Origin of the sequence: Yersinia sp. 1252 StPb PI, assembly GCF_048593885.1 — a bacterium.
GTDB classification, from domain to species: Bacteria; Pseudomonadota; Gammaproteobacteria; order Enterobacterales; family Enterobacteriaceae; genus Yersinia; species Yersinia enterocolitica_E.
The window spans coordinates 1-47,702 of record NZ_JAZGQE010000015.1; the positions used below are offsets into that span (position 1 = coordinate 1).

Below are 47,702 nucleotides of genomic sequence, written 5' to 3' on the forward strand. Positions count from 1 at the left end.
GTCTTTTAATTTACCAACACAGCAGGGTAGTTCAATGAGCCATAATCCAAGTGATCAGAAGGTTAAGATTGCCGATTTAAACGAGCGCGTTGTTCATGAAATTCTGGAAGTGATAAGTGATGGTATCTGGGATTGGAATGCCAACAATGGATTTGTTTATCGTAATACTGGCTGGTATGAAATGCTGGGCTATCCCGCCGATGCATTTGAAAATACAGTCCATACTTGGGAGAAAATCATCCATCCAGATGATTTTGACCGAGTGATGTTTCAGTTTGATGCCTATATTAATAATCAGGCCGAGAGATACCAGATTGAATACCGTTGCCGGACTCATGATGGCGACTATGTGTGGATTGAAGATCGCGGCAAGGTGATTGAGCGTAATAGTGATGGTTCAGTATCGAGGATGATCGGCGCTCACCGTAATATCCATGACAAAAAGCATCGTCTGGAAAAGTTAGAGTTAAAGAATAAATCTCTGGAAGCGTTAGTCGAAGAGCGAACCGTTGAATTACGCGAAACCAATTTCCGCTTACAACAGCAACTCGATATCAAAAAAAGTCTATCTGAAACAGATGTATTAACCTCTGCGGCCAACCGTTATTTGCTGGAAAAAGTACTCAAGCACGAATATAACCGCGCAAAACGATTTTGCCAGCCGTTGTCATTGCTTTCGTTGGATTTAGACAATTTTAAATCTATTAATGATAAGTATGGCCATTCTGTTGGGGACCTAACCTTGACGCATATTGTTGATGTAATTAGGAATAATATTAGGGAAATTGATGTTTTAGGCCGTTGGGGCGGCGATGAGTTTATGATTGTGTTACCTAACACGCAATTAAATGAGGCTAAATGTATCGCCGAGAAAATCAGGCAACGTATCGAAACCATGCCCGTGGAAGGGAGTATCAATGTGACAATGAGTTTAGGTGTGGTGGAGCTGGGGCAAAATGAAGCACAGGAACAACTATTAATTCGCGCAGATAAAATGCTCTATAACTCAAAAGCGGCGGGCAGGAATATTATTAGCGGTTGATATTCTTCGAACGTAATGGCGCATTGATGTAGCAGCCTTTATTACCCGGCCTATTGCTGAGCCTTGCAAGGGAGGCCGGAGTAAGCGGTGTTAAGCTCTGCTGCCATTGGGACATGGGGCATAATCACTATTAGTATTTCAGTGCATATTCTGCGGCCGCACAGGCATGTATTGCGGTGGTATCAAATACCGGCACGCTCGCGTCTTGTGCGTTAACCAACAATGTTATTTCAGTGCAACCAAAGATAATCCCTTGTACGCCTTGCTGCTCTAATTTGCCCATAATGCGGCGATATTCCTGACGGGAAGTTTCACTGATAACGCCCAGACACAGCTCTTCATAAATAATACGGTTAACAATCTCGCGATCGATACTATCGGGGGTAATCACCTCAATACCGTGTTTTTGCGTCAATCGTCCCCGATAAAAATCTTGTTCCATGGTGTAGCGGGTACCCAATAAGCCAATTTTATTGATCCCTTGCTGCTTAATTTGTGCGGCAGTGGCATCGGCGATATGCAATAACGGTAATCCGCTGGCTGCTTCAATGTCATCAGCCACTTTGTGCATAGTATTGGTGCATACCACGATGACGTCAGCCCCGGCCTTTTTTAATGAAACGGCGGCATCAGACAGCAACTGTGCTGCGGTTTCCCAGTCACCCTTGGCCTGAAGTTGTTCAATCTCATGGAAGTCGACACTGTAGAGAATGATTTTGGCACTGTGTAAACCGCCAAGTTGTTCTTTAACCTGCTGGTTAATCATCCGGTAATAAGGGATGGTTGACTCCCAACTCATTCCGCCAATAAGACCCAAAATTTTCATTAGTTTATTCCTATGCAAACATCAGCACTGAGTATGGATAAGAGTTTAACGATGCGGAAACACCCGGATACGTTGTAACGAAGCAATTAGCGGAACTGTGACAAGACTCCGGCTATAGCTGTTATCTCTGTCTATCATGTTTGTTGTAACAAATCTGTAGCAATAGAAAAATCTATTTATTCTTCTATCTATTTTTACACTATTACCATCAACAGGATGACGGAGATTAGGATGATAAAAATAAAGACGGCATACACCCTGACACTATTAGCGCTACTCTTGCCAGCGTCAACCCATGTTGTAGCACAGGATAAAAGTGACAACTATAAACTTGAACAAGTGTTGGTGATGAGCCGGCATGGTATACGCGCACCTTTAGTTAATTATGGCGATATGCTTTCCAGTGCGACACCCGATAAATGGCCACAATGGACCACCCCAGGGGGGTATCTGACACCGAAAGGGGCAGAGCTTGAGGCGATGATGGGGGGGTATTTCCGCGAGTGGCTGGTTAATGCCAAATTACTGAAAGCGGCAGGATGCCCGGCAGATACCACCGTATTTACTTATGCTAACAGCTTGCCAAGGACCATTGGTACCGCGCAGCATTTCTTATTCGGCGCTTTCCCTGGTTGTAATGTGCCAGTGGCGCACCAAAAAGATATCGGCAAAATGGATCCGGTTTTTAATCCGATCATCACGCTAGATGTCACACCAGAATTTAAAGAAAAAGCCTTGGCATCGATTAATCAACACGCTGGGCCGGGTGGGGTCGAAGGGCTGAATAAACGTTTACAGCCTAATTACGACTTACTTTCCCGCGTATTGGATTATAAAAAATCACCCGCCTGTTTAACGGATAAGAAATGTGACTGGAGTACCCAGCCAACCAATATTGTATTGGTACAAAATAAAGAGCCAGGCATTACCGGCCCGTTAAAGTTAGGTACTGGTGCATCAGATGCGTTTATGCTGCAATATTACGAGGGTTTTCCGATTAAAGATGTGGCCTGGGGACGGATTCAGTCAGCGGAAGAGTGGCGTAAATTAATCGATATCAAAAATCTCTACCATGAGACGTTATTTGGTTCTCCTGCCATTGTGGATAATGCGGCTGAGAAGTTAGTCGGTTTTATCAGTGCTGCTCTTGATCCCATCGGTGAGAAAACGCCTAATGAATTAGCGGCGCAGAAAGCTAAATTGGCGGTATTGGTTGGGCATGACTCCAATATTGCATCATTGTTGGCAGCCCTTAAGACTAAAGAGTACCAATTGCCAGACCAATATGAGAAAACGCCAATCAGCGGCAAAGTGGTATTTGAGCGTTGGAAAGATACGAAACAGAATAAAGATATGATGAAGATCGAATATATCTATCTGTCGACTGAGCAAATTCGTAATAAGACGCCGCTGACCCTTCAGGCACCACCAAAACGTGTCACGCTGGAAATTAAGGGCTGTCCGATTGATGCCAACGGGTTCTGTTCAATGGATGATTTCAGAAAAGCGATAAAACACAACACGCAAAGTTAAGTTCACACTACCTCGCCGCAGGGTGCGGTAGCCAGTAGATAATAGGGGCTGGCATAAAATGATAGGCTACGCTAACGTAATCTCTCTTTGTCAGCCCCAGGCCATTTGTAGATTTTCTGATGACATTATTTGCCACGACTCAGCGAGCAGTAAAAACACTATTCAGACCTTTTCTGGAAGATCGTCTATTACATATTCTATTGATTTTGGGGATAGGGTTAACCGTCTTAATGCCGGCCCAAATTGTCGCCTTTCCACAGTTTATTGACTGGACCACCATTGTTACTTTATTGGGATTAATGCTACTGACTAAAGGGGTTGAGGTCAGCGGTTACTTCGATTTTATTGGTCGGAAGATTATTAATACACTCCACACCGAGCGGCATTTGGCGCTGTTTTTAGTCTTAGCCGCGGCGCTGTTGTCATCCTTTCTAACCAATGATGTGGCGCTATTTATCATCATTCCACTGATTTTGACGTTGAAAAAAATATCGTCTCTGCCGGTTTCTCGTCTGATCATTTTCTCGGCGCTGGCAGTCAATGCCGGGTCGCTATTAACACCGATCGGCAATCCACAAAATATTCTGTTATGGAGCCGTTCCGAACTCTCCTTTATCGGTTTTACCCGCCAAATGGCACCTTTAGCAGCCATTATTCTGCTGACATTATTAGCGGTAACATGGTGGCGTTTCCCGGCGCGTAAGATAAAGAAACAGGCCTCAAGCCCGATTTATCCTTACCAGTTCCGCCTGTTGCTGAGTTGTTTGGCGCTGTATGTGATTTTTATTATCTGCGTGGATTTGGGCTGGGCAGGCTATGGGCTACTTATCGTTTTTGCCGGTTTATTGCTATTGGCGCGGCGGGTGTTACTGGCCATTGACTGGAGCTTGATTGTGGTCTTTATGGCGATGTTTATTGACGTGCGCCTACTGACGGAATTACCTGCTTTACAATCGCTGTTCGGTGAAATCAAAACATTGTCTACGGCTGCCGCCTATATTTTGGCTATTGGCCTATCGCAATTGATCAGTAATGTCCCCGCCACAATATTGCTGCTTAATTATCTGCCTTCCAGCGCGCTGGTGGCTTATGCGGTCAATATTGGTGGTTTTGGTTTTGCGTTGGGTTCTATGGCTAATTTAATTGCGCTGAGAATGGCGGCAGAGCCGGCCATTTGGTTAAAATTCCATGCTTACTCACTGCCATTTTTGTTGTGGAGTGCTCTGGTTGGCTGGTGGTTATTATGGTAGTCACAGGCGCGGCTCAGCGGGAAATAACCTGAGCCGACATCTGTCATTAGAAGAAGATAGCCAACAAAAAGACCATCACTATAATCAGCGCTACAAATGCCAGTGACGGTTTTTGCAACAATGGCTGTAATGATTGGGGTAAGGCGGCAATTAGCGGGTTAATCACTGGTTGCAGAATTTTTTGGTCTTCTGCTAAACGTTGGGCTGCATTGGCCCGATCCAATCTGGCGGTAAACAGGACATTGATAATGTCGTTCAACTGCGCTTGCGTCAGAGGCGTGGTGGGACTGGCCTGGAAGCGACTCTGGCTGTAATCAATTAATAATTGTTGTTCCTGCGCATCAGCGGGCTGTTTCAACGCGGTTTGCAAGTTAACCAATGTAGGTGCTGTTTGCTGGCTGAGTGCCACTTTGGTCTGTAAAAACTGGCTGAGTATCTGGAAATGGCGCGCAGGTAACGGATCATTACTTTTTACCCCCACCATATCAAACAATGCCTGCCATATTTTGGCCGGTTGCTCGCCGGTTGCGGCACTAAGTTTTGCTACTAGCGATTGAATATTCTGATGCTCCGCAGGCAGTAACGGCCGATCAGTTATTGTTGCCAGTTGTGGCTGTGGAATATTCAGTGTACCGGATTGCAGCAGCACCAGAACTTGTTGTAACTCTGAATGGCTTAACTGACTTAATACAGTATGACCAAAGTGCTGGCGGATAAAATCACTGACCGCCTGCCGGTTATTGCCTTGAGGCAGCAGTTCGGTCAGTTGTTGGCGCAACTGGTGATTGGCATGATTTTCCTGTGCCTGCGCCAGACGGATTTGCAGCAATTGCTCAGCGGGCTGGAAGTGGCGTGCCAGTAAGTCGCTAGTGCTACCCAAGGATAAATCATGACGCAGACCGGCCCAGATCTCGGCAGATTTGATTGGGCTAAGGGCCATGATCCGCACAATTAACTTCTCCAGCGTAGTGCGTTGCGCAGGGGTAAGTGCCTGATCTTCCACTTGGCCCTGATGAGGTATTTTGTTCGGTGCGACATTGCGATCATTGGCAATCGGCACACTTGGGCCGTTCAAAGGTTGCATATAACCGGTCCTTCGCTGTGGAGGCGATACTGTGGAAATTCATAAAGTACCCGGCAATAGATGCAGGCTACCAATATGATACGCGCAAATGTGGGCGACCCATACCGTCAGATTATGTTTTTTTGTTAACTACGTTTGTAATTAAATGTCACTTTGAGTGATTGTTTAAGTTCAGACATTGATAATCTTGATTATGCCGCTAAGATGGGCGCTCGGTCTTGAATGAGACTAATTTATCAATTTTACTGATGAATTATACGGGTCAGGATTAAATACGGATAATGGTTAAACACCAATAATGGTTAAACAACAGCGCGCGGCAAAGTGGTTCCTCTGCCTGGCTTGCCTGGTCATATTAGTTTGTATGACACAACGCATAGCCAGCCTGCACGCGTTGGAAAAAAACCTCCTTCAGACATCATCATCACAGGTTGCTGCCGATGCTGATGAGGCACCCACCCCTTGTGAGCTAAGTGCCAAATCCCTGTTGGCATCCCCGCCTGTTCTGTTCGAATTAGCGATTTTTTCTCTGGGTTTATTACTCTTGCTATTGGGGCCGGTGATCCCGACCCGCATGAGGTTTCCGCCACCCCGAGTGATATCACCCAGCCGTTTGAGGGTGCATCTGCGATTGTGCATTTTCCGGGAATAGAGATGCTTTTGGCATAACTACGGCACCCCTTTGGGTTGCTGTGATTAATCTATTTCTGGAGAAGAATCATGTTCAATTTAAGCAAGACAGCGTTGTTCTGTCTGTTACTGCTATGGATGCCCACCCTTTGGGCGGCAGACAGCGGCTGGTTGGTCAGCCCACAAAACTCACATGCTAAGGTGCGGATTCGTGCCGAACCTTCAACGAGCGGTGAAACCCGCCTGTTACTTTCCGTTCAACTGGAGAAAGGCTGGAAAACCTATTGGCGCTCACCGGGTGAAGGGGGCATTGCACCGACCATTGCCTGGAGCACAGCTCTTGACGCGGTAAAATGGTACTGGCCTGTACCACAACGGTTTGATGTTTCTGGTATCTCTACTCAGGGCTATCACGAGCAGGCCATGCTGCCGATCGTCATTTCCGCTAAGGCACCCAAAACGCTAACTGGCATCTTGACCCTATCGACCTGTAGCAATGTCTGCATTTTGACTGACTACCCGTTTAGCATCGATCTTTCCTCGCCGTTAAGTGGCGAAAACCAACAGCAATTCCAACATGATTTTGCCCAGGCGATGGGGCAGGTACCCATTGCCAATGCCCTGACCCAACAGATCCAAGCTGGTTTTGGCCATGGCGAGGTGCAAATTCTGGCGGTGCGTGACGAAGGTTGGCAACAGCCCGAGTTGTTCTTCGATACCTTGGCGGACGTGGATCTCGGTAAACCGCTGGTCAGTGTGCAGGGTAATCAGTTATCGGTACGGGTTCCTGCGACTGATGGTTGGGGGGAGGGCGTGGGGGATCTACGTGGTAAACCCCTGACGATGGTGATTACTGATGCGGGTCTGGCGCAAGAGGCCACGGTGACCATTGGGCAAGCGCTCACTTTACCGCAATCCTCCACTCGTTTTTGGTCTTGGATAGTGATGGCGCTGGCGGGCGGATTTATTCTTAATCTGATGCCTTGTGTGCTTCCGGTCCTTGCCATGAAACTGGGGTCGATTTTGCAGACTGGGCAGCAAACCCGCCGTCAGGTCCGTTGGCAGTTTCTGGCATCGTCTGCTGGGATTGTGACTTCGTTTTGGTTGTTGGCATTACTGATGACCGCCTTGCGCTTAGGTAATCATGCCCTTGGTTGGGGAATTCAGTTCCAAAGCCCTTGGTTTATCGGCTTTATGGTGTTGGTTACCGCACTCTTTACGGCCAACTTGTTCGGCTTGTTCGAAATTAACCTCTCCTCATCGCTCAATAGCCGTATTGCTGCGCCTCGTGTGGAGCAAGCGGGGGCTCGCGGTTTGGCCGGCCACTTTGGACAGGGCGCATTGGCGACGCTACTGGCAACCCCGTGTTCCGCGCCATTTCTGGGGACGGCGGTAGCCTTTGCACTGGCCGCCCCTTTACCGGCGCTGTGGGGCATATTTACCGCCCTAGGGGTTGGCATGAGCCTGCCGTGGTTGGCGGTGGCGCTATGGCCTAGATTGGTGCTGTTGTTGCCCCGTCCAGGTCGTTGGATGAACCGTCTGCGTATCGGAATGGGGGTGCTGATGCTGGCATCAAGTCTGTGGTTACTGAGCCTGATGGTGAGCCATATTGGCTCACCACTGGTGATGGTGATTAGCGGAGTGTTGCTGTTAGCGCTATTACTGGCAATTGGCTGGCGCTATGGCGTGCGTGTTGCCGCAATCGTCAGCTTAATCGGGGTGTTGATTATCGGCGGATTACTGTTGGCGGGTTCGCTGACGGCTAATCTGTGGCGCAAACCGCTACATGACACCATCCCGTGGCAGCCATTAACTGAATCAGCCATTAAGAAAGCCTTGATGGAGCATAAGCGGGTGTTTGTCGATGTCACTGCCGATTGGTGTGTGACCTGTAAAGTTAACAAAATACACGTCCTGATGCGTGACGATGTACAGCAGGCGTTGCAAGCGCCTGACGTGGTGGCGTTACGCGGTGACTGGACGCGACCTTCTGCTGATATTACTGAGTTTTTGCGCCAGCGCGGCAGTGTCGCAATCCCATTTAATCAAATTTATGGGCCACAGCAACCGCAGGGTGTGGTGCTCTCGCCACTGTTGGACCGTGACGTGTTATTAAAAATTTTGGCCGATGCTAAAGGAAATAAAGAATGAAAATTATCATGGTTGTGTTGTTAGCGCTGATCTCGACGTCACTGTGGGCGGCTGCACCCTTTACGCCGGAGCAGGAAGTGCGGATTAAAGCGTTAATCCGTGAAACGCTGGTCGCCAATCCAGACATTCTTGAACAATCTATCAATGCCTTGCAGCAGCAAGCTAATGAAGCGCAAGGGCAGCAAATGGATCAATTTATCGCCGCCAATAAGCAGGCGCTGTTCCAAGACCCTGGCAGCCCACGTTTTGGGGCTGCAACTCCAGCCCTGACATTGGTTTCATTTACCGATTACAACTGCCCATTTTGTAAAACTTTTGATCCGTTGCTGGAAAAGGTAGTGAAGGAGTACCCGCAAGTGGCGGTGGTGATAAAACCGCTACCGTTTAAAGGGGAAAGCTCGGTGACCAGTGCACGGTTGGCGTTGACACTGTGGCAACAACATCCGAATCAATTTCTGCCATTTCATCAGCGCTTGATGGCGAAAAAAGGTTTCCACGATGCTGACAGTATTGCCGCGGCGCAGAAAAAAACCGGTGTTACGCCGGTAGCACCAAGCGAGCAGAGCTTGAATGTGTTGCGTACCAACCTGAAATTAGCGGATCAACTGGGTATCCAAGGCACACCTGCCACCTTGATTGGTAATCAGATAATCCCAGGTGCTATTTCCTATGAGCAACTGGAGGAGATAGTGAAGCAGCAACTGGCTAAGGCGGGTAAATGAGTCGCTTGAAGCGGTGGGGTAAAGAGCTGGTTATTCTGCTGGTATTGGTCACGGTGGTCTCTTTGGGGATGGATTGGTTGCGTAGCCCGCAGGTACCTGCTGATTGGGGCGATGTGTCATTACAAACCCTGGAGGGCCAGACTGTCTCGCTAAAGGCGATGAGCCAGGACAAACCGTTGCTCATCTATTTTTGGGCAACATGGTGCGGCGTGTGTAAATTCACCAGTCCCAGTGTCAATCAATTGGTGCAGGAGGGCGAGAATGTGATGACAGTGGCGCTACGCTCTGGTGAAGCACCACAGCTTGAGCGCTGGCTGACCAAAAAAGGCTACCGGTTACCGGTGATAAATGACCCACGCGGCGAGTTGTCAGCGCAGTGGCAAGTCAGTGTTACACCGACGTTAGTGATCCTTTATCAAGGCAAGATGGTACAAAATACCAGCGGATGGAGCAGCTATTGGGGGATGAAACTGCGTTTATGGCTGGCCTCGTTCTGAGGTAACGCTGTTTAGCCAACGCCACAGTGAAACGCACGCCAAACGTTGGACTCAGTCTGACTTTTGGTGGTGCGTTTTTTTGATTAATATTATGCCTGGCACTGACTAATCGCCGCACTTAATCTGGCTATTCCTTGGCTAATCAGCTCGGGCGAATTAGCGGCAAAATTCAAACGTAGGGTGAACTCTCCATCTGACTCTTCGCGGTAAAACCCGCCACCTTTAGCGAAAGTGACCCCCGCCTGCCACGCCAGCGGCATTAATTGAGTCATTGGCACGTTTGCTGGCAATTGTAGCCAGATAAATAATCCCCCATCAGGAACTTCAAACTGGCAGCCGAGCGGCAGTGTCTGCTGGAGGGCATCGACCATGGCATCACGGTGCTGGCGGTACAAACGGCAAGCCCGACGAAGTTGTTTGTCATAGCGCCCGACTGTGACAAATGCATCCAACGCCCGTTGGATCAGGTTCGAGCTGGTAAAACTGTCAACATGCTTTAAGCGCGCCAGTTGGATGTAATGGGGCGCGTCTGCCACCAGATAACCAATGCGCATGCTGGGCAGTAACATTTTGGAAAAAGTACTGACATAGATAACTTCACCCGCGGCTGCCAGTGAACGCAGCGAAGGCAGCTTTTTGCCGCTGTAACGCAAGTCACCCACATAATCATCTTCAAGTATCGGCACCCCAGCAGTTCTGGCTATTTGCACTAACTGATGGCGGCGCTCTTCACTCATACAGCGTCCGGTGGGGTTATTAAAGTTGGGAATGCAATAGATAAGTTTCGGTTGATGCCTGGCTAACAGCGCAGGCAGGGTCGCCAGATTCATGCCTTGTTGGTCGCTGGGCAGAGCAATAATATTCACTTTATGCAGGCGGAACAGGGCTAATGCTTCGGCATAAGTGGGTTCTTCTACCAGCACACTATCACCTGGGGCCAGCAGTGATTGACTGATCAGACTGATGGCGTGTTGCGAACCATTGGTTATCAACAGTTGCTCTGGCCGTGTTGGGATACCTTGTGCGGATAGAATGCGGCTGAGTGTATCGCGCAATGGATAATAGCCACAGTAATCGCCGTAACTGAATGCTTCTTCAGCATGGCGGCGCAGAATTGAATGCAAGATTTGGCGGAATTCATCCAATGGGAAAATTTTGGGGCTACCGATGCCAGCAGCAAAATTGATGGTATCTGGCGGTAACGGGATATCGGCATACCCGTCCAGCCTTGAGGTGACAGTGGTAAAACGATCCAGTGGGAACTCACCATGTAGCCGTGGATGCGGATGGCTTGGCGGCGGCGAGAGGTGACAGACATAGGCACCGCTGCCGCGACGTTGTTGTAATAACCCCTTCGCCGCCAGCTCGGCATAAGCATTATCCACTGTGAGGCGGCTCACTGATAATTCTGCTGCCAAGGTGCGGGTTGAGGGCAGTTTGTCGCCATCAGCAAACACCCCACTGAGGATAGCACGGCGCAATGCCTCTTCGATTTGTAGATACAGTGGAATGTCTTGCTGGCGATCTAACGGAATATGCATGTCTCACCGACCAAAAGTGGCTCACTGTGGATAATATATTGTCACTATACTCAAGGTTAACAAGGCTTCAAGAGGAAAAAAGTGGCCTGTATCAATCAGTGGGGAAGTGGCTCTGGTGGCCGAGAACATGGGGGGTACAATCGCTATCTGATTAATATCCTGAAAGTAGTTATGAGGTTGTTATGGCGATTCCGGCAGATTTATTCCCATCAGCATTTGGCTCTATCGGGGCGGGCAACGGCGGGTTTAGTGGCAAACGACAAGGCTATCTGCTGGCGATTATTAGTGCCATGTTGTTGGGTTTTACCGGCATCATAATTCGCATCCTCACGGCGCATTATCATCTACCCACTTCGGTATTGGCTTTCTGGCGGGCAGCACTGGTCGCCATGGTGTTATTACCTATTTTACTTCTGACCAAACCGGAATGGGCCAAATTACGCGGGTGCCAGCTAAAGTTCTATACGACGTATGGCTTATTGCTGGCGGTCTTTAATGGGCTGTGGACTGAATCTGTCGCTTTAAACGGTGCGTCGATCTCCACCATTCTGGTCTATTGCTCAATCGGTTTTACCGTGTTTCTCGGCTGGGTTTTCTATAACGAATATATGGGCTGGCGTGAATTACTGGTTATTATTATCAGCCTGTTGGGTTGTTTCTTAGTCAGCGATGGCCTGAATATTACTGCATCAGACTTTAATTTTGTTGGCTTATTTATCGGATTGGCCTCCGGTATTGGTTACAGCTTTTATACTCTGGCTGGGCGCATTGCGACTGAACGCCGTTATCCGGTCTGGAACACTATTCTTTACGTCTTTGGTTTCTCCGCCATCTACCAACTGATATTTAATCAGTTATTGCTGTGGTTTCCATTGCCTGGGTTACAGCCAATGGTGGGTGATCTATTTTTCTTATCCCATGGAGCTAATAGCATTCAATGGTCTGGTTGGGGGCTATTGTTAATTTTAGCCGCCGGTCCAACGTTACTAGGGTTTGGCCTGTTTAATCTCAGTTTGAAAACACTCTCTTTGGCGGTGGCCAGCCTACTATTAACGCTGGAACTGGTCTTCACTGCGGTGATTGCATATTTCTTGTTGGGTGAAACACTCTCTCCCTCCCAATTGTTGGGCAGCGCGCTGGTATTACTGGGGGTGTTGATGTTGCATCGTAAAGATAAGACTCAAGCAGCAATGGTGGCGGTTAGCGCGGAATAAAAAAAGGGCAGGGGGTAGCCGCGCAGAATATACGCCGCTACCTTATTTTTACTGCGCCGCCGCTCTTCGCAATGGGGTGCGCAGGCGCTGAGCTAATATCACCCCAGCCAGCGTGATACCCCCGCCAATCAGGTGATAGCTGTGTAATTGCTCATGAAGGAAGGCCACGGCAATAATGGCGGTAAATACCGGTGTCAGATTCATAAATATCGACGCAGTATTTGCCCCTAACCGCATCACACCGTGGATCCACAAATAAGGCGCAATAATTGAGGCTGGGATCCCAGCAAATAGCACCAATGGAATATTCTGCGCCGTCAATTGCACATCTGAGGCCATCAGGAAATTAGGCAATAACAGCACCACGCCGAAAACGATCTGCATATAAAGGGACTGCCAGTTGGGTAATTGAATCGCCCAGCGTTTGGTTAATACGCCATACAACGCATAGGATGCCGATGCGCCGAACATCATCAATTCACCTTTGCCGATACCATGTTGCAACAGTTGTGCCGGGTTACCTGCACTAACCAACCACACTAGCCCCCCTAATGACAGCACGCTACCTAATGCAATGCCTACCGTGGGGGCGACACGTAACACCACAATGCTAATAAGCACAGTCAGTAAGGGAATTAACGAACTGAGAATCCCCATAAACAGGGCGCTAACACTGTGAGCCGCGTAGTACGCCAGGCTTTGGTACAGCACCATACCCAGCATCCCCAATATCATCAATTTCCACCAATAAACGCGGATTGCCCGCCAATTGCGGATAACACCCAGCAGCAAGAATGGGGTTAACGTTAGCAACGCCAGCACCCAGCGATAAAACGAGATGGCGGCGGGATCAATTGCGGTGGCAGAGACCTTACTGACCACGGCATTGATGGACCAGATGATCACCGCGAACAGGGGGAATAACATATTCATGATAATAATTCTCATCTAAATAACATGTGACGTAGTCTACAGTTGTCTGATTTATTCTATATACTGAAAATCAGACAATAACTGCTGCGATTAGGACAATCTCGGCAGGAATCATTTTTTACAGGAGACAGTTCACGATGGCAGAACCCTCTTTCCCGGTGGTTGCCACGACCGTGCCACTGAGCCTTTCCTTTCGCTGTGAGGCCTTTAATGCCAATACTGAGTTTTTGCCGCATACCCATCCTTACGGGCAGTTGATCTGCGTAAAGTCAGGTGTGGTAGCGATGAGTATCGGCGGGCAGCGTTTTCTGGCCCCCCCTGAATTCAGTGTCTGGATACCGGCCGGCATGGAGCACTCCAGCCATAACCGTAAGCCGATGCAATTTCGTGCCATTGATATTGCACCTACGCTGTGTGATGAGTTACCGCTATCAGCTTGCCTGATTAATGTCAGTCCAATCTTTAATACCATTGTGGAAGATTGCTTCTCCCGTGGTTTATTGATGCCGGAAAGCGAGCAAGATATGCGCTTAGCCCACGTATTGATTGATCAGCTCAGGTTGTCACCGGTACAGCGCACCTATCTGCCTACCTCACAGGATAAATTACTGTCACCTATTCTGGCGGCGCTAGAGCGCTGCCCGGCGGACAATACCTCGCTGGCGCAGTGGGCTAAGCGGGTCTATACCACCGAGCGGACGTTATCGCGCCGCTGCCAACAAGAACTGGGTATGGCTTTTAGCGAATGGCGGCAGCGGTTGCGTTTTTTACATGCGATCTCATTGTTAGAAAAGGGTAAAACCGTGCAAAGTGTCGCACTGGATGTAGGGTATAGCTCCGCATCAGCTTTTATCGCCATGTTCCAGCAAATTGCAGGGACTACGCCGGAGCGTTTTCGTCGCAGTAATCCCCTTCATCCTTGACGCCGCAGGGGTGTTGGCTACGCTCACGCACCAGAATCACTGACTTGAGTCAGCTCATCGGGGTTTATTCGCTTGCCGCCTACCTGCAACGCCAATGATTTTGGGGATCGTCTTCATCCTTGACGCCGCAGGGGTGTTGGCTACGCTCATGCACCCGAATCACTGACTTGAGTCAGCTCATCGGGGTTTATTCGCTTGCCGCCTACCTGCAACGCCAATGATTTTGGGGATCATCTTCATCCTTGACGCCGCAGGGGTGTTGGCTACGCTCATGCACCCGAATCACTGACTTGAGTCAGCTCATCGGGATTTATTCGCTTGCCGCCTACCTGCAACGCCAATGATTTTGGGGATCGTCTTCATCCTTGACGCCACAGGGGTGTTGGCTACGCTCACGCACCCGAATCACTGACTTGAGTCAGCTCATCGGGGTTTATTTGCTTGCCGCCTACCTGCAACGCCAATGATTTTGGGGATCGTCTTCATCCTGAAGCTGTAGGGGGTTGGCTGCAACTCCAACTTCTTTGGGTATATACTAAGTCCCTGCTTTTCATCTATAGGGCAGTAAGCTGCCGGAGAATAAAGTGAAAATCCTGGTTGATGAGAATATGCCGTACGCAGATGTGCTATTTCGGCGTTTAGGTGAGGTACAGGCAGTGCCGGGGCGGCCAATCCCCCGTGAAGCACTGGTTGGTGCAGATGCGCTGATGGTGCGCTCGGTCACCAAAGTGAATGAGGCGTTGCTGCAAGGCACGTCAATTGGCTTTGTGGGAACGGCAACCGCCGGTACCGACCATGTCGACGATAACTGGCTACAGCAACAGGGAATCGGTTTCTCCGCAGCTCCCGGTTGTAATGCCATTGCGGTTGTGGAATATGTTTTTTCCGCACTGATGATGATGGCCGAACGTGATGGTTTCCAATTGCGTGACAAAACCGTCGGTATTATTGGGGTGGGGAATGTCGGGGCCAGATTGAATACCAGGCTACAAGCCCTTGGTGTGCGGACTTTGCTGTGCGATCCACCACGAGCAGACAGAGGTGATAACGACACTTTCTGGCCGCTGGAAAAACTGGTGCGAGAGGCAGATGTTCTCACTTTCCATACGCCGTTGAATAAAACCGGCCCTTATCAAAGCCTGCACATGGCGGACGATGAATTATTGGCAGCCTTGCCGGATGGCCGTATTCTGATTAATGCCTGCCGCGGAGCCGTGGTGGATAATGCCGCGCTGCTTGGTGCGTTGGAAAAAGGTAAAAAACTCAGCGTGGTTCTGGATGTATGGGAACCGGAACCGGAATTATCTTTGCCGCTGTTAGGGCGGATTGATATCGGGACGCCACATATCGCCGGCTATACGCTGGAGGGTAAAGCTCGTGGTACCACACAAGTGTTTGAAGCTTTTAGTCAACATCTGGGGCAGCCGCAGTCGGTAGAGCTAGCTTCTTTGTTGCCTCAACCGGAGTTTAGCCACTTGAGACTTAACGGTGCGTTGGATGAAGGCAAATTAAAACGATTGATGCACTTGGTGTATGATGTGCGCCGCGATGATGCGCCACTGCGCCATGTGGCCGGTATCCCCGGTGAGTTTGATCGGCTGCGTAAGCACTATCAGGAACGCCGTGAGTGGTCATCACTCTGCGTGCAGTGCGATGATGCTGCCAGTGCTGAACTGTTGCAGAAATTAGGCTTTAGTACACAGTTATTATAAGCGCGGTATAAACGTTAATTTATTGATTGTCAGGCGGTTTTTTACCGCCTTTCTCTTTCAATCGATCTTAGTATCTGAATGAACCCTTGTAATTTAATGAACGTTAGTGGAGAAAACCAACATGTCTGACGGCTGGAATATTGCTCTGTTAGGAGCAACGGGCGCAGTAGGTGAAGCTTTGCTGGAGCTGTTAAATGAGCGCCAGTTCCCGGTTGGTGAATTGTATCCGCTGGCCAGCGAACGCAGCGCCGGTGCTTCTGTGCGCTTTAATGGTAAAAGTTTACTGGTTGAAAATGTTGCTGAATTTGACTGGTCTCAGGCGCAGTTAGCTTTCTTTGTTGCCGGGCGCGAAGCCTCACAACTCTATGCGGAAGAAGCAGCGAATGCCGGTTGCCTGGTTATCGACAGCAGTGGCCTGTTCGCGATGGAACTGGATGTACCGCTGGTGGTGCCAAGTGTGAATCCTCAGGTGCTGGCAGAATATCGCAATCGCAATATTGTGGCGGTAGCCGATAGCCTGACCAGCCAGTTGCTGACTGCGATTAAACCACTGACGGAACAGGCTGGCTTGTCCCGCGTGCATGTCACTGCATTGATTTCAGCCTCCGCCCATGGCAAGGCCGCTGTGGACGATCTGGCCGGTCAAAGCGCCAAGCTGTTAAATGGTATTCCTGCTGAGCCAGGTGTTTTCGCTAAGCAATTGGCATTTAACGTGTTGCCGCTGCTGGCGGATGAAGAGGGCAGTGTGCGTGAAGAGCGCCGTCTGGTTGATCAGGTGCGCAAAGTATTGCAAGACGATGGCTTGCCTATCTCGGTGAGTTGCATTCAATCACCGGTATTTTACGGTCAGGCACAAGTGGTTCATCTGGAAGCGCTACGCCCAATCGACGCGGAGGACGCTCGCAGTGAGCTGGAAAATTGCGACGATATCCAGTTATCAGAAGAAGATGATTACCCAACACAAGTCACTGATGCCTCTGGCAGTGATGTTTTGAGTATTGGTTGTATCCGCAATGACTATGGCATTCCCGAAGTGTTGCAGTTCTGGTCAGTGGCCGACAACATTCGTTTTGGTGGCGCATTGATGGCAATTGAAACGGCGGAGCGCCTGTTGCAGGAGCAACTGTACTGATGTCCGAACTTGAGTTGACTCAGCCACAAGAGATAGTGGCTGAAACGGCCGGTATAAAAATTGCGCTGGGTATTGAATATAACGGCAGCCGTTATTTCGGCTGGCAACGGCAGTTGGAGGTTGCCAGTGTGCAGGCTTGCCTGGAGGCTGCCTTGTCAAAAGTTGCCGATGAATCCATTGGCGTATTTTGTGCTGGGCGCACTGATGCTGGCGTACATGCCACCGGGCAGGTGGTGCATTTTGTCACCTCGGCGGTGCGTAAAGATGCCGCCTGGACGATGGGGGTCAATAGCCATTTACCGCCTGATATCGCCGTGCGCTGGATAAAAACAGTGGATGACGATTTTCACGCCCGTTTCAGCGCTACTGCCCGCCGTTATCGCTATATCATCTTTAACCATCGCTATCGTCCAGCGGTGTTGGCGCAAGGGGTAACTCATTGCTACCTGCCGCTGGATGCTGAAAAAATGGAACGAGCGGCGCAATGTTTACTCGGCGAGAATGATTTTACCTCGTTTCGTGCGATACAGTGCCAGTCGCGTACCCCATGGCGAAATGTAAAACATGTCAAAGTTACCCGACATGGCGCGTATATCGTGGTAGATATCAAGGCCAACGCTTTTGTTCATCATATGGTGCGTAATATTGTTGGTAGCTTGATTGAGATTGGCGCTGGTAATCAGGATGTCAACTGGATGGCCCAGTTGCTGGCACTGAAAGACCGATCACGTGCTGCGGCAACAGCGAAAGCCGAAGGGTTGTATTTAGTCGCGGTTGATTACCCCGAACGCTTTGCGCTACCAACAGCGCCAATGGGACCCCTTTTTTTGGCAGACGACTGATTTCTCTACATTGATGAGTGAGGTCGCCTTGGGCTAAGGAATACCTAAGGAAGTTCAGCTAATCTCACTCACTCAAAGCACAAGTATGTTTACCATTTGAGAGTATTTATGGAATTTATACGTTTCGTTATTGATTTTATTTTGCATATTGATGTCCATCTGGCGGAGCTGGTGGCGCAGTATGGGGTTTGGGTTTACGCCATTTTATTCCTGATCTTATTCTGTGAAACCGGTCTGGTGGTGACGCCGTTCCTGCCAGGGGATTCTTTGCTGTTTGTGGCCGGTGCGTTGGCAGCATTACCGTCCAATGATATCAATGTGCACATTATGGTGGCACTGATGGTTACCGCCGCTATTTTGGGCGATGCTATTAACTACACCATTGGGCGGGTGTTCGGAGAGAAACTATTCAGTAACCCGGACTCCAAAATTTTCCGCCGCAGTTATCTGGAAAAAACCCATCAGTTCTACGAAAAACATGGCGGTAAAGCGATTGTTTTGGCACGTTTTGTCCCGATTATCCGCACTTTTGCGCCGTTTGTCGCCGGAATGGGTAAAATGTCTTATCGCCACTTTGCGGCTTATAACGTGATTGGGGCGTTGGTATGGGTGCTGTTATTCACCTATGCTGGTTATCTGTTTGGTAACGTACCTATCGTGCAGAACAATCTGAAATTGCTAATTGTTGCCATTATTGTGGTGTCAATTTTGCCGGGTGTATTTGAGGTATGGCGGCATCGGCGCGCGCAATCACGGCAAAAAAATCAGTAAAAACGTTACCTAAGCCGTGGGTTCGACCAGTTTTTTATCTACACTGTCGAGCCAATATGGTTTAATGAGTGACATTTATGGTCTGTTCCTGCGGACAACCCGAGTTCCTGTGCCTTAGCCACGTTGTAATGGCGTGTATCTCAGGCATTTTTTGTTGGGATGTTTTCAGGGAGATGGTTAAAGCATGAACAGCGGACTGGCAACAGCCAGGTTCAAACAGAAAGGTCATCGATGAGCTGGATTGAACGAATTCTTAACAAAAGCAATATTACACAAACCCGTAAAGCGAGTATTCCTGAAGGGGTGTGGACGAAATGTGACAGTTGCGGTCAGGTGCTTTACCGTGCCGAGTTAGAGCGTAATCTGGAAGTTTGTCCTAAGTGTGATCACCACATGCGTATGACAGCCCGTGCACGGTTACATATGCTACTGGATGCAGGCAGTGAAGTTGAATTGGGTAGCGAACTGGAGCCGAAGGATATCCTGAAATTTAAGGATTCCAAAAAGTATAAAGATCGCATTTCTGCCGCACAAAAAGATACCGGCGAAAAAGACGCTTTGGTTGCCATGAAAGGGACCTTACAAGGGATGCCGATCGTTGCCGCTTCATTTGAATTTGCCTTTATGGGTGGATCAATGGCGTCAGTAGTGGGTGCCCGTTTTGTGCGTGCAGTTGAGCAGGCGCTGGAAGATAATTGCCCGTTGGTGTGCTTCTCCTCCAGTGGTGGTGCTCGTATGCAGGAAGCATTGATGTCACTGATGCAGATGGCAAAAACCAGTGCTGCTCTGGCTAAAATGCAAGAGCGTGGCTTGCCGTACATTTCTGTGCTGACGGACCCTACCATGGGTGGCGTCTCCGCCAGTCTGGCAATGTTGGGTGATATCAATATCGCAGAACCAAAAGCCTTAATCGGTTTTGCTGGTCCACGGGTTATTGAGCAAACCGTTCGGGAAAAACTGCCGCCGGGCTTCCAGCGCAGTGAGTTCTTGATTGAAAAAGGCGCTATCGACATGATCGTTCGCCGCCCGGTGATGCGTCAGACAATTGCCAGCATCTTGTCTAAATTAACGCATCAGCCACAACCTGATGTGGCTGAGAGCAAAGCTGATACAGTCCAGGCGGATAATCAGGCTGAAGCCTGATTATCCCCACGGGCATCACCCTGATAAGGTGATGCCCGGTGGTTGTGCATGGTCGCAACTTAAGCTTTGCTGCTTTCAATAAGAAAAGATATACCCAAAGTAATTGGAGCCGCAGGTAGGCAGCAAGCGAATAAATCCCGATGAGCTGACTTAAGTCAGTGATTCGGGTGAATGAACGCAGCTAACAACCCTGCGGCTTCAAGTACGAAGGATATAAAGGCCAGTGACGGGACTTATGAAAAACCATCAAACTCCCCAAGCCACGTCGCCTTTGGCCGCGTGGCTTTACTATCTTGAACGTTTGCACTCTCAACCCATCGAGTTGGGTCTGGAACGTGTTAAACAGGTTGCTGAGCGTTTGGATCTGCTTAACCCTGCCCCAAAAGTCTTCACCGTTGCCGGTACTAATGGCAAAGGCACCACCTGTTGTACCCTGGAATCAATTTTACTTGCAGCGGGTCTGCGGGTCGGGGTTTACAGCTCACCTCACCTTTTGCGTTACACCGAGCGAGTCCGTATTCAGGGGCAAGAACTGTCTGAGGCTGAACACAGCCACTCTTTTGCTCAAATTGAAGCCGGGCGTGCGGGTATCTCACTGACTTACTTCGAATTTGGCACCTTATCTGCGCTGCAATTATTTAAGCAGGCTAAGCTTGATGTAGTGATTCTGGAAGTGGGGCTGGGTGGACGTTTGGATGCGACCAATATAGTCGATTCTGATGTTGCGGCTATCACCAGTATTGCCATAGACCATACTGACTGGTTGGGCTTCGATCGAGAAAGCATTGGCCGCGAGAAGGCCGGTGTTTTCCGTGCGGGGAAACCTGCAGTGGTTGGCGAACCGGATATGCCGCAGTCGATTGCCGATGTTGCGGCGCAATTGGGGGCGCCACTGTATCGCCGTGATGACGCATGGCGGTTTAGCCAACAACAGCCAGGTGAACAACAAGAAAATAGCTGGGATTGGCAGTGTGGCAACCATCATTGGACCCATCTACCCTTACCCAATGTACCCTTGGCGAATGCGGCGACAGCTCTGGCAGTATTGCACTATTCCGGCCTGCCTTTAAGCGATGAGGTTATTCGCCAGGGTTTGTTGGCTGCCAGTTTGCCGGGGCGTTTTCAGGTTGTCAGTGAGCAACCACTGCTGATTTTGGATGTAGCCCATAACCCGCATGCAGCACGTTATCTCACCGACAGGCTGGCTCGATTGCCGAAACACGGTAAAGTACGGGCTGTGGTAGGTATGCTATCAGATAAAGATATCGGCGGGACGCTGGCCTGTTTATCTGAACAAGTCGATGAATGGTACTGCGCGCCGCTTGAAGGGCCGCGTGGGGCGACGGCGGAGCAATTAGCCGAGCATTTGGTGTTATCACGCCAGTTTAGCGATGTAGAAACGGCCTGGCGTCAGGCTATGTTGGATGCAAAACCACAGGATGTGGTTATTGTCTGTGGTTCTTTCCATACTGTCGCTCATGTGATGGCTGTATTGGATTTGTGACAGCCTGAATTTGTGACAACTTGAGTTTATCAAGGCATTGAATTGGGAGTGCGAGTGGCAAGTAAGTTCCAGAACCGTTTAGTCGGGACCATAATTCTGGTGGCGTTAGGCGTGATTGTGCTGCCGGGGCTACTGGATGGTAAAAAGAAGCATTATGAGGATGAGTTCGCCGCTATCCCATTAGTGCCAAAACCAGGTGATAGTCAGGAGATCGATGCGGTTGGTCCGGTCAGTCAACCTCTGCCTATTGCTCCACCGGAAGGTGCGGCGCAAGCCGTGGATGTCCCCAAAGATGATTCCGCCTCTCAGGCTGCTAATGATGCTGGTAACCCTCCGTCTGAACCGACTATCGTGGCACCGCCAGTGATACAGAGTAAGCCGGTTGAGGTGAAACCTGTTGAGAAGAAACCGGTTGAGGTCAAACCGCTACCGGTAGAGAAAAAACCGCAGGAAGTGAAACCTAAACCTGAGGTTAAACCGGACGTTCAGCCGGAAACTAAACCGGTCACAGAAGAAAAAGCACCGGTGGGGCAGGCTTATGTCGTCCAACTGGGCGCGTTGAAAAACGCAGCTAAAGTGAATGAAATCGTGGCGACGCTGCGCTTGTCAGGTCATCGGGCGTTTACGGTGCCAGCAACGCCGGTTCAAGGCCAAATAACCCGTGTGTATGTCGGGCCAGATGCGTCAAAACAAAAATTGCAATCTGCGCTGCCAGAGCTTAATTCATTAAGCGGCCTGAATGGGCAAGTTAAGCCCTATGGCACGGCGCGTTAAGGTTTATGCCGAGAGTTAAGATATCAGGGTGTACGGGGTTTTTGAGCTAAGTTTGTGCGGCGATTGTTGTTTTTAAAATCGCTGCACTTTAATTTGTCGCGGGTAAGAATTCCCCTACGCAAACGTTTTCTTTTTCTGTTAGAATTCGCCGCGAACAGGATGCAGCGGCGATTTCGTCATTGGAATAGTCATGGTCTGGATTGATTACGTCATTATAGGGATTATCGGATTTTCTGCATTGGTCAGCTTAATCCGAGGTTTTGTCCGTGAAGCATTGTCACTTGTAACATGGGGATGTGCGTTTTTTGTTGCCAGCCATTTTTACACTTACCTTGCTGTCTATTTCACGCGTTTTGAAGATGAAGTAGTTCGCAACGGAATTGCCATCGGCATTTTGTTCATCGCGACATTGATCGTCGGGGCTATTGTTAACTATGTGATTAGTTCGTTGGTTGAACGTACTGGTTTATCAGGAACTGACAGGGTGCTGGGTGTCTGTTTTGGCGCGCTGCGAGGTGTTCTGATAGTCTCTGCCATGCTGTTCTTTCTGGATACGTTTACCGGCTTCTCACAGAGTGTTGACTGGAAACAGTCACAATTAATCCCGCAGTTCAGTTATATAATCAGGTGGTTCTTTGACTACCTGCAGAGCACGTCGAGTTTCTTACCGAATCAATTACCGATTCGGAGCGGCTTATGAGGAAAAGACAACATGTGCGGTATTGTCGGTATCGCCGGTTTTGCACCGGTAAACCAGTCGATTTATGATGCGCTGACGGTGCTTCAGCACCGAGGCCAGGATGCTGCGGGCATCGTTACCATTGATGCCCATAATGGGTTCCGGCTGCGTAAAGCAAACGGCTTGGTGAAGGATGTATTTGAAACCCGGCATATGCTGCGCTTACAGGGGAATATGGGTATTGGCCATGTTCGTTACCCGACGGCTGGCAGTTCCAGTGCTTCCGAGGCTCAGCCTTTCTACGTTAACTCACCGTTTGGCATCACTCTCGCTCATAACGGTAATCTGACTAACGCTCACCAACTGAGAAAGAAATTATTCGAAGTTTCTCGCCGTCATGTGAACACCACTTCTGACTCGGAAATTTTGCTGAATATTTTTGCCAGTGAATTGGACCGTTTCCAACATTATCCGTTGGAATCAGACAATATTTTTGCTGCTGTTGCCGCAACACATCAGTTGATCCGTGGGGCATACGCTTGTGTTGCGATGATTATTGGCCACGGGATGGTCGCGTTCCGTGACCCTAACGGTATTCGCCCGCTGGTTATTGGTAAACGCACGTTAGTTGATGGCCGCAATGAATATATGGTCGCTTCTGAAAGTGTGGCACTGGATACCCTTGGCTTTGAATTCCTGCGGGATGTTGCGCCGGGCGAAGCTGTGTATATCACGGAAAAAGGCCAGTTGTTTACCCGCCAGTGTGCTGAAAATCCGAAATACAATCCGTGCTTGTTTGAGTATGTGTATTTTGCTCGCCCAGACTCCTTTATGGATAAAATTTCTGTCTACAGTGCGCGCGTGCGCATGGGCCAGAAGTTGGGTGCCAAAATTGCCAAGCAGTGGGAAGATCTGGATATTGATGTTGTCATTCCTATCCCGGAAACATCTTGCGATATCGCGCTGGAAATCGCCCGTATTCTGGATAAACCGTACCGCCAGGGGTTTGTGAAAAACCGTTATGTTGGCCGTACCTTTATCATGCCGGGTCAGCAGGAACGTCGTAAATCTGTGCGCCGTAAACTGAATGCCAACCGCGCAGAGTTCCGTGATAAGAACGTCTTATTAGTGGATGACTCTATCGTGCGTGGCACCACATCAGAACAGATTGTCGAGATGGCGCGTGAGGCTGGGGCGAAGAAGGTCTATTTCGCCTCTGCGGCACCGGAAATTCGTTTCCCGAATGTGTATGGCATTGATATGCCAAGTGCGAACGAATTGATTGCCCATGGTCGTGAAGTGGATGAAATCCGCCAGTTGATTGGTGCCGATGCGCTGATTTTCCAGGACCTTAGCGATCTTATCGAGGCAGTACGCGAAGATAACCCAGATATCACCCAGTTTGAGTGCTCGGTCTTTAACGGCGTTTACGTGACTAAAGATGTCGATCAGAGCTATCTGGAATATCTTGAGTCGTTACGTAACGATGATGCGCAGGCATTACGTAATCATAACGAAGCCGAGAATCTGGAGATGCATAACGAAGGGTAATATACCCTTCATACGTCAAACTGCATGTACGTTGGCTGCCATCACTAACCCAAGTCATTGAGTTATCTCAACTCCTTGGGTTCATTTCGTTGCCGCCTTCCTGCAATTTGAATTATTTTGGGTATACCTGGGTATATTTAGCGAAAAGCAGAGCATGAATCAAAAAGGTGCAACCAGCGTTCCGGCGCGGTGCACCTTTTTTGTTATCTAGCCGAGGGCCATGGGTATTGTGGAAAAACGGGGCCAATAACTTGCTAATCCGTACTTGATACGGCAAAGTCGGGCGATATTTCTTTATGTTATGCTCACTCTATAAGGCATAACGTCAGTGCGAGGCTATACCCCATGAAACGACTTATTATCGGCATTAGCGGTGCCAGCGGTGCCATTTATGGCGTACGGCTGTTACAGGTGCTGCAACATGTCGAGGGTGTGGAAACTCATCTTATTCTCAGTAATGCGGCGCGCCAGACGCTGGCGCTGGAAACGGAATTCAGCGTGAAGGATGTGCAGGCACTGGCCGATGTTGTACATGACTCACGTGACATTGCTGCTTGTATCTCATCCGGATCATTCAAAACGCAAGGTATGGTTATTTTACCCTGTTCAATCAAAACGTTATCTGGAATTGTCCATAGCTATACCGAGGGTTTGCTCACCCGCGCCGCGGATGTGATCTTAAAAGAGCGCCGCCCGCTAGTGTTATGTGTGCGTGAAACCCCGTTGCATTTAGGGCATTTACGCCTGCTGGTACAAGCCGCTGAGCTGGGCGCTACCATTATGCCGCCAATGCCTGCGTTTTATCATCGACCACAAACCATTCAAGATATTGTTGATCAGACCGTTAATCGGGTTATCGATCAATTTGACATCGAACTGCCTGAAGACCTGTTTACACGATGGCAAGGCAATAATTAACATTTTTCCCTTAATTGATACATTTGTGCAACATCGCACTGAAATGGGGCGGATTATGCACCACAATGATCCTGTTTTAGAACGCGTATCATGGCATGAGTGTGGTATTCGATTTTTGTATACGACTTGATGCCTGTATTTCGTGGTGATCGTGCTAATTAAGCGGTGGTGGAATTAGCTTTCCTACCAGATGATTACTGGCACGATTACTGCAAATTGATTTATGAACGCTCTGGGTTGTACAGAACATTAACGCGCTTTCTGGCATCGAAAATCAATTTGAGGGTTATGTATGAATAAGAAGATGTTGGTTCTTCCGCTAGTCTTAGCATTAGCTGCTGCCAGCAGTGCTTTTGCTGCCATTCCGAAAGATGTCAAAATTGGTACTGATCCAACTTATGCTCCTTTTGAATCCAAAAATGCCAGTGGTGAATTGGTAGGTTTTGATATCGATATAGCAAAAGAGTTATGCAAACGTATCGATACTAAATGTACTTTTGTTGAAAGTGACTTCGATGCATTAATCCCATCACTCAAAGCCAAAAAAATCGATGCCATTATCTCCTCACTCTCCATCACTGAAAAACGCCAGAAAGAGATTGCTTTCACCGACAAACTTTACGCTGCCAATGCCCGTTTAATCGCGACCAAAGACAGTAAAATCGAGCCAACATTAGTCGCCTTGAAAGGCAAACGTGTTGGGGTGTTGCAAGGCTCTACGCAGGAAGCATTCGCCAATGCTGAGTGGCAGCCAAAAGGTATCGATGTGGTTGCCTATCAAAATCAGGACTTGATCTACGCTGACTTGGCTTCAGGGCGCATTGATGCGGCTTTCCAGGATGAAGTTGCAGGCAGTGAAGGTTTCCTGAAACAAGAAGCGGGTAAAGGCTATGCTTTCGCCGGCCCATCAGTAAAAAATGATCAGTTCTTTGGCGTAGGTACCGGTATGGGCTTGCGTAAAGATGATGCGGAACTGAAAGCGGCGCTGGATAAAGCCTTTGCAGAAATGCGCAAAGATGGCACCTACGACAAGCTCGCGAAAAAATATTTCGATTTTGATGTTTACGGCGGTTAAGCACCTTTGCCGTTAGAGCCTCTGCCGAGAGTGGCAGGGGCCTCTACATGCAATTAAACATAGCAATTAACCAGACTCCTTACTCAGTAAAACAGGATAACCCAGATGCTGGATGGATATTCGAAACTGATATTTGAAGGTGCGCTGGTGACGCTGGAGTTGGCACTGTGTTCAGTGCTGCTGTCAGTGATTATCGGCTTGATTGGTGCCGGTGGAAAGTTATCATCAAACCGGCTGTTATCTGGCTTGTTTGAGTGTTACACCACGCTGATCCGTGGTGTACCCGATTTAGTCTTAATGCTGCTTATCTTCTATGGTTTGCAGATAACCCTAAATAGCATTACTGAATCAATTGGTTTTGAACAAATCAATATTGATCCTCTCTCCGCTGGGATTATTACCCTTGGCTTTATCTATGGTGCTTATTTCACTGAAACCTTCCGTGGCGCATATATGGCCGTACCCAGCGGCCAAATTGAGGCGGCGACGGCATTTGGTTTCACCCCTAGCCAGATTTTCCGCAGAATAATGTTTCCTGCCATGATGCGCTACGCACTGCCGGGTATTGGCAATAACTGGCAAGTCATTCTAAAGGCAACGGCATTGGTCTCTATTCTGGGATTAAATGATGTGGTTAAGGCCACACAGTTGGCAGGCAAAGGGACTTACCAGCCGTTTTTCTTCGCTTTAGTGGCCGGTGTGGTCTATCTCATCTTCACCACGGTATCGAATGGCGTATTACTGTGGCTAGAACGGCGCTATTCCCATGGGGTGAAGAGGGCTGAGCTATGATAGAAATCCTGCAACAATATTGGCAAGCGTTGCTCTGGAGCGATGGCTACCGCTTTACCGGGATGGCTGTCACCTTATGGTTACTTATTTCCTCGGTAGTGATGGGCGGGTTGCTGGCAATTCCTTTGGCCGTCGCAAGGGTAGCCGAACGGCGTTGGATTCGTTTGCCGGTCTGGGTTTTTACTTATATCTTTCGTGGCACGCCTTTATATGTACAATTATTGGTATTCTATTCCGGTATGTACAGTTTAGAGATTGTCCGAGGCAATGACCTGTTAAATGCCTTTTTCCGCAGTGGCTTGAATTGCACTATTTTGGCGCTGACACTGAATACCTGTGCTTATACCACTGAGATTTTCGCCGGTGCCATTCGTTCGGTGCCACACGGTGAAATCGAAGCCGCCAGAGCCTATGGTTTTTCACGTTTTAAATTGTATCGCTGTATTATTTTACCTTCTGCACTGCGTATTGCCTTACCGGCCTACAGTAATGAGGTCATCTTAATGCTGCACTCTACCGCTCTGGCATTTACTGCCACAGTGCCAGATATTCTGAAAATAGCGCGAGATATTAACGCCGCAACTTATCAGCCGTTTTATGCTTTTGGTATTGCTGCCGTACTTTATCTGATTATCTCCTTTACGCTAATTAGCCTGTTCCGCCAGGCAGAGAAACGTTGGCTGGCTCATATAAAACCTCAGGCATCGCATTAAGTACGGAGACCTTATGACTGACACATTAGAAACTAAAATAGCTGAAACCAAACTGTCTGTGACGGAATTGCATAAGCATTACGGTGAACACGAAGTACTCAAGGGCGTTTCACTTTCAGCTAAAGCAGGGGATGTTATCTCCATTATTGGTTCTTCCGGTTCAGGGAAAAGCACCTTTTTACGCTGTATCAACTTTTTGGAAAAACCCAGTGAAGGCTCGATTAGTGTAAATAATCGTGATATCCGTTTGGTACGAGATAAAGATGGGCAGTTGAAAGTTTTTGATAAAAAAGAGCTGCAACTGTTACGAACTCGCCTGACGATGGTATTCCAACATTTTAATTTGTGGAGCCATATGACGGTGTTGGAGAATGTGATGGAGGCGCCGGTTCAAGTCTTGGGGCTGAGTAAGTCAGTAGCCAAAGAGAGGGCTATCCGTTATCTGGATAAAGTCGGAATTGATGAACGCGCACGCGCCAAATATCCGGTGCACCTATCTGGTGGGCAACAGCAACGTGTCTCCATTGCCCGGGCATTGGCGATGGAACCGGATGTATTACTGTTTGATGAACCCACCTCCGCACTGGATCCTGAATTAGTCGGTGAAGTATTGCGTATTATGCAAAAGCTGGCAGAGGAGGGGAAAACTATGGTGGTGGTAACCCATGAAATGGAGTTTGCCCGTCATGTCTCCAGCCATGTTATCTTTTTACACAAAGGCGTAATTGAAGAGGAAGGCCCGCCGGCTGAACTTTTTGGTAACCCAAAGAGTACCCGCTTGCAGCAGTTCCTTTCTGGTGCACTGAAGTAACATCTCTGCGGGATAGCGATTTTATCTATCCCGCAGCAGTTTGATTAAGCTGAGGGTTTGTGCAGCACATTGCGCAGTGCTTCTTCCAGTTCAAAATAACGAAAACCAAAACCGGCTTCTTCCAATCGTTTCGGCACTGCCCGTTGCCCGCCCAACACTAACGCTGCGGATTCACCCAGTAATAAACGAATCGCGGCGACAGGTGTGCGGATAACCGCTGGTCTGTCTAACACGTCGGCCAGCGTGGCAATAAATTGCTCGTTATGTACCGGATAAGGCGAAACCATATTAAATGGACCCTTGAGGCCATCGGTGGTCAGCAAATAATGGATACCATGTACCATATCATCGATATGGATCCAGGGTAGATATTGGCGACCATCCCCTATCGGGCCACCCAATCCAAGACGTAATAGCGGGACCATTTTGGCTAGTGCACCGCCGTGTGGCGCTAATACAATACCGGTGCGTAACAGGCAAACACGGGTATGACTACTTTCAGCCGCCCGCGCCAGATTTTCCCAGCGCTCGCACAACTGATGGGTAAATTCATCATGTGGCGTCTCTTCTTCGGTAACCAGAGCTTGCCCCTGATCACCATAAAAGCCAACGGCGGACCCTGAAATAAATACTGCTGGCGGTGTAGTGCTGGCCTGTATTAGCGTGGTCAGACGCTCGGTTATCTGCCAGCGGCTTTGGCATAGAATTTCTTTTTGCTGCGAGGTCCAGCGTTTTTCCGCAATAGGCTCACCGGCCAGGTTGATTACTGCATCAAAATCATTGAGATCATGTTTATCATCCAGCGTTGACCAGCAGGTGACTTGTGCGCCGAGTACCTGATTTGCCCGCTGAATGTCACGGGTCAGTGCGGTTACTTGATGGGCTTGCGATAAAAGGAAGGCAGTCAGACTGCGCCCTATTAGGCCTGTAGCTCCGGTTATTAATATACGCATAGCCAACCTCCATTTATTCCCTTCTTATTTGAAGCCGCAGAGGTGTTATCTGCGTTCACTTACCCAAATCACTTACTTGATGCCTGAATAGTGGCAGTCTGGTGTCTCTTTCAGCATAGGCTAACCTACGCTCTTCTCCTACGATACTGAGCATATCTTGAGATTAAAATTTTTATCTCATCAGAGCGTCTGGTGAGTCACATCATTTGGAAAAATAAAATTTTTTAACTAAATAAATGCACCAATCTGTCCGATTAATACGGTATTGAGTGCTTAAGTAATACCACTTCGACGGTAGAAAACGGCCGGGATGGTTATTTTTTCTGAGCAACAAGAACGACTATAAGCCATACCCTGATTATTTTTAAAACACTGATTTTGCGAATTTCTGCTAGAGTAAACAGACTAACCTGAATGGACGAGAGGGCAGTTGGCCTTCTCCCTTGTGAAGTTTGGATGTTTTATAAATAAATATTGGGTGTTTTATAAAAACTCACGGTGGCTTATAAATCCTCCGGCTGAGATCTGGTTGTGATCTCATTGTTGTCCATACACTTTTTCAGGTGCGCATGAAGCTAAATATCGAAGTTAATTGTTCTTATGTATGCGAACCCATACATAGACAAGATGGTAGCTTACTGGCAGTAGAGCTATTAAGCCGATTTTCAGCTAAATCGGTTGATTTGCCCATCGATGTTGAAAAGTTTATTAAAGAATTAGATGTCGACGGAAAGACTAATTTATTCCAGGATCAATTGCGTGCAGTAAAAGCCTATAGCGCTTGGTTTATCACGCACCATGTTTTGCTCTCAATCAATATTGATTTTGATTTGGCGGGAGTGATTGTGACTGATGCCGCAACGCGCCAGTTGTTAGATGAGATGCCCTTCCTACGGTTGGAGATCATGGAGACTTTTTCTAATTTATCCGATGGTATGAATAACCCATTGTTACGGGAATTGGCGCAGCGGTATCCGTTATGGCTGGATGATTTGGGCAGCGGCGGCTCCACCTTGAATGCGGTCACAGCCAATATTTTTGAATATGTAAAAATCGATAAGCATTTTTTCTGGCAGCACAATAAGCATACCTTCCCGATCTTAATCAATAACATTAAGAAATATTGCCTCGGTGTCATTGTGGTGGGCGTGGAAAATGAAGATGAGTCAGCGCAACTTAAGGGTAGCAATATTGATGCAATGCAGGGATATTTATTCAATCCTGTGACATTGGATGAATTGGTATCTCAACCCTCATTATAACGGTTTCCTCGTATTGTCGTTCACCTTGCGCTGATATTTTTTTTCATGTCGGCGCTGCTTTTTGCGATAAAATTTTTGCATAACAGATATCGATTTTTATCGGATTAATCCGATCAATTGGATGATAGAATAGGCTTCTTTTATCTCTCATTAAGTGCCATGGCGTTTACGTCGCCTGATTTGCTGAGAGTAGACCTAAGAGAAGACGATATCATGAAGTTAATGTTTGCTTCTGACCTGCATGGTTCGTTGCCCGCAACGGAAAAGGTGTTGGCTACCTTCGAGCGCAGTGGTGCGCAATGGCTGGTGCTATTGGGTGATTTTCTTAACCACGGGCCACGCAATGCGTTGCCCGCAGGTTATCAGCCAGCAGAGGTGGCACAGCGCCTTAATGCCTATAAAGAAAGGGTCATTGCGGTTCGTGGCAACTGCGACAGTGAAGTGGATCAGATGCTATTGCAGTTCCCGATGATGGCGGGTTGGCAGCAGATTATTATGCCAGAAACCCGTCTATTTTTGACGCATGGTCACCTTTATCACCCTGGCGCACTTCCTCCGTTGCGTAATGGTGATGTCTTAGTCTATGGTCATACTCATCTGCCTGAAGCTCGGTGGCAGGGAGAGGTTATTTGCTTTAATCCAGGTTCGGTCAGTATCCCCAAAGGTGGGTACCCGGCAAGTTATGGCATGTTAGAAGAGGGGGTTTTACAGGTTCTGACCCTACATAATGATGAATCTGTCACCCAATTGAATTTAAAAAAACTATTATAAATAGTTAGTTACCCAAAGTGATTGACGTTATGTCAGAGGGTAAACATATAATTAACAATTGCGCGAGTCTCACCGCGCCCAGATAGAAGGTTTCAGAGGATGGTGGAGCAAAATCCAGCAGCAGTCATCGAGTGGGTTGATATTGTTGATGAGCAAAATGACGTTATTGCTCAATCCAGCCGTCAACAAATGAGAGCTCAACGACTACGCCACCGTGCTACCTATATTGTGGTGCACGATGGAATGGGGAAAATTCTGGTACAACGTCGTACCGAGAGTAAAGATTTCTATCCCGGTAAACTGGATGCCACTGCGGGGGGGGTGGTGCAGAGTGGTGAAAACTACCTGGAATCTGCGCGGCGTGAGGCAGAGGAAGAGTTAGGGATAGCCGGTGTCCCGTTTGCCGAACATGGCCTGTTTTATTTTGAAGAAGAGTGCTGTCGGGTATGGGGCGGATTATTCAGTTGCGTGTCCCATGGGCCGTTTGCACTACAGGCTGAGGAAATTGAAGAAGTATGCTGGATGGTACCGGAAGATATCACTGCCCGTTGTGACGAATTTACCCCTGACTCTCTGAAAGCGCTGTCACTGTGGCTGACGCGCAACAATGAGCAGGATTACGGTAAAATTACCCCACGCGAAGATTGACTCCCGCTTAGCCATAAAAAAAGCCCCTTCTCAGGGGCTTTTGTGTATCTCACCGTCATCCCACTGATTATCTTACAATAATACCCAGCAAGATACCCAGCGCACCAAAGTCGGCATCACTGAATGTGGTATTGGCAAAGCCGATATCACCCAGCACTGGCAGTAGGAAGACTGGCAGGAAGGTAATCAACAAGCCCTGTGCGAAGGCACCTAAAATAGCGCCACGGCGGCCACCGGTTGCATTACCAAATACACCCGCTGCCGCACCAACGAAGAAGTGAGGAACGACGCCTGGGATAATCACGGTCATGTTCATCAAATAGAGCGCGAACATACCGATAAGACCTGCGGCAAAGCTGCTCAGGAAGCCAACCAGAACCGCATTAGGTGCATAAGGGAACACCACCGGGCAATCCAATGCAGGTTTTGCATTAGGAACTAACTTATCTGAAATCCCTTTAAATGCTGGCACTATCTCAGCAATAACCATACGTACACCTTGCAGGATGATGTACACACCTGCGGCGAAAGTGATGGATTGCATCAGCGAGAACATGAACCAGTTCTTACCGCCACTCAGGCTTTTCACTACTTCCGGCCCGGCGAACAGGCAAGTCACGATGAAAATGATACACATGGTGAATGAGATAGCCACTGGCGTATCACGCAGGAACAGCAAGCTTTTCGGCACATTCATATCTTCAGTCGAATGTTCTTTATTACCGAATTTGCTACCAATAAAGCCAGCCAGCACATAAGACAAGGTAGAGAAGTGGCCAATTGCCACATCATCAGAACCGGTCACTTTTTTCATGTAAGGGTGGGCAATGGCTGGGAAGAACACCATCGCAACCCCAACCACCAACGAACCGATCACAATCAGTGTCACGCCACTGATACCTGCGGTGGCCAGAATTACTGCCACCATCATCGACATAAACAGGGTGTGGTGACCGGTCAGGAAGATAAATTTCCATGGCGTAAAGCGGGCAATCAGAATATTGATCACCATAGCGAAGAACATAATCATCGCCATCTCTTTACCAAAACTCTTTTGTGCCACAGAAACGATCGCTTCGTTATTTGGCACCACGCCCTGAATACCGAAAGCGTGTTGGAAGATATTGGCAAAATCACCCAGAGATGAAACCACCAGGCCAGCACCCGCACCTAAAATCACAAAGCCCATGATGGTCTTTACGGTGCCTTTAATACACTCAGTCACCGGTTTTTTCTGGGCAATCAGGCCGATTAACGCGATCAAACCGACCAGAACAGCCGGCTCAGAAAGCACATCACTCATTAAGAAACGAAAGAAATCCATACCAGCCTCCGCTTACAGCGCGCCTAATTCAGTTAATGCCACAGACAAACGTTCTTTCATGGCTTTTTTATCAATCATGTTATCAAGAGCAACGATTTTGCCACCAACGGCCTGAGCAATGAGCTGTTCGGCAATATCTTTGGTACCGATGAAGATGTCGCTTGGTGTCCCTTTGGCAGAGCCAAGATCCACATGATCCACTTCGGCTGTGACTGCCAGCTCTTTCAGAATACTTTTGATGCTGATTTCCATCATCAGGCTGGTACCTAAGCCGTTACCGCAAACCACTGTAATTTTCATTTTTTTTCCCCTTAAAATTATTATCCGTACAGAATGCTGTGATTAATAACGCGCAATGACAGATTGGATCTCTTGCGGCGTTTGCGCATTAAGTAGGGTTTGTACATCGTTATCGTTATCGAACAACTGAGCGAGTTGAGAAATAGCCTCGATGTGGCTGTTGCTGTCTGTCGCGGCTAACACTATGAGCAGTTTGACCGGGTCATTACCTTCAGCATTAAAAGTGACACCCTCGGTAATGACGGTTAATGCCAAAGCGAGTTTATTCACACCTTCTTCCGGGCGGGCATGTGGCATCGCAATGCCGGGGCCGACGACGTAATAAGGGCCAATCGCCTCATGGGAGCGATAAATAGCCTCGACATAACGCGCTTCAATAGAGCCATTATCAATCAGTGGCTTACATGAAATGGCGATGGCATCACGCCAGTCTTTTGCCTGGCTAACCACCTGAATGACGTCTGACGTTAACAGTGTTTTTAACATGATATTGATGACTCCCGATGACTGTTAACCTGAGAGTAGATAGTTATCGTTGCTATTAATGTGACGAATATCTCAATTGGTAGCGCTACCTGATAGCGCTATCAAATTTTGTGATAGCGCTATCATTTGTCGCGTCAGGGCCTTTGGCTATCTCGGAATAAGCCATATACAATGCAATGTATTGTCGAGACCCCGCGGACTGGCTTGTTTTATCCAGACAGAAAATTTTAATCGACAAGAAATTTTAATTAGGCAGGAACTCAGCATGGAAAAAACGCGCAAGCGCCGTAATACCGGGCGGGTCACTCTATCGGATGTGGCGAATTACGCTGGGGTAGGGTCGATGACTGTTTCCCGAGCGCTGCGAACGCCGGAGCAGGTTTCAGATAAGTTACGTGAGAAGATAGAGCAAGCGGTTGAAACATTGGGATATATTCCCAATCGCACGGCAGGGGCTTTGGCTTCGGGGCATAGTGATACCGTGGCGGTTTTGATTCCGTCGCTGACCGATAAAGCCAGCTCCCGATTTATGCAGGCGCTGCAACAGATTCTGAACAAAAATGAATTTCAGTTATTGCTGGGTTGCCATGAATATAGTCAGCGGAAAGAAGCTGAAATACTGATGACGTTACTGCAAAGCAATCCGGCAGCCGTGGTGATATTTGGCTCACAACTGGCAGATAAAACCTATCAACTGCTCGAGCGGGCCAATATTCCTACCGTTAATGTGGTGGGGTCCTATTTTAAAGGGGCGAAAATTACCCTTGAGGCGGCATTTTTTGAATCCGCTTATGCATTAAGCCGTCATTTACTGGAGCGCGGCTATCACAATATTGGTTTTATTGGCGCTCATATGGATAACCGCTTACAACGTCAGCAACTGAATGGCTGGCATAAAGCGATGCTGGAACATTATAAAAATGCTGATCAAACCGTCACCACACCAGAAACAGCCAGCTTACAGTTTGGTCGCTATGCCTTGACGGAAATTCTGCAACGCCAACCTGAGCTGGATGCTGTTATTTGCAGCCACGAAGATATCGCTTTGGGAGTACTGTTTGAATGCCAACGTCGCTTGCTGAAAATTCCCGGCGGGATCGCAGTTGCCTGCCTGGATGGTTCTGATAACTGCGATCAGACTCACCCGACGCTGACTTCGATGCGTATCGATTACCGGAAGATGGGTAAAGATGCTGGCAAGATGTTGATCGAACTGCTCGAGAGCGATGAAGATGACGAATGGAGTGAACCCGTTAGCCAGAGTTTCAACTATAAATTTGAGCCACGGCAAAGTACCTGAAGCTCGCGCCAAGCAATAAAGGAAAACCGCCCCGCAGGGCGGCCTACCGGGCTTACTTGCCTGACGTGTTGATTATTACCGTGATTGAGTTGTTGAAAATACGCCAACCCCCATTCCCGGATGTTAACAACGCACCAAATACAACGAGCACAATACAAAAGTATCGTTTCATTGTGCGGTCCATGCTTAAACCGCTTCACGCCAGCACCACCGGTGATACTACCGTGAATACAAGCGCTGGGGTGCGCCTGCGTTTACGGCCATTGGATATCCTTCCCTTAAACCGATGCCCGCTTGCTTAAGGCGGCGAAAAGGCCCAACGCGATTGTACACTAATGCATCCGCAGCAGATACTTGACAGTGAATAGCAACTGGCCCAAACTGTTCTGGCTGGGGTGCACTTGCGATACGTTGGTAGCTGTTGTTTTGATACCAACAACCCCGCTGGAATGGCCGCTTACCGGACCAGCACAGAGAAACCGCCTATATGGCGGTTTTTTTGTTGGCGTATTTTACCGATGCGGTCTTTTGGCGAGTGTGGTTGCGAGGTGAAAGCGTTCTAACCAATCGCTTTGCCAACAAACAAAAACGCCAGCACAAGGCTGGCGTTTCTTAGACAACGTAATCTTAGAATTAAGATGCGCTGGCGTCAGCCTGAGCGGATTGAATCGCCGTTAGTGCTACGGTATAGACGATATCGTCAACCAATGCACCACGGGACAAATCGTTAACTGGCTTACGCATGCCTTGCAGCATCGGCCCGATAGAGATCAGGTCAGCAGAGCGTTGCACCGCTTTATAGGTAGTGTTACCGGTGTTCAAGTCTGGGAAGATGAACACGGTGGCTTTACCTGCAACCGGTGAGTTAGGCGCTTTGGATTTAGCCACATCCGCCATGATTGCCGCGTCATATTGCAACGGACCATCGATGATCAAATCTGGGCGTTTTTCCTGTGCCAGACGGGTCGCTTCACGTACTTTTTCGACATCGCTACCCGCACCGGAATTACCGGTAGAGTAAGAGATCATCGCCACACGTGGTTCAATGCCGAATGCCGCAGCAGAATCCGCAGATTGGATAGCAATCTCAGACAGTTGTTCAGCCGTTGGATCTGGGTTGATTGCACAGTCACCATAAACCAGAACCTGGTCAGGCAGCAGCATAAAGAACACCGAAGAAACCAGTGAACTGCCCGGCGCGGTTTTGATCAACTGCAATGGTGGGCGGATGGTGTTTGCGGTGGTATGTACTGCACCGGAAACCAGACCATCAACTTCACCTTTTTCCAGCATCAGGGTGCCGAGAACGACGTTGTCTTCCAACTGTTCACGCGCGACCACTTCGGTCATGCCTTTGCTCTTACGCAGCTCAACCAGACGCGGAACATATTGCTCACGTACAGCAACAGGATCGATGATTTCAACGCCTTTGCCCAGCTCAACACCTTGCGCGGCAGCAACGCGTTGGATCTCTTCTGGGTTACCCAGCAGCACACAAGTTGCGATACCGCGTTCAGCACAGATAGAAGCGGCTTTAACGGTACGTGGCTCATCGCCTTCTGGCAGCACGATGCGTTTACCCGCTTTACGGGCCAATTCGGTCAGCTCGTAGCGGAATGCTGGTGGTGACAAGCGACGTGAACGCTCAGACGTTGCACTCAGAGAGTCAATCCAATCACTGCTGATATGGCTGGCAACATAGTTTTGCAGCTTTTCAACACGCTCATGGTCATCTGCAGGGACTTCCAGATTGAAGCTTTGCAGGCTCAAAGAGGTCTGCCAAGTATTGGTATCAACCATAAATACTGGCAAGCCAGTTTGGAAGGCACGTTCACATAGGCTGTTGATACGCTCATCAATAGCGTAACCGCCAGTCAACAGGATGGCACCAATTTCAACGCCATTCATGGCTGCCAAACAAGCAGAAACCAACACATCAGGACGGTCGGCTGAGGTAACCAGCAGAGAACCCGGGCGGAAGTGTTCCAGCATATGCGGAATGCTACGAGCACAGAAAGTCACAGATTTAACGCGGCGAGTGTTGATATCACCTTGGTTAATGATGGTGGCTTTCAGGTGCTTGGCCATATCAATGGCGCGAGTTGCAATCAACTCGAAGCTCCACGGCACACAGCCCAGAACTGGCAGTGGGCTGTTGGCAAACAGTTGGCTTGGATCGATGTTCGCGACGCTGGCCTTGGTGGAATCATCAAAGATTTCAGACAGGTCAGGGCGGGTACGGCCTTGTTCATCAACCGGCGCATTCAATTTGTTAATGATAACGCCAGTGATGTTTTTGTTTTTACTGCCACCGAAACTGGAACGAGCCAGTTCGATACGCTCTTTCAACTGATCTGGTGAGTCATTACCCAGAGCAATGACAAAGACGATTTCAGCATTCAGGGTTTTAGCAATTTCATAGTTCAATGCATTGGCAAACTGATGTTTGCGTGTTGGCACCAAGCCTTCGACCAGAACCACTTCTGCGTCTTTGGTATTTTCGTGATAACGGGCAACAATCTCTTCCATTAACACGTCTTGCTGGTTAGAACTCAGCAAGGTTTCCACATAACCCATATTCAGCGGCTCAGCAGCAGTGATGCTGGAGTTCGCACGAATGATGGTGGTGGTTTGGTCAGGTGCATCATCACCGGCACGAGGCTGGGCGATTGGCTTGAATACGCTCAGGCGTACACCTTTTTGTTCCATGGAACGGATGACACCCAAGCTTACGCTGGTTAAACCAACGCTGGTGCCGGTAGGAATCAACATTATTGTACGGGACACGGCTAAACCTCTTTACGGTTATGCCCTTCGTCCTTGAAGCCGCAGGGTTGTTGGCTACGCTCATGCACCCGAATTACTGACCTGAGTCAGCTCATCGGGATTTATTCGCTTGCCGCCTACCTGCAACTCCAATGACTTTGGGGACATCCTTCGCCCTTGAAGCCGCAGGGTTGTTGGCTACGCTCATGCACCCGAATTACTGACTAGTCGTTGACCTTAAAGTAAATAAGCTCATCGGGATTTATTCATTTGCCGCCTACCTGCAACTTCAATGACTTTGGGTATATGTCAAAAACTCTTACGCAGTCAGACGGGCTGCGTCTTGTGCGATGACCAGCTCTTCATTGGTTGGGATAACCAGAGCCAGGCGGCTGCCCTCTTTGGTGATGGTGCCTGATTTACCAAAGCGTGCTGCCAGGTTGCGTTCGTGGTCAATTTCAAAGCCCAACAGGCCCAGTTTGTTCAAAGTCAGTTCACGTACCATTGCGGCGTTCTCACCAATACCGCCGGTGAAGACCACGGCATCCAGACGACCATCCATCAGCGCAGTATATGCACCGATGTATTTCGCCAGGCGATGACAGAACACATCCATTGCGCGGCGTGCATCTGCTTTAGTTGCATAGTTGTCTTCAACATAACGGCAGTCACTGGTGACTTCAGTCAGGCCCAGCAGGCCAGATTCTTTGGTCAACAGCTTGCTGATCTGTTCCATGCTCATGCCCATGGCATCATACAAATGGAAAATGATCGCCGGGTCGATATCACCACTACGGGTGCCCATGACCAAACCTTCCAGTGGTGTCAGGCCCATAGAGGTATCAACACATTTACCGTTACGAACCGCAGTGACAGAACCACCGTTGCCCAAATGGCAAGTGATAACGTTCAGTTCTTCCAGCGGTTTGTTCAGGGTTTTAGCGGCTTCCTGACTGACGTAGAAGTGGCTGGTGCCGTGTGCGCCATAGCGACGGATACCGTTTTCTTTGTATAAACGGTACGGCAGGGCGTAGAGATAAGACTCTTCCGGCATGGTCTGATGGAAAGCGGTGTCAAAGACAGCGACATTTTTATCAGCCAGATTTGGGAATGATTTCAACGCTTCAGCGATACCAATCAAGTGAGCTGGGTTATGCAGTGGTGCAAATGGGATGGAATCTTTGATACCCTGAATAACTTCTTCGGTAACGATAGCTGATGCTGTAAATTTCTCGCCACCATGAACAATGCGGTGACCGATAGCTGTCAACTGAGCGGAAAGCTCTGGTTTTTGTGCCAGAATAGTATTAACAATGAAATTCAGTGCTTCGCTGTGTGCTGCACCAGCACCCAATGCTGCTTCCTGTTTGCCACCATCAAGTTTCCATTTGATGCGGGCTTCAGGCAGATGGAAGCATTCGGCTAAACCAGAGAGGTGTTCTTCACCGTTGGTCGCGTCGATGATAGCAAATTTTAGGGAAGAGCTACCGCAGTTAAGAACCAGTACTAGCTTACTCGACATGGAAGTACCTATTTTATAGTCGTGTTCAACATTTGTTTTGCAAAAACAGCGCGCATGCGACATTTTTGATGCAAAAACAGCGAAAAACATATGGTTAATAAAACGTCAATCATTCCAAAAGCGTAGCGCATATTGGCGTCGACATTAATGATTAACATCATGCGATAGAGAAAAAGGCATGATGATGGAAAAATCGCGGATTAAACGTTAAGTGCAAACGTTAAAACCTGGTGGTAAAAATCGGTGCGATTTAACAAAAATGATTTAAAAGCTGCAAAAAGTTGACATATTTAGTGTCATCTTCTAGCGGCCAAAAGGCCGAGTTAGGATACCGATAGCGGAGCCTAAAAACAAAATATATTTAACAGACTAATTTTTAGTTTGTGGATTACAAAAAAAATTTTAATTTTTGCTTGTGAAGTTGAGGTGAGCCATGACAACAAAACCCTCTGATTCTGTAAGTTGGTTTCAGGTACTCCAGCGCGGCCAGCTTTATATGAAGACCTGGCCTGCCGATAAGCGCCTGGCGCCGATGTTTCCCGAAAATCGCGTGGTTACGGCGACACGCTTTGGTATCCGCTTTATGCCACCACTGGCCATTTTTACCCTGACCTGGCAGATAGCCCTCGGTGGCCAGTTGGGACCAGCCATCGCTACGGCGCTGTTCGCCTGTGGTTTACCATTGCAAGGGTTATGGTGGTTAGGCAAGCGCGCGATAACCCCGTTACCGCCAACCTTACTCCAGTGGTTCCATGAGGTACGTAACAAGCTAACAGAAGCGGGGCAGGCTGTTGCGCCTATCGAGCAGACGCCGACTTATCAATCCCTGGCCGATGTGCTGAAACGAGCCTTCAAACAGTTGGATAAAACGTTTCTTGATGACCTCTAGTGGCGGTTTCATGCCAGCGGGCTTTTATGCCTCACAGGATTAGTGGTGCAAAATCCCCTGTCAAATCAAAGTATGGCCCAAGCCTGTGTGCGATGATTTCCTCATTATTTATGTCTTAGGAGTTAGTGATGGATATGACCAACGCCCAACGACTGATTCTGTCGAATCAGTACAAAATGATGACCATGCTGGATCCGGAAAATGCTGAGCGTTATCGTCGCCAGCAAACCATTGTCGAGCGCGGCTTTGGTTTGCAGATGCGTGAATTGGACCGTGATTTTGGTGAGATGAGCGAAGATACTTGCCGTACTATCATTAATATCATGGAGATGCACCACGCCCTGCAAGTCTCCTGTGGTAACCTGAAAGACAAGCAAGACTTGGATGAACGCCGTATCGCGTTCCTCGGTTTTGATGCTGCTACCGAATCCCGTTACCTGAGTTATGTGCGCTTTATGGTCAATACCGAAGGGCGCTACACCCATTTTGACTCAGGGACTCATGGTTTCAACTCTCAAACCCCAATGTGGGATAAATACCAACGTATGCTGGCTATCTGGCAATCATGTCCACGCCAATACCATTTGAGTGCTGTTGAAATTTCGCAAATTATCAATGCCTGATAGCGCGTAACTTGTTTGCTATCAGTAAGTTGAAAAATAGTTTTACTGATGAGGATGTGCTTGTGGAGTGTAAAGGTTTTCTTTTTGATTTGGACGGGACTTTGGTTGATTCTTTACCTGCTGTCGAACGAGCCTGGATTGGCTGGGCACAAGGTCGAGGCATCAACCCAGCAGAAGTTCTTGATTTTATCCATGGCAAACAAGCAATTACCTCTTTACGTCATTTTATGTCGGGTGCAAGTGAGGCTGAAATTCAGGCTGAGTTTCTGGCATTAGAGCAGGTTGAAGCTAATGATACCGATGGTGTGAGCGCATTGCCGGGGGCGGTGGCGCTGTTGGAGCGACTAAACAGCCTGTCTATTCCGTGGGCTATTGTCACTTCAGGCTCAGTACCGGTCGCTTCTGCGCGCCGTGCCGCCGGCCATCTGCCGGTACCTGAAGTGTTTATCACCAGCGAACAAGTTAAGCACGGCAAACCGCAACCAGATGCTTATCTGCTGGGGGCCGAGCGCTTAGGGCTGGCACCGGCTGATTGTATCGTAGTAGAAGATGCCCCTGCGGGGATTTTGTCAGGCTTGGCGGCGGGCTGTCAGGTGATTGCGGTCAATGCTCCGGCTGATACTCCCAAACTTGATCAGGTTGATTTAGTGCTCAGTTCGCTGGAGCAGATTAGCGTTGAGGTTACCGCTAACGGCGCGCGGGTTGTGCGAGTAGGTTAATTTTTCGCCAGATACCTTAATGTCACCACTGAGAGCGCCTGATGGCGCTCTTTTACTGTCTGGCACCTCACAAATTGATAAACTTTTTTCAGGAAAAAAACACAATAAAACCCTTTGTGGGATGGTAAGCACATAAATTTGCAGTCATTATTGATCTCAGACAGCGGCCGCTGCTGATTTTAATGTTTTACTGCCAGAGCCGGATATTCCCTTTCACTTTTTGCCAACGAGGCCATTTTGAACCGCGAACTATTGTGGGTGTTGACGCTACTTCTAATAGCTATTGTGCTGTTTACTACCAATAAACTGCGCATGGACGTGGTAGCTCTGTTGGTCATTATTGCCTTTGTGATGAGTGGTACGTTGTCATTAGGTGAGGCGACCAGCGGATTCAGTGATCCTAACGTGATATTGATTGCGGCGCTGTTTGTTATTGGTGAAGGGTTGGTCAGAACCGGTGTTGCTTATCAGGTGGGTGATTGGCTGGTCAAGGTCGCCGGTCACAGTGAAACCAAAATGCTGGCGTTATTAATGGTAACGGTTGCCGGATTAGGCGCTTTTATGAGCTCTACCGGAGTGGTGGCAATCTTTATCCCAGTGGTATTGAGTGTTGCCAGCCGGATGAAAATTTCGCCGGGGCGGTTAATGATGCCGCTAAGTTTTGCCGGCTTGATAAGTGGCATGATGACGCTGGTGGCAACGCCACCAAATATGGTAGTTAACAGTGAATTACTGCGCGAAGGTATCAAAGGGTTTGGCTTCTTTGGCGTTACCCCTATCGGCATTATCATTTTGCTGATGGGTGTCGCTTATATGTTAGTGGCTCGGCGCTGGCTGGGCGGGAAGCAGGAAAGCTCAGAGAAAGAACAGCAATGGAAACGCCGCACTTTCCGTGACCTTATCCGCGATTATAAACTGACTGGCCGTGCGCGCCGTTTGGCTATCCGCCATGATTCTCCTTTGATTGGCCGTTCTCTTGACGAACTGCATCTGCGCGCCCGCTATGGGGCGAATGTGGTGGGGATTGAACGCTGGAAGCGCTTCCGGCGTGTGATGGTGAGTGCCACCGGTTCATCTGAATTACACGAGAACGATGTCTTACTGATCGATATGTCAGATTGCGACATAGATTTACGTGAATTTTGCACTGAACAGATGCTGGAACCGATGGTGCTGCGCGGTGAATACTTCTCAGAGCAGGCGCGCAACGTCGGGATGGCCGAGGTTTCGCTCATTCCTGATTCCGCTCTCTTGGGAAAGAGTCTACGTGAAGTCACTTTCCGTACCCGCTATGGTTTGAATGTGGTGGGTATTCGTCGTAATGGTAAGACTTTGGAAGGCAAACTGGTTGATGACAAATTACAGTTTGGCGATATCTTACTGGTGATCGGTGATTGGAAACTGATTCGCCAGTTGCAGTTAAAGACCCGTGATTTCATCGTACTGAACCTGCCGGCGGAAGTGGATGAAGTGGCACCGGCCATTTCGCAAGCCCCACATGCATTATTCTGTCTGGCGTTGATGGTTGCCATGATGATGACCGACGAGGTGCCAAATGTGATTGCGGCATTGGTCGCCTGTTTGCTGATGGGTCAGTTCCGATGTATTGATATGGAAAGTGCTTATCGTTCAATCCATTGGCCGAGCTTGATTTTAATCATCGGGATGATGCCCTTTGCACAAGCATTGCAAAAAACCGGTGGGGTAGATTTGATTGTCCGTGGTTTGATGGATGTGGCCGGTGGGATGGGGCCGCGCGTCATGCTGCTATGTTTGTTTGTGTTGTGTGCCACGATTGGGCTGTTTATCTCTAATACTGCCACGGCAGTTCTAATGGCACCGATTGCGATTGCTGCTGCGCGGGAGATGTCGGTCTCGCCGTATCCCTTTGCGATGATTATTGGTATTGCAGCTTCAGCGGCCTTTATGACGCCGGTTTCGTCACCGGTGAATACCTTAGTATTGGGGCCAGGTGGTTATAAATTCGGTGATTTTGTCCGCATGGGGGTGCCATTTACGATATTAGTCATGATTGTTAGTGTGATGGTGGTGCCGGTGCTGTTCCCATTCTGATTATCCTGCGTCGGGAAAGTAGTGTTAGGTTCGGTTGCCAAGCTTCTGTGCTCACTTAGATTCAGGAACCTCAACCGGTTAAGGGTGTGTTGGCGCACACCCTTAACAATCCCGCGCCTACGCACGTATCGCCTGCCCACTGCGTGGGTTTCCTCACTCATCATTTTGCTGGCGGGACGGCTATTATAGCCTCTTCGAGGCTACCCTCCGGGCCAACGCAAGCGTTGTTCAAAACTGCTTCGCAGTGTTGTCGCGTCCCTGCTCATGACGCCTAAATCCGCCGTCCTTGGAGGATTTCCCTGGCTATATTCTTCACTCGGCGGCTCAAATGTGCTTTTAAACGTCAAGGGCTGGAATATTCGTTGCTGGTTAATCCAGCGAATCGAGGCTGATTTCATCCAGTGATAGGCTAAAGCTGGGCACAAACACCTCCATAAAGTAATCCATTTCTGGGCTTTGGCGCATCGCGAGGGTTTTCTCCAACCGCGCTTTGGCTTGAATAAACTCGTTATTACCCGCCGATAACTCTTCCAGACATTTTAGATAAGCACACAGGGCATCAGCTTGTTTAACCAGCGCTTTCTCTTCTTCGCTGTAATAGTGCTCATCCAGCAGACAGCGGAAATCATATTGTAACTCTTGCGGCAGCATTTCGATCAGTTTCTGTTGGGCAACTTTTTCGATCTTTTTGTATTCGTGGGCGATTTGTGGATTGTAATACTTGATAGGTGTAGGTAAATCCCCGGTAATCACCTCGCTGGCATCGTGGTACATCGCCAGCAGCGCAATACGATCGCCATTGAGATTGCCGTTAAACTTACGGTTCTTAATGATAGCTAGCGCATGAGCGACAAATGCTACCTGCAAACTGTGTTCAGAGACATTCTCAGTGCGAACATTGCGCATCAGCGGCCAGCGGTTGATCAGTTTCAGACGAGATAGATGGGCGAAGAAGTGACTCATTATTTACTCTCTTTGTACTTTTTAAGTGCAGGCATGGGGGTAGTTTATCAGATCGGGTTTCAGTTGATGCGCGATTAGTTCGGTTGTTAAAACTTCAATGTTCCACCTGGCCCCGGTAGCTTCAACCGGTCAAGGGTGTGTTGGCGCACACCCTTAACAATCCCGCGCCTACGCACGTATCGCCAGCCTGCTGCGCAGATGCCCTCGGTTCATCATTTCGCTGACGGGACGGCTTTACGCGGGTCCCTCCGCATGACGCCTAAATCCGGCGTCCATGCCGGATTTCCCTACCTTCATTCTTCACTCGGCGGCTCAAATGTGCTTTTAACATCAACGCCAAAACCTGGTTTTTGGCCTTTGATGTTGAGCGCAATTAGGAATATTGCCGACAAGAAGTGAGGGTAGAGTGAGCAGGCATGGACGCCTGCGAAAAGCGCGCTTGGGCAGGGATGCCCATCGTGCTGGCTCGTCAGCCCGAAGGACGCAGGCGGTTTACCCGCAGGGCAATATTTCGCGCAAGCGCGGGATTGCATAAGGGGCCACGCTTATGGCCCCTTTGCCGGTTGGTTCATCGGCGGTTCAGTTGGCTCAGGTGCTTTAACAACCGAACCGGATCACTGAGCAAACATTTACTTACTGGTGGTAGGTCTCCAAAAACCGCCCCAGTTTCCTCACTGCCATCTCCAGCTCATCCACGCGCGGTAACGTTACAATCCGCACATGATCAGGATAGGGCCAGTTAAAGGCGCTGCCTTGAACCAACAGCACTTTTTCCTGCAATAGCAGATCCAATACCAGTTTCTGATCATCTTTCAGGTTAAAACGCTTCTGATCAATACGTGGGAACATATACAACGCGCCTTGAGGTTTCACGCAGGAAACCCCCGGTATTTGGTTGATCAGTTCCCAGGCACGGTCACGCTGTTCGTACAAGCGCCCGCCTGGCTGAATAAACTCGCTAATGCTCTGATAACCACCTAATGCCGTCTGAATGGCATGCTGCATAGGCACGTTGGCGCACAGACGCATTGATGCCAGCATCTCTAAACCTTCAATATAACCTTTAGCGTGTTTTTTAGGACCATTCAGCACCATCCAGCCCTGACGGAAACCGGCAACACGGTAAGTTTTGGATAAACCATTGAAGGTCACAGTTAACAAATCAGGTGCCAGAGCCGCAATAGAATGATGCTGAGCCTCGTCATATAAAATCTTATCGTAGATCTCATCGGCGAAAATAATCAGGTCATTTTGACGGGCGATTTCAACAATCTCCAGTAACAGCTCTTTGCTGTATACCGCGCCGGTCGGGTTATTCGGGTTGATAATCACAATCCCACGGGTACGCGGCGTGATTTTACTACGGATATCATCTAAATCAGGGAACCAGCCCGACTCTTCATCACACATATAATGTACGGCGGTACCACTTGAAAGCGAAACTGCCGCCGTCCATAACGGATAATCTGGTGCAGGTACCAGCATTTCATCGCCCAGATTCAGCAATGCTTGCATGGATTGCACGATCAGCTCAGAGACCCCGTTTCCAATGTAGATATCCTCGACTGTCAGGTCACGCATATCCCGTGCCTGATAGTGCTGCATAATAGCTTTGCGCGCCGAAAACAGGCCTTTGGAATCGCAATAGCCCTGTGCAGTTGGCAAATTACGGATCACATCCACCAGAATTTCATCGGGTGCATCGAAACCAAACGGGGCAGGGTTGCCGATGTTCAGTTTCAGAACTTTATTACCTTCTTCTTCAAGACGCTTAGCTTCTTTTAGCACTGGTCCACGAATGTCGTAACAGACGTTGTCCAGTTTGCTGGATTTCTCAATGGGGGACATAAAAAATTGAGCCTTTTGCTGGTAAAAGCGTGTCCTCAGCGTGGAACACTGCAAGGTATCCAATGTACTCCGACGCTGCTGCTTTTTGAAGTTCTATGCACATCTTTAGTGCCAATGGCTGCTCTTATTTTAAATGACTACCAGCTTCATTGGTGTGGAACATAACCGATGTTTTTGTCTTTAAACCCACTGGTTTACGCCTTATTTATTGGATTATCTGGGTTTTTATTCTGTCTAATTGCATGACATACAGCAGTTACCAACAAAATATATCTATAAGATGAGGTTCACTTTCGCTGCCAAAATCGCGGGTTGATACCGGTGATAATGAGACGCGATTATGCTGCATCCTATTAACCGGGATCTCAATCCAACAATTTATATCATCATACATATTATTAAGATGTGAAAAGAAACAAAACTGTAGATAGGAAAACTATTAAGAATAATTAATGTTAACTAGGCTGAATCTTAGAGAATAGCTATAAGTCG

General features: G+C 48.6%; 43 protein-coding genes. 31 read left to right on the top strand and 12 right to left on the bottom strand.

Going from position 1 to position 47,702, the window contains the following annotated elements; genetic code table 11:
- The first annotated feature begins 34 nt into the window (after positions 1-34).
- Positions 35-1,042, top strand: a complete 1,008-nt coding sequence (locus V2A85_RS04135) for a sensor domain-containing diguanylate cyclase (RefSeq protein WP_372559929.1) — start codon at positions 35-37, stop codon at positions 1,040-1,042.
- 130 nt (positions 1,043-1,172) lie between these two features.
- Here the strand turns inward: V2A85_RS04135 and V2A85_RS04140 are convergent, their stop codons facing one another.
- Positions 1,173-1,868 (bottom strand): aspartate/glutamate racemase family protein, encoded by a 696-nt coding sequence (locus V2A85_RS04140; protein WP_372559502.1) that lies wholly within the window; start codon positions 1,866-1,868, stop codon positions 1,173-1,175.
- Positions 1,869-2,099: 231 nt separating this feature from the next.
- On the opposite strand from V2A85_RS04140, the gene agp reads away from it, so the two are divergent.
- Both agp and V2A85_RS04150 read left to right on the top strand, forming a co-directional pair.
- Positions 2,100-3,401 (top strand): bifunctional glucose-1-phosphatase/inositol phosphatase, encoded by a 1,302-nt coding sequence (agp, locus tag V2A85_RS04145; protein ID WP_420070929.1) that lies wholly within the window; start codon positions 2,100-2,102, stop codon positions 3,399-3,401.
- Between the two features lie 119 nt (positions 3,402-3,520).
- Positions 3,521-4,651, top strand: coding sequence for an SLC13 family permease (locus V2A85_RS04150; protein WP_372559500.1), 1,131 nt, complete (start codon positions 3,521-3,523; stop codon positions 4,649-4,651).
- Between the two features lie 46 nt (positions 4,652-4,697).
- On the opposite strand, the gene flk is transcribed toward V2A85_RS04150, so the two are convergent.
- Complete coding sequence (gene flk / locus V2A85_RS04155) at positions 4,698-5,735, bottom strand: flagella biosynthesis regulator Flk (RefSeq protein ID WP_420070930.1); 1,038 nt, start codon at positions 5,733-5,735, stop codon at positions 4,698-4,700.
- Positions 5,736-6,033: 298 nt separating this feature from the next.
- Between flk and V2A85_RS04160 the strand changes: the two genes are divergently transcribed.
- The 4 genes from V2A85_RS04160 (at position 6,034) to V2A85_RS04175 (ending at position 9,735) form a co-directional block, all read left to right on the top strand.
- Positions 6,034-6,387: a copper resistance protein gene (locus tag V2A85_RS04160; RefSeq protein WP_372559498.1), complete on the top strand. Its 354-nt coding sequence runs from the start codon at positions 6,034-6,036 to the stop codon at positions 6,385-6,387.
- Between the two features lie 68 nt (positions 6,388-6,455).
- Complete coding sequence (locus tag V2A85_RS04165) at positions 6,456-8,516, top strand: protein-disulfide reductase DsbD family protein (RefSeq protein WP_420070931.1); 2,061 nt, start codon at positions 6,456-6,458, stop codon at positions 8,514-8,516.
- On the top strand, positions 8,513-9,238 hold the full coding sequence (locus V2A85_RS04170) for a DsbA family protein (RefSeq protein WP_372559496.1): 726 nt from the start codon (positions 8,513-8,515) through the stop codon (positions 9,236-9,238). Before V2A85_RS04165 ends, V2A85_RS04170 begins: the two co-directional genes overlap by 4 nt.
- Positions 9,235-9,735, top strand: coding sequence for a protein disulfide oxidoreductase (locus tag V2A85_RS04175; protein ID WP_372559495.1), 501 nt, complete (start codon positions 9,235-9,237; stop codon positions 9,733-9,735). Before V2A85_RS04170 ends, V2A85_RS04175 begins: the two co-directional genes overlap by 4 nt.
- 89 nt (positions 9,736-9,824) lie before the next feature.
- Here V2A85_RS04175 and V2A85_RS04180 read toward each other — a convergent pair whose 3' ends face one another.
- On the bottom strand, positions 9,825-11,276 hold the full coding sequence (locus tag V2A85_RS04180) for a PLP-dependent aminotransferase family protein (protein WP_420070932.1): 1,452 nt from the start codon (positions 11,274-11,276) through the stop codon (positions 9,825-9,827).
- Positions 11,277-11,458: 182 nt separating this feature from the next.
- Here V2A85_RS04180 and V2A85_RS04185 point away from each other — a divergent pair, with 182 nt between their 5' ends.
- Complete coding sequence (locus V2A85_RS04185) at positions 11,459-12,490, top strand: DMT family transporter (RefSeq protein WP_420070933.1); 1,032 nt, start codon at positions 11,459-11,461, stop codon at positions 12,488-12,490.
- 48 nt (positions 12,491-12,538) lie between these two features.
- On the opposite strand, the gene V2A85_RS04190 is transcribed toward V2A85_RS04185, so the two are convergent.
- The gene (locus tag V2A85_RS04190; protein ID WP_372559493.1) at positions 12,539-13,423 is read right to left on the bottom strand and encodes a DMT family transporter; all 885 of its coding nucleotides are present in this window, start codon (positions 13,421-13,423) and stop codon (positions 12,539-12,541) included.
- 137 nt (positions 13,424-13,560) lie between these two features.
- Between V2A85_RS04190 and V2A85_RS04195 the strand changes: the two genes are divergently transcribed.
- The 15 genes from V2A85_RS04195 (at position 13,561) to hisP (ending at position 28,763) form a co-directional block, all read left to right on the top strand.
- Positions 13,561-14,346, top strand: a complete 786-nt coding sequence (locus V2A85_RS04195) for an AraC family transcriptional regulator (RefSeq protein WP_372559492.1) — start codon at positions 13,561-13,563, stop codon at positions 14,344-14,346.
- 584 nt (positions 14,347-14,930) lie between these two features.
- Positions 14,931-16,058, top strand: a complete 1,128-nt coding sequence (pdxB, locus tag V2A85_RS04200; RefSeq protein WP_420070934.1) for a 4-phosphoerythronate dehydrogenase PdxB — start codon at positions 14,931-14,933, stop codon at positions 16,056-16,058.
- 121 nt (positions 16,059-16,179) lie between these two features.
- Positions 16,180-17,190, top strand: coding sequence for an aspartate-semialdehyde dehydrogenase (locus V2A85_RS04205; RefSeq protein ID WP_420070935.1), 1,011 nt, complete (start codon positions 16,180-16,182; stop codon positions 17,188-17,190).
- Positions 17,190-18,032, top strand: a complete 843-nt coding sequence (gene truA / locus V2A85_RS04210; protein WP_372559489.1) for a tRNA pseudouridine(38-40) synthase TruA — start codon at positions 17,190-17,192, stop codon at positions 18,030-18,032. Before V2A85_RS04205 ends, truA begins: the two co-directional genes overlap by 1 nt.
- A 108-nt stretch (positions 18,033-18,140) precedes the next feature.
- Positions 18,141-18,803 (top strand): DedA family protein, encoded by a 663-nt coding sequence (locus V2A85_RS04215; RefSeq protein WP_083158234.1) that lies wholly within the window; start codon positions 18,141-18,143, stop codon positions 18,801-18,803.
- Positions 18,804-19,034: 231 nt separating this feature from the next.
- Entirely contained in the window at positions 19,035-19,946 is a 912-nt protein-coding gene (gene accD, locus V2A85_RS04220; protein WP_372559488.1) for an acetyl-CoA carboxylase, carboxyltransferase subunit beta, read from the top strand.
- A 235-nt stretch (positions 19,947-20,181) separates the two neighbouring features.
- The gene (folC, locus tag V2A85_RS04225) at positions 20,182-21,450 is read left to right on the top strand and encodes a bifunctional tetrahydrofolate synthase/dihydrofolate synthase (protein WP_372559487.1); all 1,269 of its coding nucleotides are present in this window, start codon (positions 20,182-20,184) and stop codon (positions 21,448-21,450) included.
- A gap of 54 nt (positions 21,451-21,504) precedes the next feature.
- Complete coding sequence (dedD, locus tag V2A85_RS04230; protein WP_372559486.1) at positions 21,505-22,224, top strand: cell division protein DedD; 720 nt, start codon at positions 21,505-21,507, stop codon at positions 22,222-22,224.
- Between the two features lie 190 nt (positions 22,225-22,414).
- Positions 22,415-22,924 carry a colicin V production protein gene (gene cvpA, locus V2A85_RS04235; protein ID WP_005192693.1) on the top strand — a complete coding sequence of 170 codons (510 nt, stop codon included), beginning with the start codon at positions 22,415-22,417 and terminating at the stop codon, positions 22,922-22,924.
- Positions 22,925-22,936: 12 nt separating this feature from the next.
- Positions 22,937-24,454, top strand: a complete 1,518-nt coding sequence (gene purF / locus V2A85_RS04240) for an amidophosphoribosyltransferase (protein ID WP_083158238.1) — start codon at positions 22,937-22,939, stop codon at positions 24,452-24,454.
- A gap of 345 nt (positions 24,455-24,799) precedes the next feature.
- The gene (locus tag V2A85_RS04245) at positions 24,800-25,372 is read left to right on the top strand and encodes a UbiX family flavin prenyltransferase (protein ID WP_083158239.1); all 573 of its coding nucleotides are present in this window, start codon (positions 24,800-24,802) and stop codon (positions 25,370-25,372) included.
- Positions 25,373-25,664: 292 nt separating this feature from the next.
- Complete coding sequence (gene hisJ / locus V2A85_RS04250; RefSeq protein WP_083158240.1) at positions 25,665-26,447, top strand: histidine ABC transporter substrate-binding protein HisJ; 783 nt, start codon at positions 25,665-25,667, stop codon at positions 26,445-26,447.
- Between the two features lie 105 nt (positions 26,448-26,552).
- Positions 26,553-27,239 carry a histidine ABC transporter permease HisQ gene (locus V2A85_RS04255; RefSeq protein WP_083158241.1) on the top strand — a complete coding sequence of 229 codons (687 nt, stop codon included), beginning with the start codon at positions 26,553-26,555 and terminating at the stop codon, positions 27,237-27,239.
- Complete coding sequence (locus V2A85_RS04260; protein WP_083158242.1) at positions 27,236-27,952, top strand: ABC transporter permease; 717 nt, start codon at positions 27,236-27,238, stop codon at positions 27,950-27,952. The genes V2A85_RS04255 and V2A85_RS04260 overlap by 4 nt, the downstream gene beginning before the upstream one ends.
- 13 nt (positions 27,953-27,965) lie before the next feature.
- The gene (hisP, locus tag V2A85_RS04265; RefSeq protein WP_005192680.1) at positions 27,966-28,763 is read left to right on the top strand and encodes a histidine ABC transporter ATP-binding protein HisP; all 798 of its coding nucleotides are present in this window, start codon (positions 27,966-27,968) and stop codon (positions 28,761-28,763) included.
- Between the two features lie 44 nt (positions 28,764-28,807).
- Here the strand turns inward: hisP and V2A85_RS04270 are convergent, their stop codons facing one another.
- Positions 28,808-29,716 carry a TIGR01777 family oxidoreductase gene (locus tag V2A85_RS04270; RefSeq protein ID WP_420070936.1) on the bottom strand — a complete coding sequence of 303 codons (909 nt, stop codon included), beginning with the start codon at positions 29,714-29,716 and terminating at the stop codon, positions 28,808-28,810.
- A gap of 569 nt (positions 29,717-30,285) precedes the next feature.
- Between V2A85_RS04270 and V2A85_RS04275 the strand changes: the two genes are divergently transcribed.
- The 3 genes from V2A85_RS04275 (at position 30,286) to yfcD (ending at position 32,397) form a co-directional block, all read left to right on the top strand.
- Positions 30,286-30,978 (top strand): EAL domain-containing protein, encoded by a 693-nt coding sequence (locus V2A85_RS04275; RefSeq protein WP_193784623.1) that lies wholly within the window; start codon positions 30,286-30,288, stop codon positions 30,976-30,978.
- A gap of 213 nt (positions 30,979-31,191) precedes the next feature.
- The gene (gene yfcE / locus V2A85_RS04280; protein WP_372559484.1) at positions 31,192-31,749 is read left to right on the top strand and encodes a phosphodiesterase; all 558 of its coding nucleotides are present in this window, start codon (positions 31,192-31,194) and stop codon (positions 31,747-31,749) included.
- A 99-nt stretch (positions 31,750-31,848) separates the two neighbouring features.
- Positions 31,849-32,397 (top strand): NUDIX hydrolase YfcD, encoded by a 549-nt coding sequence (yfcD, locus tag V2A85_RS04285; protein WP_083158246.1) that lies wholly within the window; start codon positions 31,849-31,851, stop codon positions 32,395-32,397.
- Positions 32,398-32,464: 67 nt separating this feature from the next.
- Here the strand turns inward: yfcD and V2A85_RS04290 are convergent, their stop codons facing one another.
- The 3 genes from V2A85_RS04290 to V2A85_RS04300 are packed head-to-tail and all read right to left on the bottom strand — an operon-like array spanning position 32,465 to position 34,507.
- Positions 32,465-33,721 carry a PTS ascorbate transporter subunit IIC gene (locus V2A85_RS04290; protein ID WP_005277900.1) on the bottom strand — a complete coding sequence of 419 codons (1,257 nt, stop codon included), beginning with the start codon at positions 33,719-33,721 and terminating at the stop codon, positions 32,465-32,467.
- Positions 33,722-33,733: 12 nt separating this feature from the next.
- Positions 33,734-34,021, bottom strand: a complete 288-nt coding sequence (locus tag V2A85_RS04295; RefSeq protein ID WP_083158247.1) for a PTS sugar transporter subunit IIB — start codon at positions 34,019-34,021, stop codon at positions 33,734-33,736.
- 42 nt (positions 34,022-34,063) lie between these two features.
- Complete coding sequence (locus tag V2A85_RS04300; RefSeq protein WP_372559483.1) at positions 34,064-34,507, bottom strand: PTS sugar transporter subunit IIA; 444 nt, start codon at positions 34,505-34,507, stop codon at positions 34,064-34,066.
- 265 nt (positions 34,508-34,772) lie between these two features.
- Here V2A85_RS04300 and V2A85_RS04305 point away from each other — a divergent pair, with 265 nt between their 5' ends.
- Positions 34,773-35,807, top strand: a complete 1,035-nt coding sequence (locus tag V2A85_RS04305) for a LacI family DNA-binding transcriptional regulator (protein ID WP_372559482.1) — start codon at positions 34,773-34,775, stop codon at positions 35,805-35,807.
- A 633-nt stretch (positions 35,808-36,440) separates the two neighbouring features.
- Here V2A85_RS04305 and pta read toward each other — a convergent pair.
- Complete coding sequence (pta, locus tag V2A85_RS04310) at positions 36,441-38,579, bottom strand: phosphate acetyltransferase (RefSeq protein WP_372559928.1); 2,139 nt, start codon at positions 38,577-38,579, stop codon at positions 36,441-36,443.
- A gap of 313 nt (positions 38,580-38,892) precedes the next feature.
- Positions 38,893-40,095, bottom strand: a complete 1,203-nt coding sequence (gene ackA / locus V2A85_RS04315; protein ID WP_372559481.1) for an acetate kinase — start codon at positions 40,093-40,095, stop codon at positions 38,893-38,895.
- Positions 40,096-40,528: 433 nt separating this feature from the next.
- On the opposite strand from ackA, the gene yfbV reads away from it, so the two are divergent.
- From yfbV to V2A85_RS04335, 4 genes are all read left to right on the top strand, one after another.
- A complete protein-coding gene (gene yfbV, locus V2A85_RS04320) occupies positions 40,529-40,984 on the top strand; it encodes a terminus macrodomain insulation protein YfbV (RefSeq protein ID WP_083158252.1) in 456 nt (151 codons plus the stop codon).
- Between the two features lie 128 nt (positions 40,985-41,112).
- Positions 41,113-41,607, top strand: coding sequence for a YfbU family protein (locus tag V2A85_RS04325; RefSeq protein ID WP_083158253.1), 495 nt, complete (start codon positions 41,113-41,115; stop codon positions 41,605-41,607).
- Between the two features lie 62 nt (positions 41,608-41,669).
- Positions 41,670-42,326 carry a sugar phosphatase gene (locus V2A85_RS04330; RefSeq protein ID WP_372559480.1) on the top strand — a complete coding sequence of 219 codons (657 nt, stop codon included), beginning with the start codon at positions 41,670-41,672 and terminating at the stop codon, positions 42,324-42,326.
- Between the two features lie 237 nt (positions 42,327-42,563).
- Complete coding sequence (locus V2A85_RS04335) at positions 42,564-44,399, top strand: SLC13 family permease (protein WP_372569382.1); 1,836 nt, start codon at positions 42,564-42,566, stop codon at positions 44,397-44,399.
- A gap of 369 nt (positions 44,400-44,768) precedes the next feature.
- Here the strand turns inward: V2A85_RS04335 and yfbR are convergent, their stop codons facing one another.
- Together yfbR and V2A85_RS04345 are read right to left on the bottom strand one after the other, a co-directional pair.
- Positions 44,769-45,362 (bottom strand): 5'-deoxynucleotidase, encoded by a 594-nt coding sequence (gene yfbR / locus V2A85_RS04340; protein ID WP_420070937.1) that lies wholly within the window; start codon positions 45,360-45,362, stop codon positions 44,769-44,771.
- A 633-nt stretch (positions 45,363-45,995) separates the two neighbouring features.
- The gene (locus V2A85_RS04345; RefSeq protein ID WP_083158257.1) at positions 45,996-47,210 is read right to left on the bottom strand and encodes a pyridoxal phosphate-dependent aminotransferase; all 1,215 of its coding nucleotides are present in this window, start codon (positions 47,208-47,210) and stop codon (positions 45,996-45,998) included.
- Between the last annotated feature and the right edge of the window lie 492 nt (positions 47,211-47,702).

Bases quoted from the DNA above. Each gene is read 5' to 3' on its own strand.
- V2A85_RS04275 (WP_193784623.1), top strand. From the start codon at position 30,286: ATGAAGCTAAATATCGAAGTTAATTGTTCTTATGTATGCGAACCCATA.
- yfcD (WP_083158246.1), top strand. From the start codon at position 31,849: ATGGTGGAGCAAAATCCAGCAGCAGTCATCGAGTGGGTTGATATTGTT.
- yfbR (WP_420070937.1), bottom strand. From the start codon at position 45,362: ATGAGTCACTTCTTCGCCCATCTATCTCGTCTGAAACTGATCAACCGC.
- V2A85_RS04165 (WP_420070931.1), top strand. From the start codon at position 6,456: ATGTTCAATTTAAGCAAGACAGCGTTGTTCTGTCTGTTACTGCTATGG.
- V2A85_RS04160 (WP_372559498.1), top strand. From the start codon at position 6,034: ATGGTTAAACAACAGCGCGCGGCAAAGTGGTTCCTCTGCCTGGCTTGC.
- V2A85_RS04215 (WP_083158234.1), top strand. From the start codon at position 18,141: ATGGAATTTATACGTTTCGTTATTGATTTTATTTTGCATATTGATGTC.
- pta (WP_372559928.1), bottom strand. From the start codon at position 38,579: ATGTTGATTCCTACCGGCACCAGCGTTGGTTTAACCAGCGTAAGCTTG.
- V2A85_RS04255 (WP_083158241.1), top strand. From the start codon at position 26,553: ATGCTGGATGGATATTCGAAACTGATATTTGAAGGTGCGCTGGTGACG.
- V2A85_RS04260 (WP_083158242.1), top strand. From the start codon at position 27,236: ATGATAGAAATCCTGCAACAATATTGGCAAGCGTTGCTCTGGAGCGAT.
- yfcE (WP_372559484.1), top strand. From the start codon at position 31,192: ATGAAGTTAATGTTTGCTTCTGACCTGCATGGTTCGTTGCCCGCAACG.
- V2A85_RS04345 (WP_083158257.1), bottom strand. From the start codon at position 47,210: ATGTCCCCCATTGAGAAATCCAGCAAACTGGACAACGTCTGTTACGAC.
- V2A85_RS04175 (WP_372559495.1), top strand. From the start codon at position 9,235: ATGAGTCGCTTGAAGCGGTGGGGTAAAGAGCTGGTTATTCTGCTGGTA.
- V2A85_RS04295 (WP_083158247.1), bottom strand. From the start codon at position 34,021: ATGAAAATTACAGTGGTTTGCGGTAACGGCTTAGGTACCAGCCTGATG.
- flk (WP_420070930.1), bottom strand. From the start codon at position 5,735: ATGCAACCTTTGAACGGCCCAAGTGTGCCGATTGCCAATGATCGCAAT.
- hisP (WP_005192680.1), top strand. From the start codon at position 27,966: ATGACTGACACATTAGAAACTAAAATAGCTGAAACCAAACTGTCTGTG.
- V2A85_RS04290 (WP_005277900.1), bottom strand. From the start codon at position 33,721: ATGGATTTCTTTCGTTTCTTAATGAGTGATGTGCTTTCTGAGCCGGCT.
- V2A85_RS04170 (WP_372559496.1), top strand. From the start codon at position 8,513: ATGAAAATTATCATGGTTGTGTTGTTAGCGCTGATCTCGACGTCACTG.
- purF (WP_083158238.1), top strand. From the start codon at position 22,937: ATGTGCGGTATTGTCGGTATCGCCGGTTTTGCACCGGTAAACCAGTCG.
- truA (WP_372559489.1), top strand. From the start codon at position 17,190: ATGTCCGAACTTGAGTTGACTCAGCCACAAGAGATAGTGGCTGAAACG.
- V2A85_RS04150 (WP_372559500.1), top strand. From the start codon at position 3,521: ATGACATTATTTGCCACGACTCAGCGAGCAGTAAAAACACTATTCAGA.
- V2A85_RS04270 (WP_420070936.1), bottom strand. From the start codon at position 29,716: ATGCGTATATTAATAACCGGAGCTACAGGCCTAATAGGGCGCAGTCTG.
- agp (WP_420070929.1), top strand. From the start codon at position 2,100: ATGATAAAAATAAAGACGGCATACACCCTGACACTATTAGCGCTACTC.
- accD (WP_372559488.1), top strand. From the start codon at position 19,035: ATGAGCTGGATTGAACGAATTCTTAACAAAAGCAATATTACACAAACC.
- folC (WP_372559487.1), top strand. From the start codon at position 20,182: ATGAAAAACCATCAAACTCCCCAAGCCACGTCGCCTTTGGCCGCGTGG.
- cvpA (WP_005192693.1), top strand. From the start codon at position 22,415: ATGGTCTGGATTGATTACGTCATTATAGGGATTATCGGATTTTCTGCA.
- V2A85_RS04205 (WP_420070935.1), top strand. From the start codon at position 16,180: ATGTCTGACGGCTGGAATATTGCTCTGTTAGGAGCAACGGGCGCAGTA.
- V2A85_RS04190 (WP_372559493.1), bottom strand. From the start codon at position 13,423: ATGAATATGTTATTCCCCCTGTTCGCGGTGATCATCTGGTCCATCAAT.
- V2A85_RS04135 (WP_372559929.1), top strand. From the start codon at position 35: ATGAGCCATAATCCAAGTGATCAGAAGGTTAAGATTGCCGATTTAAAC.
- V2A85_RS04195 (WP_372559492.1), top strand. From the start codon at position 13,561: ATGGCAGAACCCTCTTTCCCGGTGGTTGCCACGACCGTGCCACTGAGC.
- V2A85_RS04180 (WP_420070932.1), bottom strand. From the start codon at position 11,276: ATGCATATTCCGTTAGATCGCCAGCAAGACATTCCACTGTATCTACAA.
- V2A85_RS04300 (WP_372559483.1), bottom strand. From the start codon at position 34,507: ATGTTAAAAACACTGTTAACGTCAGACGTCATTCAGGTGGTTAGCCAG.
- V2A85_RS04140 (WP_372559502.1), bottom strand. From the start codon at position 1,868: ATGAAAATTTTGGGTCTTATTGGCGGAATGAGTTGGGAGTCAACCATC.
- V2A85_RS04185 (WP_420070933.1), top strand. From the start codon at position 11,459: ATGGCGATTCCGGCAGATTTATTCCCATCAGCATTTGGCTCTATCGGG.
- V2A85_RS04325 (WP_083158253.1), top strand. From the start codon at position 41,113: ATGGATATGACCAACGCCCAACGACTGATTCTGTCGAATCAGTACAAA.
- hisJ (WP_083158240.1), top strand. From the start codon at position 25,665: ATGAATAAGAAGATGTTGGTTCTTCCGCTAGTCTTAGCATTAGCTGCT.
- ackA (WP_372559481.1), bottom strand. From the start codon at position 40,095: ATGTCGAGTAAGCTAGTACTGGTTCTTAACTGCGGTAGCTCTTCCCTA.
- yfbV (WP_083158252.1), top strand. From the start codon at position 40,529: ATGACAACAAAACCCTCTGATTCTGTAAGTTGGTTTCAGGTACTCCAG.
- V2A85_RS04305 (WP_372559482.1), top strand. From the start codon at position 34,773: ATGGAAAAAACGCGCAAGCGCCGTAATACCGGGCGGGTCACTCTATCG.
- V2A85_RS04245 (WP_083158239.1), top strand. From the start codon at position 24,800: ATGAAACGACTTATTATCGGCATTAGCGGTGCCAGCGGTGCCATTTAT.